The following is a 57,671-nucleotide window of genomic DNA, read 5'->3' on the forward strand; positions in this document are numbered from 1 at the left end:
GCTGCTGCCGGCGAGCGCGCTGGGCGGGGCCGTGCTGGTGCTCGCCGCCGATATCGCGCTGCGTCTGCCCGAGACCGGGCGCGAGCCGATGCTGGGCGTGGTCACGGCCCTGATCGGCGCCCCCTTCTTCCTGGCCCTGGTGTGGCGCTCGCGGAGGGATCTGCCGTGAGCCGGCTCGAAGGCGTCGCGGTGAGCGTGCAGCTTGGGGGACGGACGCTGCTGCATGAACTGTCGTTCCAGGTCGGGGCCGGTGAGCTGGTCGGGCTCATCGGTCCCAATGGGGCCGGCAAGAGCACGCTGATCAAGGCGATCGCCCAGGTGTTGCCCTATCGTGGGTCGATCCGGCTCGAGGGTGAGCCGCTAGAGCGGATCCCAGCGCGCGAGCGGGCGCGTCTGGTCGCCTATCTCGGGCAGGACGACCGCATCCAGTGGCCGATCGCGGTCGCCGATCTGGTCGCACTCGGACGTCATCCCTATCGCGGAAGCTGGTGGCGCGGGGCCGGACGGACGAGTGACGCGGATCGGCAGGCCATCGAGTCGGCGCTGCGCGCGACCGATGTCTGGTCACTGCGCGCGCGTGCCTCCGATACGCTCTCCGGCGGTGAACGGGCGCGGGTGCGGCTGGCGCGGGCGCTGGCGGTCGAGGCACCGCTCTTGCTCGCCGACGAGCCGGTCGCGGCGCTCGATCCGCGCCATCAGCTCGAGGTCATGGAGCTGCTGCGCGCCCAGGCGCATCAGGGTGCGAGCGTCATCGTGGTCCTGCACGATCTGACGCTGGCGAGCCGCTTTTGTGATCGCCTGCTGTTGCTGCATGAGGGGCGAACCGTGGCGGCGGGCGCGGTGGAGACTGTTTTGAGTGCGGATCATCTGCGTCTGGTTTATGGCATCGGCGCGGTCATTGGAGAACATCAAGGACAGCGTTATATCGTCCCTTGGTCATGCACACTGTAGGTTCAAGATGCGGTTCAGTCGGCTCTTGCCTTGGATAATCCTGGTGGTCTGCACTGGAGCGGGTGCGGCTTTGGCCGACTGGCGACCCGTGACGCACGAACCCTGGCCCGCGCCCGAGGCCCCCATCAGTCATCGCGAGCAGACCCTGGAGTCATCGACCGGCCGCACCCTCAGGGCCCATCTGGTGCTGTTCGACTCACGCCGCTATCGGCTCGCCGTGCTCGATCTGGGGCCGGAGCTTGCGCCGACCTCGGCCTGGCTGGAACGCCTGCGCGCCGCCGGTCTATTGGCGGCGGTCAATGGCGGATTTTTCCATGCCGACGGCCAGCCGCTTGGGCTGGTCATCGCCGAGGGCAGATCCCTCAGCCGCTTCGAGACGGTCAAGCCCCTAAGCGGCGTGCTCTATGACGATGGGCGCGGTATCCATCTGGAGCGGCGCGCGCGCTTTCAGTCGCGTCCAGGCATCGACGCCCTGATCCAGTCTGGTCCCTATCTGGTCGAACGGGGACAGGCGGTGCGCGGACTCTCGACACAGGATGTCAGCCGCCGCACCTTCATCGCGACCGACTGGCGCCGTCACTGGATTCTGGGCGCCACGCGCGATGGCCTGACGCTCGCCGAGCTGGCCGAGGCGCTGGCCACGCCCGGCGCGCTCGCCCCCTGGCCGGTGGAGCGCGCGCTCAATCTCGATGGGGGCAGCTCGACCGGGTTCCTGTTCGACCCCGGCGAGGGACGGGCGCCGATCGAGCTGCGCGCGCGCCGCCCGGTGCGCAATCTGGTCGGGGTGCGGGCGCGTTGATGGACGCGCTGTCCTGGCTGATCCCGATCGCACTGGCGGGGCTGGGTGTTAAGCTCTGGAGTCGCGTGCGGGCCATCCAGGGCTATGGTCGCGAGGGCGAACGCCAGGTCGGGGCCGCCCTAAAACGGCTGTTCCCGGCGGTCATCCATGACGTGATCCTGCCGAGTGCGCGCGGCGGTCTGACCCAGATCGACCATGTCGCCCTCACGCCCAAGGGCCTGCTGGTGGTCGAGACCAAGCACTATCGCGGCACCATCCTGGGCCGATCTGAGGATCGGCAGTGGGTGCAGCAGCGCGGACGTGCCCGCCGGACGTTCCAGAATCCCTGCCGTCAGAACTACGCCCATCTCAAGGCCGTCGAGGCGCTTGGACTCGGGGTGCCGGTCCTGGGACTGGTGGTCTTTACGGACTCGGCCTATTTTCCAGACGGTGTTCCGGACGGCGTGTCACGGCTGGCGACGCTGGAGGCGGACTTGGCGCCCTGGCGTCGCGGTCGGGTCTCACCCGAGCTGCGCCTGGCCTGGAACAGGCTTAAGCAGGCGATCCTGCAGGATACCCGGGCCAGACGGGCACACCGGCGGGGACTGCGTCGGCGCCATGGCTGGGAGCGGGGGCGGATCGCGGCCGGGATCTGTTTCATTCTGGCCGCGCTGTCGGCGGGTGGACTCTGGTCTTCGTCCCGAGACCCGCTGGGACTGGCCGCGAGCGGGTCGGCGTTCATCGAGTGGCTGACGCGCCTTCGGCCCCAAGCCCAGGTACTCGATGTTCAACGCTGAGTCCGGCGCGCCACGGCCACAGTCACGGCCTTGCCGTCCTCGCCGTGATGGATCCGTTTGGCGACCAGCAGCTCACCCCCCTCGGCGGCGAGTCGCGCCGCGGCTTCCGCCACGCTCGGTGTGCCGACCGCGCTGGCGGCGCGTACCGAGGGTGTCGGAACCACGACTCCGGCCAGTGTCTCGGACGGATAGAATCGCAGCGGCCAGCCGCGGAGCCTGGCCAGCTCCAGCAGGGCCGGTTCGTCGGTTTTGCGTTCATGGCTGGCCAGACAGCCCACCTCGACCGCACCAAGCCGGCTCAAGACCGCGTCGATGGCCTGCTCCAGGGTGGTGAGTGAAGCGCCGTGCTGACACCCGACGCCGATGGCGACCTCGATCCTCTGCAACTGACTTTCGTCCATGCCCATGTCACACCTCGATGTTCGTCACTGTCCCGCCCTGTTCGTCGCCGCCTGCGCCTCCGGTCAGGGTAAGACTACAGTGGTTGCGGCGCTCGCCCGGCATCATCGCCGTCTCGGACGGCAGGTGCGGGTGTTCAAGACCGGGCCGGATTTTCTCGACCCCATGATCCTGGCGCGCGCGAGCGGCGCCGAGGTCAGCCCACTGGATCTGTGGATGGTCGGCGAGGCGCTGTGCCGGCGCAAGCTCTATGAGGCGGCGGGCGAGGCGGACCTGATCCTGGTCGAGGGGGCCATGGGGTTGTTCGACGGTACACCTTCGGGCGCCGATCTGGCCGCGACCCTGGGGCTGCCGGTCGCGGTCCTGATCGATGCGCGCGGCATGGGTCAGACCCTGGGTGCGCTGGCGCTGGGTGTAGCGAGCTATCGGCCCACGCTGCGTCTGGCCGGGATCGCGGCCAACCAGGTCGGAAGCCCGCGCCATGCCGAGATGATCGCAGCGGGCCTGCCGGAGTCGGTGCACTATCTGGGCGCGATCCCGCGTCTGACCGAGGTCGCCTTGCCGAGCCGGCATCTGGGTCTGGTCCAGGCCGCCGAGATCGCGGATCTCGACCACAGGCTCGATGCGGCGTCCGAGCGGCTCGCCGGGCTGGCGCTCGCCGAGTTGCCCAAACCCCTGGAGTTTGCACCCCCGGAGCCCGAGCCCGAACCTCCGGGTCAGTGGCTGTCTGGATGCCGCATCGCGGTCGCGCGCGATGCGGCCTTCTCCTTCCTCTATGCCGACAATCTGCGTCTGCTCGAGGCCCTGGGGGCGAGGCTCAGTTTCTTCTCGCCGCTCGCCGACCCGGACGTCAGCGCCGATGCCATCTATCTGCCCGGTGGCTATCCTGAGCTGCATCTGGAGGCGCTCGCCGCCAACACCGGCATGAAACGCGCCCTCCACGCCCATGTCGCGTCCGGACGACCACTCTATGCCGAGTGCGGTGGGATGCTGTATCTGGTCGAGCAACTGACCGACCACAGCGGACAGACGGCCGACCTGGTCGGCTTGCTGCCGGGGCGTGCCCGGATGCAGTCGCATCTGGCCGGACTCGGGATGCAGTCGCTCGACACGCCGTTCGGTCGTCTGCGCGGTCACAGCTTCCATCACTCGACCCTGGAGACGCCGCTCGCGCCGGTCGCCTTCAGCCAACGTCAGCGCGACGGCCGGCCGGGCGAACCCGTCTATCGTCTGGGATCGCTCCAGGCCAGCTATCTGCACCTCTATTTTCCATCCGCGCCGCGGGCCGCCGCAGCGCTATTCTCGGCCTGACAGGGCGGTGCGCAGTCGCAGACTGTTGGTGACGACGAACAGGCTCGACAGGCTCATGGCGCCGGCGGCGAGCATGGGATCGAGCTGCCAGCCGGTGAAGGGCCAGAACACCCCGGCAGCAAGCGGAATGAGCGCGACGTTGTAGCCATAGGCCCAGACGAAGTTGAGCCGGATGGTGCGCAGGGTGCGGCGTGCCAGTACCACGGCATCGGCCACAGCGCGCGGGTCGCCGCGCATCAGGACCACGGAGCCGGACTCGATCGCGATGTCGGTCCCGGTACCGATGGCGATGCCGACATTGGCCTGAGCGAGCGCCGGAGCGTCGTTGATACCGTCGCCGACGAAGGCCACGCACCGCCCTTCGGCTTGCAGACGGGCGATCTCGGCGGACTTGTCGGCGGGCATGACCTCGGCCAGCACGCGCCTGATGCCAAGCTCGCGCGCGATCGACTCGGCGGTGGGGCGTCCGTCACCAGTCAGCAGGGTGATGTCCAGGCCCTGTTCGACCAGTCGCTGGATGGCCTCGCGGCTGCCGGATTTGATGGGGTCGGACACGCCCAACACAGCGATCAGCCGGCCGTCGACGGCGACATGGATCGGTGTCGCCGTTGAGTTCGAGCGGGTCGTAAGCGCGTTCGCCGGCTCCAGATCTACCCCAAGCTGTTCCATCCAGCGCCGCGCGCCCACGACGACCATTTGGCCATCGACCTTTGCTTGAATGCCAAGCCCTGGATGCGCCTCGACCTCACCGGCATCGCTCAGACTCAGGCCACGCGCCCGCGCCGCGGCGACGATGGCTGCACCCAGCGGATGCTCAGTGTGCTGCTCGACGGAGGCCGCTAGTGCCAGTGCCGCGTTCTCGTCCAGACCAAAGGCCGTCAGCTCGGTCAACGCCGGCCGACCCTCGGTCAAAGTGCCGGTCTTGTCGAACACTACCGTATCGACCCGCGCCAGGGTCGAAAGTGCCGCGCCCTGCCGAAACAGCAGACCCAGACCGGCCCCGCGCCCAGTGGCGACCAGGATCGCCGTCGGGGTCGCCAGCCCCATGGCGCAGGGACAGGCGATCAGCAGCACGCTGACGGCGGCGACGAAGGCGTGATTGAGCGCCGGCTCAGGTCCCAGCCACAGCCAGACGCCGAAGGTCAGGACCGCGATCCCGATGACGATCGGCACGAACACCGCCGCGATACGATCGGCCAACCGTTGGATCGGCGGCTTACTGGACTGCGCCTCCTGGACCAATTGGACGATACGCGCCAGCACCGAGTCGGCGCCGACATGCGTGGCGCGATAGCGGAAGGCGCCGGTCTGGTTGAGCGTGCCGCCGATGACCGCATCCCCCGGCCCCTTGCGCACCGGAACCGGCTCACCGCTGATCATGGACTCATCGACATGGCTTGCGCCCTCGATCAGGAGGCCGTCGACCGGGATGCGCTCACCTGGACGCACTAGCAGCACATCACCCGGAATCACGGCCTCGGACGGGATCTCGGTCTCGCCCGCGGCGTCGAGCACGCGCGCGGTCGGTGGCTTTCGATCGAGCAGACGCCGGATCGCCTGCGAGGTGCGGCCCTTGGCGATCGCCTCCAGATAACGCCCGAACAGGATCAGGGTGACGATGACGGCGGCGGCCTCGAAATAGAGATGTGCCGTCCCGGTGGGGAAGAGCTGGGGTCGTGTCAGGGCCAGCAGCGAATACCCATAGGCCGCACCACTGCCGAGCATCACCAGGCTGTCCATGCCCGGACTGAGCTGCGCGAACTCCTTTATGCCGCGGTTGAAGAAACGCCGACCCGACCAGAACACGACCGGCGTGGCCAACAGCAGTTGCAGCCATTGCCAGACCGTCATGGGCGCCAGCCGTTCCATGAGCTGATGCAATCCGGGCAGCGACATCGGCCCCATGCTGAGGAGCAGCAGCGGCAGACTCAGGGCGGCGGCGAACCGCAGATCGCGCTTGAGCCGGTCGAGCTCGCGTGCCTGCCGGGTCTCGTCGCTCTCCTGCGGCTGATCAGGCAGGCGTGCCTCATAGCCCGCCGCGCGGATGGTCTGGGCAAGGCGCTCGCGGCTCACCGTGGCCGGCAGATAGACGACGCTGGCCGACTCGGTGCTCAGGTTGACGTTGGCCTCCAGCACACCCGGCACGGCCCGCAGCCGACGCTCGATGCCCGCCACGCATGAGGCGCATCTCAACCCGCCGATGCCAAGACTGATCGATTCGGTCACGGGCACATAGCCGGCCGCGCGCACCGCCTCCAGCAGCTCAGGCACCGAGGTCTGCTCGAAACGCACCAGGGCCAGCCCCGAGGCCAGATTGACCTCGGCTGACTCCACGCCAGGATGATTGAGGATGACACGCTCGACCCGTGCCACACAGGAGGCGCAGTTGAGGCCATCGACACCGATTCGCAATTCTTGGGTCATGTGTAGAGATTGATGCTGATTCGACGAGGCAAGTTTCATAGACCCTCCGCAAGGAAACCCGCGACTTGAGTCGCGGGAGGAATTGCGGGCGCACGAAGTGCACCATGTGGTGTATAATGCACCGCAAGCGTGGTCTCCGGGCGCACGCAGACTGCAACGCCAGTCGAAACCTGGCCCGGATTGGCAGCGGGGCCCCGCTGCCAAGGGCGGCTGTAAACACGCCCAATGTTGGGGATGCGGTCAACCATGTTTGCTGCGTCTCACAATAAAGCCTTCGACTTCAGTCGAGGGTTGTTTACCGTGGCGACCGCGTTCAGCGCGGCTTGACGGCAGTCAGGAGCGTGACCGGCATGGCGGTGCGCCAGCCGTCGAAGCGCCCGAGCGGGGCGGCGTGCGCGACCGAGATCCGGGTCAGCTCGCCGCCGATACGGGCGCGCAGCTCGACCAGGAAGGCCTCGCTCTGGACCGTGACCGCGTTGGCCACCAGACGTCCGCCGGGCTTGAGCGCCGACCAACAGCGCTCGGCCAGTCCCGCAACCCTGAGTCCACCACCGATAAAGATGGCGTCGGGCGGCTCCAAGCCGTCCAGGGCCTCGGGCGCGCGTCCGGCGACCAGGATCAGATCGGGCACCCCGAGTGCCTCGCGATTGCGTTCGATGAGCGTGCAGCGCCCCGCATCCGACTCGATGGCGATGGCGCGACAGCGCTCGTCGGCACGCATCCACTCGATCCCAATCGAGCCACAGCCGGCGCCCACGTCCCACAGCAGTTCGCCCGGACTGGGGGCCAGACGCGCCAGGGTCGCGGCGCGCACATCGCGCTTGGTCAACTGGCCGTCGTGTTCATAGGCCGCATCCGGCAGAGCGGTGCGGCGCGATAAGGGGAGGGTGTCTGGATCGGGCCGACATTCGACCGCGATCAGGTTGAGCGGGTCACACTCGGGGTGGTCCCAGTGGGCGGCCTGACCCTCGATCCGTCGCTCGGCACTCCCCCCGAGACGCTCCAGCACCGTCAGCCGGCTTGGGCCATAGCCGCGCGCGGTCAGTTGTGCTGCCAGTCGGGCGGGGGTGGCGCCATCGGCGGACAGCACCAGCAGGCGGGCACCCGTGGCGAGATGGAGATTGACCCGTGCCAGCGGGCGTCCATGCGCCGGGATCACAGTCACGTCCTGCACGGCCCAGCCGAGCCGCGCTGCCGCCAGCGAGATCGAGGAGGGCGCAGGCAGGATGCAGAGTTCCTCGGGCGGCAGGCGCTGGGCCAGCTGGGCACCGATGCCAAACCACATCGGATCGCCGCTGGCGAGAACACAGACCGGCTGACCGCGCCGGGTCAGAAGCTGGTCATAGGCCAGATCGAATGGGGTCGGCCAGGGGTGACGCTCCTGGCCAGGACGCTCCGGGATGAGCGCCAGATGCCGTGCGCCGCCGAAGAGCAGCCGTGCCTCGGCGATGGCCCGCCGCGCCGGCTCGCCTAGCCCGGCCAATCCATCCTCGCCAAGGCCGACGATGGTGAGCCAGGGGGAGGTCGTTGAAAACGATGTGTTGGTCATGCCGTTCATTTCAAATTCAGGATGCCGAACCGGCTGGTCGTCCCGGTGTCGTACTGAGCACAACGCTCAAACAGATCACGCCGAAACCGCGATTTGCGATTATAATCGGCCTCCTTCAGATCGAACGCCCGTCCCCGCCGACCTTCGACCCGATTTGGGCCCTCTGTCCTCGCCACTGAGGACCTGCGCCCGCTCCGCCTGACTGTGAGACCCCGGATATGATCGACTACAACCGTGATGCCCATGACATCTATCGTCAGTCCTTTGCCATCATCCGCGCCGAGGCCGATCTGAGCCGCATCCCTCCCGACCTGGAGGCGCTGGCTGTGCGCGTGATCCATGCCTGCGGCATGCCCGAGATCGTCGCCGACCTGGAGTTCTCGCCGGGCGCAGGTGCGGCGGGGCGCGCGGCGCTGGAGGCGGGCGCGGCCATCCTGTGCGACAGCCGCATGGTCGCCGAGGGGATCACGCGCGCCCGGCTGCCCGCCGACAATCCTATCCTCTGCACACTGAACGACCCGAGCGTCCCGGCGCTGGCGCGAGAACTGGGCAACACCCGCACGGCGGCGGCGCTCGAGCTCTGGCGCCCCCATCTGGCCGGCGCGATCGCGGTGATCGGTAATGCCCCCACCGCCCTGTTCCGGTTGCTGGAGCTGCTCGATGCGGGTGCGCCCAAGCCCGCACTCATCCTCGGCTTCCCGGTCGGCTTCGTCGGCGCGGCCGAGTCCAAGGCCGCGCTCGCCGCCAACAGCCGCGGTGTGCCCTTTGTGACGCTGCGCGGTCGGCGGGGCGGGAGCGCCATGGCCGCGGCAGCGGTCAACGCCCTCGGTCGCGGGCATGCCTGATCGACATGGGCAAGGGACGTCTCTATGGCCTGGGCGTGGGTCCAGGCGACCCTGAACTCATCACCCTCAAGTCACTGCGCTATCTGCGCGCCGCGCCCGTGGTCGCCTACTATGCCGCGCCCGACAAGCCCGGCCATGCCCTGACCACGGTTCAGCCCTATCTGCGCCCCGAACAGATCCGACTCCCACTGATCTATCCGGTCACGGGCCGCAGGCCCGAACCGCCCTATGATTACGAGGGCCAGATGCGCGAGTTCTACGATCGCGCGGCGCAGCGGGTGGCCGAGCATCTGGATACCGGGCGCGACGTGGCCGTGATCAGCGAGGGCGATCCGCTGTTTTATGGCTCATTCATGTATCTGCACGACCGGTTGGCCGAGCGTTATCAGACCGAGGTGGTCCCGGGTGTGTGCTCAGTGGCAGCGAGCGCGGCCGTGCTGGGTACGCCCCTGGTCTATCGCGATCAGCGTTTCCAGGTGGTTGCCGCGACCCTCCCCGAGGAGACCCTGATCGAATGGCTTGATGGCGTCGAGTCGGCGGCGATCATGAAGCTCGGCAGCCATTTCGAGAAGGTCCGGCGGGTGCTCAGACGGCTCGGGTTGCTTGGGCGGGCGCGCTATGTCGAGCGCGCGACCATGGCGGGCGAGCGGGTGTGTCCGATCGAGGAGGTCGATCCGGCGAGCGTGCCCTATTTCTCGATGATCCTGATCCCAGGCGAGCGCTGGCCGGGATCGAGCGCCAGTGCGCCTGCGTCCGTGCCGACACCTGAACGTCAGCCGCCTCGACCTGGCCGATTGGCGGTGATCGGTCTGGGGCCAGGTGCCGCCGAGCTCATGGCCCCGGCGGCGCGCCAAGAACTCGAGCGCGCCCAGGACATCGTCGGCTATACCACCTATGTCGAGCTGGCCGGACCCTTTCGCCCGGATCAGCGTCTGTTTGCCTCGGACAATCGTCAGGAGCTTACCCGCGCCCAATTGGCCTTCGAGTTGGCGGCCCAGGGGCGGCATGTCGCCCTGGTCTCGTCCGGTGATCCAGGCGTCTTTGCCATGGCGGCGGCGGTGTTCGAGGCGCTCGAACAGTCAAAGGACCCGGCCTGGCACGCGGTGGAGCTTACCGTCCTGCCCGGCATCTCGGCCGCCCAGGCCGCGGCGGCCCGCGCCGGCGCCCCGCTCGGGCACGACTTCTGCGTCATCTCGCTCTCGGACAACCTCAAGCCCTGGTCGCTCATCGAGCACCGGCTGCGTCAGGCGGCGCTGGCCGACCTGGTCTTGGCCCTCTACAACCCGCGTTCCAAGGCCCGTCCCGATCAGTTCGCCCAGGCGCTCGCCATCCTGCGCGGGCTCCGCGCCCCTGACACGCCCGTGGTGCTCGGGCGCGACCTCGGGCGCCCGGGCGAGGCCCTGACCATTACCACCCTGGATGCCGTCCAGCCCGATCAGGTCGATATGCGCACGGTCGTCATCGTCGGCTCGTCGCTGACCCGGCGCCTGCCGCGCCCCGATGGCGGTACCTGGGTCTATACGCCGCGCTGGTCGGGGCGCGCCCCACTGGCCTCAGACCCTGAACCTTTGTAGCTGCCCGAGCTGTTGCGCCGCCAACTGGGCAAGCTCGGCGGCGGCATGCTCGATCTGGTGCGCGCCCGCGGCGATCTGTTCGATGGCCTGGGCGCTATTGACCAGATTGCGATCCACCTCGGTCGCCACCGCGCTCTGTTCCTCAGTGGCGCTCGCGATCTGGGTATTCATGTCGCGGATGCGCGCCACGGCGGCGCTGATGTTGGTCAGCGCCTGCTGGGACTGGGCGGCCATGGCGGCATTGCGCTCGATCAGGGTACGCGCCTGCTCCATGGCCGCGACCGCCTGACGGGTCCCCTGTTGAAGCTGCTCGATCATGCGCTGGATCTCGGTGGTCGAGTCCTGGGTGCGGCTGGCCAGGGTGCGGACCTCGCCCGCGACCACTGCAAAGCCCCGACCCTGCTCGCCGGCGCGCGCCGCCTCGATCGCGGCATTGAGCGCCAGCAGATTGGTCTGGTCGGCGATGCCGCGGATCACATCCAGCACCTGGCCGATGTTTTCGGCCTCCTGCGACAGGTGTGCGACCGCAGCGGCGGTGGACTGGACCTGGTCGGCGGTGTTCTGGATCAGCTGCAAGGCCTCGGTCATCACCGCCTGACCCTGCTGGGTGTCCTGATCGGCCGTGCGCGCCGCCTCGGCCGCCGCCGCGGCGCTCTTGGCCACGTCGGCCACGGTGGCGGTCATCTCGTTCATGGCGGTGGCGACCTGATCGGATTCCGACTGTTGACACTGGACCTGGGCATTGGCCGCGCGGCTGGTGGCCGAGAGCTCCTCGGCGGCGGCGGCCACCCGTTGGCTGGCGGTCATGGCCTCGGCCACCAGGTCGCGCACCCGGCGCTGGAAACGGTTGAAGGCGGACGCCAGCTCGGCCAGCTCGTCGCGCCCGGTCTCGGGCAGGCTGCGGGTTAAGTCCCCCTCGCCCTCGGCGATGTCGCGCATGGTGTCGGTCGCGGTGCGCAGCCGCCGCACGATGCTGTGTGCCAACCAGGACATCCCAGCCACACCGATCAGGACGGCGAGGACTACCAACCCTAGCATCAAGGCGGCCGCCTCGCGGATCTGGGCCGCGGCGGCCTCGGCCCGGGCCTGGATGTTTGACATGGGCAGCATGACCTCGACCGCCCAGGGTGTCCCGGTGAGGCCGATCTCGACCGGTGCTAAGGCCACCAAACGCTCTGCCCCGTCCAGCTGGTCCGTCAGCTCCAGGGTCTCGCCGCGGGCGATGGCCTGCTTGATCCGTTCGCCCTGGGGATGGACCTTGGCCAGGTCCTGGCCGATCCATTCGGGATGGGCGCTGCTTGCGACCACAGTACCGCGATGGGCGAGGATGGTGACCTGTGCCGTCCCATCAAACAACCGGGCGGCGGCGGCCTTGACCCCCTGTTGCAAATCATCTAGGCGCAGGTCGATGCCGACGATGCCGCGAAAGGCACCCTGGCGCAGCACCGGCGCTACCAGCGAGGTCAACCACACCTCCTGCCCCTGTACCGGATAGCGATAGGGGTCGATGATCACCTCGCGTTGGGTGCGCTTGGGGAGCTGGTAATAGTCGCCTGGCCCCGGCTGGTCATAATCGAGCAAGGGCTCGAGCGCCAGGGTGCCGTCTGGGGCGCGGTTCCAGTAGGGGATGAAACGCCCGCTCCCATCCGTGCCTGGGGTGTTGACAAACTGGGCATCGCGCCCATCGAAGGCATTGGGCTCCCAGGCGGTATAGACGCCGAGAAACCCCGGGTTTTCGCGCAGGATGGACTTGAGCATGAAGTTGATGTCGTCGCGCGAGTAAAAAAACAGCCGATCGGCCGAGAGACCAGTGGCGATCACCCAATCCCAGTCCCGGATCAGGCGTCCATAGGCGAGCTTGGGGCGCAGCTGGCCCGTACCCGGGGCAGGCCACAGATAATGGACATAGCCCTCGCCATCGTCGTCGACCGCGCGCGCCAGGGCCGCGAGTAGGTTCTCGCCGCGCCCCAGGGCGGTGTTGAACTGGGGGCTATTGCCGATCTGACCATTGAGCTCGGGTCTAAGCGGGTGCATGAGGGTGCGCGGGATCGGCTGGGTGCGATCCTGGACCCAGAGATAATTGCCCTGGTCATAGCGCAGGTTGGCCAGGAGCCTCAGCGCCTCCTCCTGGGCCCGCTTGCGCGGCATCGTACCGCCCTGTTCGGCGGCCAGATAGGGCGCGATCAGCGACTCGGCCAGATCGACCGCGATCTGTAGGTGGTTGAAGCGCTGGCGCAGGCGCTCCCAGTCCTCGGCGGTGAACTGGTCATTCTCGGGGTGCGCCGCAGATACCAGGGCCTGGGCCAGGGTGCGGGCGGCATCGAGCGGGACCTCGAGGGCCGCCTTGATCCGGGCCGCCTCACCGCTGGCGGCATTGAGCGCAAGCGCCTGGGCGTTCTGCAATTCCTTGGCGCGCTGGTCATCGGCCATCCGCTGGAGCTCGGTGACGGCATAGCCGCCGATCACGACCCCAAGGGCGACCATGGATACGCCCGACCACAAGGCGATGCGAAAGCCGATGGAGTGGGGATTAAACATATAGAACTCCATGAGTTTTATCGATTTTTGATACCCAAGCCGGGCGGGGCCCGCTTCAAGCCCCAGACAGGTCTATCCAGTCTGCAGGGCGCGGATCCAGTTCAAGGCTGCCTCCACGGTTGTCGCTTGAGCGAGCGCCTGGGGGCGCGCCGGGCGCTCGAGCATGATGACCCTAATCCCGCGCTCACGCGCGGCGACCAGCTTGGCGGCGGTGGCCTCGCCGCCGCTGTTTTTGCACAGGATGGTATCGATCCTCTGGGCATCAAGCAGGGCACGTTCGTCATCGAGCGCGAAGGGGCCGCGCGCATAGACCCATTCGGCCTGGGCAAACTCAGGTTTGGGGTCGGGCGGGCTGACCAGCCGGATCAAGAACCAGAGGTCGTCGAGGGCGGCAAAGGGGGCCAGCTCCTGGCGCCCGATCGCAAGCAGGACACGCCTGGACCCGAGCTGGCGCAGGGCCGCGACCGCCTCGGACCAGGTCGCTACCCTCACCCAGAGGTCGCCCGGTCCAGGCTGCCAGGGCGGGCGTTCCAGACGCAGCCAGGGGACACCCGTCAGCCGGCAGGCCGCGGCCGCATTCCAGCCCATCTGGGCCGCGAACGGGTGGGTGGCATCGATCAGGGCGCGGATCGAGCGCTCCTTGAGATACCGCACCAGCCCCTCGACCCCGCCGAAGCCACCGATGCGCGTCTCGCCCGCCGGCAGGCGCGGATCGGTGGTGCGCCCGGCGAGCGAGTTGATGAGGTGCCACTCCGGGTACCCGGCCAGGCGCTCGGCCAGGGCATAGGCCTCGCTCGTCCCACCGAGGAGCAGCAGATTGGCCGGCATCGGGCTCAAGGCAGGCTGATGCGGGTCATGACGCCGTCCTTGAGGCGCCAGTGCTTGATCCCAGCGGCCATGTGGACCAGGACCACCAGGGCCAAGGCCAGGGCGCCCAGACCGTGATAGAGGAACAGGGTCTCGCCTAGTTGCTTGTTCTCGGGGAGCAGTCCCGGCAGTTCGAGTCCGAAGAACTGGACCGGATAGCCCGCGGCCGAGGTCGCCAGGGCCCCGCCGATCGGTACTGCGAGCGAGAGCAGATAGAGCAGGACCATCGTGACCCCGCTGACTAGGCGCTCGAGGACCGTCAGGGGCGGGTCATAGGGCGGGGGCGGGGTGCGCCGGCGCAGCCACAGCCGGACCAGGGTCAGAGCGAGCACCAGGATCCCGATGCTCTTGTGATACAGAAAGAGATTGGCCGTGACCTGGGGCCCGGCCAGCCGTTCCAGGCCCTCGTAACCGAGCGCCCAGAAGCTCAGTCCACCAAGGAGCATGCCGAACACCAGGGCGACGATCAGCCAGTGCAGTAGGCGTTGGGTGAAGGTGTAACGATTGATGGTCAAGGTCGTCTCCTTGCGATGCGAGGCTGGGTTGACGAAGGGGTTTCGACGACGACTGCGGTCGAGTATCCGACCGCCGGTCTATCTTAGCTCAGGACCTGTCTCTCGGCATGGCGTGGCGGTCGCGTGCCGCGAGCGCCAGGGCAGCGGCGCGATAGCCGGAATGGACGAATTTGCTGTAAGGCAGGAGCAGAAAGAAGGCGAGCACGGCGCCGAGATGGACGATGAGCAAGAGGGGCATCGCTGGGGTCTCGCGCCAGACGAGCAGCGCCAGCCCACTGGACGCCACGACGAACAACAGCCACAGAAACGCACAGTCGAGCCGACGTGACTCGGGGGCGAGCGGCGCAGGATCGGCACGCCACTCGATCCAGGCAAGTCCGGCTGTGGCAACTAGTAGGGCGCTTCCGCCAAGCGTGCCGAGCAAGACAGGCGCACTCCAGAAGGGGTAGGGCGCTTGCAGACCCAGACCATGATGATAGAGGGTCGCGCTCAGGGTGGCAGCGAGGCTCAGCGCCAGTCCGCCAAGCAGGACCTGATGCAGCCAGCGCCTCCAGGGCGAGAAGCCCGCGTTGCGATCGTTGCAGCCCACACCACCGCCCCTCAGATTGCGCAGTTTGAGGATATCGACGAGCGCATGCAGCCGTGCGTCTCCAGGCGGCACCAGGTCGCGTGTCGCTTTAGACCCTGGGTGGGTCAGCCTCCAGTAGCGACGCCAACCGATCCCGAGCGCTAGCGCCGACCAGCCGAGCGGCAGGAGGCCGATCCCGACCATCACCTCCCAGGGCAGCACGTGATAGAAGGCCCCGGGTCCGGGCGCGGCCCTCGGCCAGCCGGGGTCCGGATCGAAGGCCAGTGCCAGGGCGAGCACGAGCAGGATGGCGCCGAGTGTGACGCCGATGACCGTGGCGTGCGGATGGTCCAGAAGCGGTGCGAAGGCCCTGGGCCAGACCTGATCGCGATAGCCCTGATGGCGCATCCGCGCCAGGGCGTGCGGGACATTGACGGCAAAGACGTGGGGCGGGGCGTATTGGCAGGCATGGTAGCAGTTGCGACAGGCATGACAGAGGTTGGCCAGGTGGATCAGATCGGCCTCGGTCAGGGCCGGGCGGCGGCGCGCCGCCTCGAAGAGGTCGCAGAAGCCGTTGCAATAGCCGCAGGCGTTACAGATTCCGAGCACGCGCCTGGCCTCGGCCTGGATCTCAGCGGCGGACATGGCGTGCTGCCTCTGCGCCGGCCAGGCGCCCAAAGACGATCCCGATGCTCAGTGCCAGCCCCGAGACATAGCCGCGCGGCATGAGGTTGGGGGCCATGATCATCCCAGCGGCAAAGAGATTCTCGACTACGCCGCCGGTGCTCAACCGCACCCGCGCCCGTTCATCCACCGCGACCCCTTGATAGGTGAAGGTGATCCCGGGGCGCATCGGATAGGCCGCGAAGGGCGGTTCGGTCAGCGGATGGGCGCGGCTGGTCTTGGGCGGGTCGAGACCGACCGTGTGCCAGTCGTCGTGCGCAGCGTTCGGCGGACGGACCGCGGCATTGTAGGCGGCGACCGTGGCCTGGAGGCGGGTCGCCTCGATCCCGAGCCGGGACGCGAGTTCTGCGAGACCATCGGCTAGGATCGGTGGATAGAGGGCGGGCGGGGCGGCGCGTAGTCCGCGTGCATCCAGGATCAGATAACCGATCTGATCTGGCCAGTCTGCCAGACGTCGGCCCCAGAGCGCATAGCGGGTCGAGGCGGTATCGCCCCCTTCGTCGTGGCGGCGACATCCATGCGCGTCGACCACGATCCCCTCGGGCATGGCGCGCACCCGGGTGACGATGCCGCCATCCTCGGGCGGCGAGCGCGCATCGACCGCGACCAGATAGGCGCCCCTGGGGTCACCGACCGGCTGGACACCCTGGCGCAACAGGTCCTCGAGCAGCTTGCCGTCCGCAAAGGGCGTGCCGCGATTGATGAAGCCAGCCGCGGCGGCTCCCCAGTGCCGGCGCAGCCAGTCGCGGTTGGCCTGGGCGCCGCCGCAACAGGCGATGAGGGTGCGGGGCCGCAGCGGGTACGAGGCCCCCCCCAGAGAGGCCATGACCGCGACAAGCCTTCCTGACTCGATCACCGGATCCCGGATCTCACAGCCATAGCGGATCTCGACCCCTAGCTGCTCAGCGAGCGTATAGAGCCGGTTGAGCAGGGTCTTGCCGCCGCCGAGCAGGAAGGCCGTGCGGCGCGACTCGGGGAGCTCGCCGCCGGCGATCGGCTGCAGGGGCACACCAGACTCGATCAGCCAGTCCTCGATCTCCGCCGAGCGTGCAACGAACAGTGGCCCCAGGACCGGATCGGCCCTGCCCTCGGTTGCACGCACCAGGTCGGACCAGAACTCGGAGGCGGGATAGGCGCCCGGGGTAAAGGCGGTGGGGGCGTCGTGGCTGAGACGCAGATTGCGCGCATGGCGCGTATTGCCGCCGCGCAGCGGCTTGGGTGCCTGTTCGGCCAGGAGCACCGAGCAGCCGGCGCGGCGCGCCGTGATGGCGGCGCACAGGGCCGCCGCACCGCCGCCGATCACCAGGACGTCTGGATCGGTCGATCGGAATGGGCCTGGGGCGCCTGGCCGATATGGACACAAGAAGGCGAAGAGGTTTGACAAGGGTGGGTGCGGATTAGAAAAATACCCGTCCTTTGCCTTGCCAACATATACGGGGATCGTTGCGCCATGCAAGAGAAGACTTCATCGTCCCGTCGGCCGGGCAAGGTCTGGTTCGTCGGGGCCGGACCGGGTGCGCCGGATCTCATCACCGTCCGCGGCAGTCGGTTGCTGGCCGAGGCCGGGGCCATCCTCTACACAGGTTCATTGGTGGCCGAGACCGTGCTGCAATGGGCCTCACCCGAGTGCGAGATCGCCGATTCAAAGTCGATGGATCACACCCAGGTCACGGCCTGGCTGCTCGAGCGCGCCTGGCGTCACGACACAGTGGTGCGACTCCAGACCGGCGACCCGACCCTCTATGGCGTGCTCGCGGAGTTGGCGCGTCCACTGGATGCAGCCGGGGTACCGATCGGGATCGTGCCTGGGGTGTCCTCGGCCATGGCCGCCGCGGCGGCGGCTGGCGAGTGTCTGACCCTACCCGAGATCACCCAGACCGTGATCTTCACCCGCTTGTCCGAACGCACCCAGATGCCAGAGCGCGAATCCCTGGTCTCGCTCGCCGCGCACGGCTGTACCCTCTGCATCTTCCTCTCGATCGAGCGCATCGAGGCGGTGGTCGAGCAGCTGATCGCCGCCGGCTGGACATCCGAGGCGCCCGTGGTGGTGGTGCACAAGGCGACCTGGCCGGACGAGGAACTGGTGCTGCGCGGCACGCTCAGCGACATCGCGGCGCGCTGTCGCGCGGCCAAGGTCGATCGTCAGGCGCTGATCCTGGTCAGCCCGGCCCTCGGGGCGCGCGCCCAGACCGAGTACAGGCCATCCAAGCTCTATGACGCCGCCTTCCCACGCCGTTTCCGTCCGGCGCGCGAGGGAGGCTGATCCGGCTGCCCCCTGTGGATCGAGGACAACGCAGTCTATCGCCTGACCCGCCGGGGGCGCGATCCTGGCCGCCGTCTTCAAGCGCCTGCATCGCAGGCTTCAGCACCTGCCGGCTCAACCGCAGACGGCGCGCGCCGGCACGCGCCGAACTCGATCGGCCGGACGCCGACGGCTTCGGGTACAACCTGCTGGCACTCATCCATGACTGAACATCTGATCCTCATCCTCGGCGCCTGTCTGCTCGATGCGCTCCTCGGCGATCCGGTCTATCCGCTGCATCCGATCCGGATCATCGGTCACTGGATCCTCGTCTGCGAGCGCGCCCTGTTCGCGCTGGGACTCAAGGGTCGACTCGGCGGCGTGATCCACTGGGGGCTGGTGGTCGGGATGGCGCTCGGGGTCTGGGTCGGCGTTCGTCTCGGACTCGCGGCCATCCATCCTTGGCTCGCCTGGGGCTGGGATCTATTCATCGCCTACAGCCTGCTCTGCACCCGCGAGCTTTTGGAGCAGGGTTGGCGCATCCTGCGCGATCTCGACGATCTGCCGGCGGTGCGCCGGAGGCTATCGCTCCTAGTGGGGCGCGACACTGAACCGCTCCAGCGGGATGGCGTGGTGCGCGCCACGCTCGAAAGCCTCTCGGAAAATCTGACCGATGGTGTGCTCACGCCCCTGTGGACACTATGTCTGTTCGGTCTGCCCGGATTGATCCTGGTCAAGGCGATCTCGACCCTCGACTCCATGGTCGGCTACAAGAATGAACGCTACGCGCGTTTCGGCTGGGCGGCGGCGCGCAGCGATGACCTGATCCATTGGCTACCGGCGCGGCTGTCGGTGCCCTTGCTGGCGCTTGCTGCGGCGCTGTTACGCGAGCATCCGTGGCTTGCCTTCCGCGCCGCCTGGCGCTATCACGCCCTGCTGCCTAGCCCCAACTCCGGTTGGAGCGAGGCGGCCTGTGCCGGGGCCTTGCGGGTGCGTCTGATCGGCCCCGTATGGCGCCGGGGGCGCCTGGTTACCGCGATCTATATGGGCGACCCCGATTGGCCGTCCGAGCTCGATGCCGCCGATCTGCGGCGCGGACTGCGGCTGATCCTGACCGCCTGTCTCCTGGCGGTTGCGGTCGGGCTGAGTCTGGCCGTCTTGGTCCCTGGGGCCTGGCCTCACAGCAGACCCTGACAGATATCGTTCTGACAGCGGATCAGAAAGCTGTCGCTCCCCTGGCAGGGGACCTTGTAGACCTCGCCGTCCTGACGCGATTCGATCAGCTGTGAGCCGCTCGTGGTGACCTGACAGCCGCGTTGCCTGGCATATTGTTCGGCCTTGGCCGACCAGAGCAGCCGGGGGCTGGCCGCGGCGGGGACCGGCTCGACCCGGGGCAGGGAGACCAGGGTGTCGCGTGTCGCCACAGGTGGAGCTGCGACAGGCCCAGGCGGCTCAGGCAGAGGGGTTGGGGGCGAGCTGGCATCGACCACGGGGGCCGCCGCCGGCCTGGTATAGCCAGGGCTGGGCATGGTGGGACGGGGCGTATAGGTTGGACGTGGGATGGCCGAATGGTCGATCTGGGCCTGTGATCTGGCGCCTGCATCCCCAGGTGCCGGTGTGGTGTCACTGGTCGGTGGGGATGTGGGCGGAAGCGCCTGAGCCGTCTGGATGTCGTCGCCTTCGTCTCTCAAGGGTTTATGACTGGGTGGGGTGTTTGGATCCTTCCAGGCATCATCCCAACCTCGGCTCGGCGGGACGGCACGCGCCAAGCGCTCGCGATACCGGATCCAGCGCTCACGCAATGAGTCGAGCGATTGCATGAGCGTGTCGCGGAACGGCTCGGTGTAATCGATGCGCTCGGCTGGGTGTCCGGCATAGGGCGGTGTGACCAGCTCGGCCAGGGTGGCAACCTCGATGCCGCCGCCGGTGTTTTTAAGCAGGGTCGTGACCTCGACCGTCGAGCCGGGCTTGGCCGCCACGCCCGGAATCGCCTCTACCGGGCGCTCGATGACTAGACGCTCGTTGTCCAGATCGACGTGCTTGACCGTCCAGCCGCGACTCCGGGCGGCACCGAGTGCCAGAGACCTCACCTCGGCGGCGGTTGCGCCCGGCAGCATCAGCCGTGGCAGATCGGTGGTGTCGATCGGGACCGGACCGCTCGCCGGTACCGATGCCTTGGCATCGAACCTTGGCTGGGTCGCGCACGCCGAGAGCAACAGGGATGACATTGCGATACAGCAGGCAATGGCCTTCAAGCGTGGTTTCACTTCAAGCCTCGTCAGGCTCGGCAAGGGCCGAGCTCGTTACTAAGTAAGGATAGAAACAGGGGAGGACGGTGTATGGGCGGGTGCCGGAACCCATGGCCGCACATGCCATGGCCCCGCCGAACTATATAATGGTCCGCGACGCGGTTACAATGGGGCCGGTGCCTCTCCAGGCTAGTGTCGATAGTGCTCCGTATTTGCGTCTGCTGTGGTTATCATTAGCGCCATGCTCGATCGAGCCAGGAAATCATAAATTGCGGGCACTGATCACCTTCTTCGTCGAACTCTGTTTGCTGCGCCGTCCACCCCAGGATCTGCCGGCCTCCAAGGTGTTGCTGGGGCTGACTCTGGTATCCGATCTGGTGGTCGGTCTTTTGGTCGGTGTCACGGCTGGACTCCCCTGGCTGACGAGCCTGCTCCAGGGCGTCGCCGAGATCCTTCTGATGATGACGGCGCTCTATGTGGCCCTGACGCAACTCAAGCTCCGAGCGCGTTTCCTGCAGTCGGCCACGGCCCTGCTCGGGAGCGGGGCGCTGCTTGGGCTCGTGGCGATCCCGCCACTCAGTCTCAACCCGACCGGCAGCCAGGAGAGGGATTTGGCAGCGCTGGGCGCCTTCATGCTGCTGGGACTGGTGATCTGGGGCATCCTGGTCACAGGTCATATCCTGAAACATACCTTTACTATTACGCTCGGTCAGGGGACGGCGATTGCGCTTGCCTTCCAGATCGTGGCGGTCACGCTCGTCACCAGTCTCTTCAGCAGTCTTTGACCTGCTCGGCGCCCCGGTGTACCGATCCTTCCGCCGGCCTACCAATCCTTCCGGACGTCATTCATGCATCTACACATCCTAGGAATCTGCGGCACCTTCATGGGCGGGATCGCCCTGCTGGCGCGCGCATTGGGCCATCGGGTCACGGGGTCGGATGCCAATGTCTATCCGCCCATGAGCACCCAGCTGGAGGTCGCCGGGATCACGCTCATGGAGGGCTATGAGGCGGCGCATCTGGATCCACCGCCCGACATCGTGGTGGTCGGCAACGCCATGAGGCGCGGGATGCCGGTCATCGAGTCCATGCTCGATCAGGGATTGCGCTATTGTTCCGGACCCCAGTGGTTGCGCGAGAATCTGCTCGACGGGCGCTGGGTGTTGGCCGTGTCTGGGACGCACGGCAAGACGACCACGGCCAGTATGCTGGCCTGGGTGCTGGAGGACGCGGGTCTGGATCCGGGGTTTTTGATCGGTGGGGTCCCTGTCGATTTCGGTGTCTCGGCACGCCTGGGGTCGGCCCCTTTCTTTGTCGTCGAGGCCGATGAGTACGACACCGCCTTCTTCGACAAGCGCTCCAAGTTCGTCCATTACAAGCCGCGTACCCTCATCCTCAACAACCTGGAGTTCGACCACGCCGACATCTTCGACGATCTCTCGCAGATCCAGCGCCAGTTTCATCATCTGATCCGCACGGTTCCGGGCAGCGGACTGATCGTACATCCGGCGGGCGTCCCTGCCGTGGATGCCGTCATCGATCTGGGCTGCTGGACACCACGCGAGACCTTCGGCAGTGCGGGCGATTGGCGCGCCGAGCTGATCGAGCCGGACGGTTCGCGGTTCAGGGTCCGGCTGCAGGGTGCCGAGGTCGATGTCGTCAACTGGGGTCAGAGCGGATTGCACAATGTCCAAAACGCGCTCGCGGTCCTGGCCGCCGCACGTCATGCCGGGGTTCCGGTTGGCGGAGCGATCGCCTCGCTCGGGCGCTTTCAAGGCGTGAAGCGGCGGCTGGAGTTGCGCGGCGAGGTGGCGGGTATCCGGGTCTTTGACGACTTTGCCCATCACCCCACCGCCATCGCCACCACACTCGATGGGCTGCGCCGCCGGGTCGGTCCAAACCAGCGGATCCTCGCGGTGCTGGAGCCGCGTTCCAACACCATGCGTCTGGGGACGCACAATGCCGAGTTGGCCGGATCCCTGATAGCGGCCGATCGGGTCTATGTCCATGCACCGGGCGATCTCGGCTGGAATGCGGCAGAGGTGCTCGCCGGCCTGGGTGAGCGTCTGGCGGTGCACGACGCCATCGAGCCGATCTTGACCCAGGTGGTCGCCGACAGCCGACCGGGCGATCAGGTCCTGATCATGAGCAACGGCGGATTCGGCGGTATCCACCAACGGCTCCTGGAGGCGCTGCGTGTCGCTTATGGCGTCTGAGTCCGCCCCTATCGTGGACCCAGAGCGTGACTGGCCACGCACGATCACGCTCGCCTTCACCGGGGCATCCGGCGCGGCCTATGGTCTGCGATTGCTCGAATGTCTGATCCGCGCCGAGGTTCGGGTCTATCTGTTGATCTCGCAGGCGGCCCAGGTCGTTATCAAGATGGAGACCGGACTCGACCTTCCAGCACGCGCCACTGAGGCCGAGTCGTTCCTGAACGAACGGTTTCAGGCCGAGGCCGGACAGCTGCGGGTATTCGGGCGCCAAGAATGGACGGCGCCCGTGGCCAGCGGCAGTCATCCGGCCGAGGCGATGGTGGTCTGTCCCTGTACCACGGGGACGCTGGGGCGGCTGGCCGCCGGGCTGTCGAGCTGTCTGATCGAGCGTGCGGCGGATGTCTCGCTCAAGGAGCGTCGCCCGCTGATCTTGGTGGTACGCGAGACGCCGTTTTCGACCATCCACCTCAAAAACATGCTGCGGCTGGCCCAGGCCGGGGCGACCATCATGCCGGCCAATCCAGGTTTCTATCACAACCCAGTCCGAATCCAGGACATCGTTGACTTCATGGTCGCCCGTATCCTGGATCATCTGGGCGTGGCGCATACACTGGTCAAACGCTGGGGCGATTATGAAGGTGGCCCATAAAGACCATCGGGCAAGAAGCTTCGAGCAGCCTTCCAGCAAGGCGTGAACGATAGAACGCCTTCAAAGCCCTGGCCCTGTCAAGCTGGATCTCGGCGAAGCGGGTCGGCGGGTTTGTTAGGGGCGCCGTAAGGCGCGATCGCGGTGCCCCTCCCCACATCAATCGCCAAGATCGCGGCTCAAGCCGCCCTGACCGCCGCTCTACGGCACGAGCAAGAGTGGCAAGGGCGCCCTCAGGCGCGATACACATCTTTTTTAGGGCCGGGTTATTAAGCGCAAGCCCTGTGTGGGTACGAATCTTTTACCTCTCGACTGTCGACAACAGTGGCGCAACTCTTCAGTATTAACTGCTTGACCGAGCGACCAACGTCGGGCGATCGGCTACTCCCAACTTTCAAGGATCTAACGACATGGCTAAGACGATTCTAACCGTGGACGATTCGGCGTCCATCCGACAGATGGTCTCCTTCACACTGAAAGAGGCCGGTTATACGGTCACTGAGGCGGTCGATGGACAGGACGGTCTCGAGAAGGCACGCGCCGGCACATTCGATCTGATCTTCACGGACCAGAATATGCCGCGCATGGATGGACTGACCCTCATCAAGCAGCTGCGTGCCCTGCCGGCGTATAAATCCGTGCCGATCCTGATGCTGACGACAGAGTCGAGCGATGCCATGAAGAGCCAGGGCCGGGCGGCGGGTGCGACCGGCTGGCTGGTCAAGCCCTTCGATCCGACCAAGCTGCTGGAAGTCGTCCGCAAGGTGATCGGTTGATCGAGACACGCCAAATCTGAGGCCGCGCCAAATCTGAGGGGTATGGGTCATGAGCATCGACATGAGTCAGTTCTATCAGGTGTTCTTCGAGGAGGCCGGCGAGAACCTGGCAACGATGGAGAGCCTGTTGCTGGAGTTGGACGTCGAGGCGCCCGACCTGGAGACCCTCAACGCCATCTTCCGCGCCGCCCATTCGATCAAGGGGGGTGCTGGAACCTTCGGCTTCAGCGACATGGCCGAGGTGACCCATGTGCTGGAGACCCTGCTCGATCGGCTGCGCAAGCAGGAACTGGCCCCGACGGTCGAGATGATCGATGCCTTCCTCCAGGCCGGCGATGTGCTCAAATTGCAGCTGCAGGCGCATCAGGAAGGTGACGAATATGAAGATCCGCACGTGGCCGAGGTCTGCGAACAACTAGAACGGCTGGCGCGCTCGGATGAAGGACGCGCTGAGGCTCGGGCGTCATCGGCACACGCCCCTCAGGCGGCAGACATGGGCACGTGCTGGCGTCTCGCCCTTGCCCCGGGCAGCCTTGGGCAGGGCGAACGTCAGGCACTGCGGGAGGCGTTGGGAGAACTGGGGCCAGTTCAGGATCTCGGCGAGGATGCGACAGGGCGTTGCCTGTGGTGTCTGACCACCACAGCCGGGCGCCGCGCGATCGAAGAGATCCTGGCCTTCGTCTGCGAGCCGGGGCAGGTCGAACTCGATACGGTCGAGCTTCCAGCCAGAGAGCCGCTGGCTGGAGGCCAGTGGCTGGAGGCTGACGCGGGGGGCTATGGTCTTTTCACCGACGCGCCCGGCCTGCAAGGCGAAGCCTCTGACGCGGCCGCGTCCGCACCCGAGCCGGGTCGTGATGCGCTCGGCTATGGCTTCTTTGAAGGTGCACCTGGGACCGAAGGTGTTTCCCAGGAATCGGACGACGACAGCTTGGACACCACGCCGGATCAGCCCCGGGACGCCAATCTCCAGGTCGAAATCCAGGAATCCGACGGCTACGGCTTCTTCTGCGATGCCCCTGGCAGCGAGGCCGCGCTCGATCAGGAACATCCGGGTTATGGATTCTTCGGCGGCAGTCCAGGGATGGAGCGGGTGGCCGCCGTGGCCCGGCAGGATCGGCTCGACGACGAACTGGGGTTCGGATTCTTCGACTCCGCGCCTGGATCGCCCGAGTCGCGCGCGCAGGCCGTGGCGGCGCCGGGCAGCGCTGTCTCGGCCCAATCGAGCCCGACACGCGAGCCTCGCACCGCGCCGGGCAACGCGCCCAGACGTCTGGCCACGACCGATTCCTCCATCCGGGTCAGCGTCGAGAAGGTCGATCAGCTGATCAATCTGGTCGGCGAACTCGTCATCACCCACGCCATGCTCGCCGACTCGGCCGCCGGACTCGACCCTGTGGTCCATGAACGCATCATGGCGGGTTTGTCGAGCCTGGAGCGCAATTCGCGCGACCTGCAAGAGGCGGTGATGTCGATCCGCATGATGCCGATCAGCTTCGTCTTCAACCGCTTCCCGCGCGTGGTGCGCGACACGGCGGCCAGTCTCGGCAAGAAGGTCGCGCTCAAACTGATCGGAGAGGACACCGAACTCGACAAGGGGCTGATCGAACGCCTGGCCGATCCGCTCAACCATCTGGTGCGCAACAGCATCGACCACGGCATCGAGCGCCCCGAGGTCCGTCGGGCCGCCGGCAAGCCTGAGACCGGCGAGATCGTGCTGCGCGCCAGCCATCGTGGTGGCAGCGTGGTGGTCGAGGTGATCGACGACGGCGCCGGACTCAATCGCGATAAGATCCTGGCCAAGGCCGCCAAGAGCGGGATCCTAGTCCCCGAGAACCCCTCGGACAAGGATGTGTGGCAACTGATCTTCCAACCCGGATTTTCGACCGCCGAGCGCATCACAGACATCTCGGGGCGCGGTGTGGGCATGGACGTGGTGCGCCGCAACATCGAGGATATGAACGGACGGGTCGAGGTCGACTCCAGGGCCGGATGCGGCACGCACATCACCATCCGTCTCCCGCTGACGCTGGCCATCCTCGACGGACTCTCGGTACGCATGGGCGAGGAGATCTTCATCCTGCCGCTGACCGTGATCCAGGAGTCGATCCAGCCGCGCCCCGAGCAGTTCAAGACCGTGGTCGGCAAGGGGCGCGTGGTCAAGATCAACGACGAATACCTGCCGCTCGTGAGCCTGCACGAGGTCTTCAACAGCGGACGATCCGAGCCCGATCCGCTCGACAGTATCCTAGTCATCGTCGAGACCAACGAGGGACGCGCCGCCGTGCTGGTCGACGAGCTGGTTGCCCAGCATCAGGTCGTCATCAAGAGCCTGGAGACTAATTATCGCAAGGTTGAAGGCGTCTCGGGCGCGACCATCATGGGCGATGGGCGCGTGGCCCTGATCCTGGACGTCGATGCCCTGGTGCGGCTCAGCCGCCGGGGTGTCTAGCCAAGAATGCACACCCAAACGAAAGCCAAGTGGAGAGCGAGACCATGAACGACGAACGCCGGCAGGGCAGCGCGGTTGCAAGCGACAGCGCGCGCGAGTATCTGACCTTTACCCTGGGCGAGGAGGAGTACGGTATCGACATCCTCAGGGTCCAGGAGATCCGTGGCTATGACACCGTGACCAAGATCGCCAACTCGCCCGACTTCATCAAGGGCGTGATCAACATGCGTGGCATCATCGTGCCCATCATCGATCTGCGTCTGAAGTTCCATCTCGGGCAGGTCGAGTACAACCAGTTCACGGTGGTGATCATCCTCAATATCAACGGGCGCATCCTGGGGGTGGTCGTCGACGGCGTCTCGGACGTCATTGCCCTGCGCGGCGATCAGATCCGTCCGGCACCCGAGTTCGGCTCGGTGCTCGACACCGCCTATATCGATGGTCTGGCCACGCTCGACGAGCGCATGATCATCATCGTCGATATCGAGAAGCTCATGACCAGCCAAGAGATGGGGCTGGTCGATCAGACCCAGTCGGCGGCGGCCTAAGCGCGACGACATGGCTGAGAACGCAGCGTTGATGCGTGAGCGCGAGTTTCATTTTACGCCCCGCGACTTCGAGCAGATCCGGCGTCTGATCTATGAGCACGCCGGGATCGCGCTCGGTCCGGCCAAGATGGACATGGTCTACAGCCGCATCGCCCGGCGTCTGCGTGCCACCGGGCTGACCAGCTTCGCGGAATATCTGGCGTTGCTGGAGGCCGACCCAGACGAATGGCCGCAATTCATCAATGCGCTGACCACCAACCTGACCGCGTTCTTTCGCGAGTCGCATCATTTCCCTGTGTTGGCTGAACATGTGCTGGGGGTCTGGCGTCAGGGGCGCCGTCTGATCCGGCTCTGGTCCTCGGCCTGTTCGACCGGCGAGGAGCCCTATTCGATGGCCATGACCCTGATCGAGGCCTTCGACTCCTGGACGCCGCCCATCCAGATCCTGGCCACTGATCTGGACACCAATGTGGTACAGCAGGCCGCCGAGGGCATCTATGCGCTGGATCGGGTCGAGAAGCTGCCCGCGGCCCAGCTCAAGCGTTTCTTCCTGCGCGGCAAGGGGGCACGGGCCGGTCAGGTCCGGGTCCGCCCCGAGGTGCGCGCCCTGATCGAGTTCCGTCCCTTCAATCTGCTCAGCGCGCACTGGCCGATGCGCGAACCCTTCGACGTCATCTTCTGCCGCAATGTCATGATCTACTTCGATAAGCCAACCCAGGCGAGGATCCTCGCGCGCTTTCACCCGCTGTTACGTCCGGACGGATTGCTGTTCGTCGGTCATTCGGAGAGTCTGGCCCATGTCGCCCATCTCTTTCGCCTCAGGGGCAAGACGGTCTATGCCCCGGTCCATCCCCACTGAGATGTGATCGCCATGCAGCATGGATTCGAAGAGGTCTTGGCACCCAATCTCTACTATGACCGCCACTTCGGGATGGATGCGGTCAAGATCCTGCCGGGCGAGTACTATGTCTCGACACGCGAGATCCTGATGGTCACGGTGCTGGGTTCCTGCGTCTGCGCCTGCATTCGGGATCGGGTCCGGGGGATCGGCGGTATCAACCATTTCATGTTGCCGGACGACAAGCGCGATGACAACGAACGCTTCGGCCGTTCGCTGCGCTATGGCGACTATGCGATGGAGATCCTGATCAACCAATTGATCAAACTCGGCGCGCGCCGATCGAATCTAGAGGCCAAGGTCTTCGGCGGTGGCAATGTGCTGCCGGGCTTCAAGAACCATGTCGTCGGCGAGCGCAATGCCGAGTTTGTGATCGACTATCTGGCCACCGAGGGGATCCCGGTGGTCGCCAAGGATCTGCTGGGCAACTATCCGCGTAAGGTCTATTTCTTTCCGACCAGTGGTCGCGTCCTGGTCAAGAAACTGCGCAGTATGCACAACGACACCATCATCGAGCGCGAGCTCAGTTACAGTGAGACGCTGCGTCGGGCGAAGGTCGAGGGTGAGGTGGAGCTCTTTTCATGAATGGGCTATGGAGTCGAGTCGTGACGATGCTGGGGGCGCTCAGGCTACACTGGCCGCCGCTGTTGTTGAGCCTTGTGGTATGGCTACAGGCCGTGGTGTGGCCAGATCTGGTCCCGGGGTGGGTGGGCCTGCTACTGCTGGTCTTCGCCTGGCCGCTCTGGATCGTCTTGCGGCCAGAGCGAGAGTCGGTGGACGAGGTCGGGTCACGCGGCGACCTCGGTGATCAAGCCAAAATGGCGGAGTACGCCCTCTGGGAGACCGTGGTTGAAACCGACCGGCTCTTCAGTCCACTGGTCGAAGAGCTCCACGACTCGATGCGTCAGGCCCGCGATCTGATCAGCCATGCGATCAGCGATCTCCATGTCAGTTTCAATGGGCTGTTGGATGAAGCCAGGGCCCAGCAGCGTCTGGTGATGGGTCTGATCTCCCAAGGCGATCAGGTCGATCAACCCCAGGGCAAACTGATCGATATGGACGACTTTCTGAGGGCCAACAGCCTGCTTTTGACCGACAACATCGAACGCCTGATCGAGATGAGTAAACAGAGTATCCGGGTCGCGCATCAGATCGATGATCTGTCGGGTCAAATGAGCCTCATCTTTGATCGACTCGATGGGGCCAAACGTATCGCCCGCCAGACCAACCTGCTCGCCCTTAATGCCGCCATCGAGGCAGCCCGCGCCGGTGAGTCAGGGCGCGGGTTTGCCGTGGTGGCCCAAGAGGTCCGCAAGCTGTCCCAGGATGCCGCCCAGTTCAACGAGGAGATCCGTCAGCAGATCGAACAGGCCCAGGCATTCTTCGCCGAGACCCGCGAGATCGTCGGTCAAATGGCCTCTCAGGATATGAACGCCTCTATTAGCGCCAAGGGGGCGATGGATGACATGATCGCCCAGGTCCAGCAGCTCAACGCCCGGACCTCGTCCGGGCTTGATGAGCTCAACCGGATCGCCGATCGATTCCAGGCCAATGTCGGGACCGCGATACGCTTGTTACAATTTGAGGATATCGCCCGTCAGGTGTTGGAGCGGGCCGAGGTGCGGATCGCGTTGTTCGGACGTTTCGTCGCCGAGTTATGCCGGATCCCACGCGGTGAGATCCGCTCCCAAGCCGACATCGAGCAGGCCAAGCAGCGTCTAGAGCTGCTGCGAACCGAATTGATCGCGACCGACCATCGCCCCGTGACCCAGCGCTCGATGGAGGGAGGTGACATTGAGTTTTTTTGACGGACTCTCAGCATGATTCGGGTTCTCGTCGTCGATGATTCGGCCTTGATGCGCCAGCTTTTGACCGAGATCCTGAATTCGGCACCAGACATCGAGGTCGTGGGCAGTGCCCAGGATCCCTATGTGGCGCGCGAGCGCATCAAGGCGCTCAATCCCGATGTGCTCACACTCGATGTCGAGATGCCGCGCATGGATGGCCTGACCTTTCTGCGCAACCTCATGCGGCTGCGTCCGATGCCGGTGGTGATGGTCTCCTCGCTCACGGCCCAGGGGGCCGAGGTGACGCTGCAGGCGCTCGAGCTGGGCGCGGTGGATTTCGTGCGTAAGCCGGATGGACCGATGGCCACCGGGATACGCGAGTATGCCGACGAGCTGATCGAAAAGATCCGGATGGCCTCAACCATCAAGGTCAAGCCCCTGCGGGCGGCGCCGGCGACGATGAGCCAATCACAGCCCGCGCGCGCCGCCCCATCGTTTCGCACCACCGACCGCATCCTGGCCATCGGCGCCTCGACCGGCGGTACCGAGGCGATCAAGGAGGTCCTAATGCGCCTGCCGCCCGACACGCCAGGCGTGGTCATCGCCCAACACATCCCACCTGGCTTCAGCGCCGCCTTCGCCGAGCGCATGAACCGTCAGACCGGGCTGGTCGTCAAGGAGGCTGCCGACGGCGATCACGTCCTGCTGGGTCACGCCTATATCGCTCCAGGCGATTACCATCTGCAGCTTGCCCGCGACGGCGCGCGCTATATCTGCCGGCTCGATCGCGGTGAGCCGGTCAACCGTCATCGGCCCAGTGTCGACGTACTCTTCCGCTCGGTGGCCAAGGCCGCCGGAACCAATGCCGCTGCGGCCCTCCTCACTGGCATGGGCGCCGATGGCGCGCAGGGGCTCAAGGAATTGCGTGACCTTGGGGTCCATACCATCGCCCAGGATGAGGCGACCAGCGTGGTCTGGGGGATGCCCGGCGAGGCGGTCAAGCGAGGTGGCGCCGTCGAGGTGTTGCCCCTGCCAGAGATCGCGGCGGCCCTGCTCAGAGGGCTCACGGCCAAGCGCCAATATTGAGCAAAGTATCATCCATCGGGAGTATCTGAATGAGCGTCACATCGCGTATCGATCGGGAGAAGGGTGTGGTGACCATCGCCATCGACGGGCGTTTTGACTTTGCGCAACACAAGGACTTCAGGAACGCCTACAAGGACGTTGCCCCAGGATCGATGCGGTTCGTCGTCGATCTATCCAGGGCATCCTATCTGGACAGCTCGGCCCTTGGGATGCTGCTTCTGTTGCGTGAGCACGTTGGCGGCGATCCAGATCGCGTGCGCCTCATCGGGAGCAGTGAGGAGGTGCGCCGGGTGCTCAAGATCGCCAATTTCGACAGGCTCTTCCGTCTCGATTGAGGCCGGCAGGGCAGATCCAGCATCCCCGCGACAGGCTCATTGGGCGATAAAGTCGGTGAAATAGATTGCGCTGATCGCCGGGCGCCCGGTCTGTTCCATCATGGTCTTGCGCAGGCTGTCGAGCAACTCGATCCGCAGTTGCTCGCGCGCATCTGGAGTGCTGATCGACTCGAGCTCGCGCCCGCCGAGCAAGCTGATCATGCGGTCGCGCAGACGCGGCATGTGTTGAGTGATCAAGTCGGCGTCGCTTTGGGTGTCGACGAAGAACTGTAGGCTCAGTTTCAGATAGGTTCGCGGCTTGGCGAGATTGACGATCAGCGGATCCACGGCCATATAGCCAGGATAGGGCGAGGCAGCCCCTTCCTTGTCTTCTTTTCCCGAACCGGCCTGGGGCGCTGTGGAGACCAGGCACAGGGCCAATAGATAGGCGATCTTGGGTTGAGTGCGTATCATCTTGCAACCTGTTGATTTGACTCGATTTTGAAGATGGAGACGGCCTGCACCAGTTCGCGTGCCTGATCCTGCAGGCTCTCGGTCGCCGCAGCGGCCTGCTCGACCAGGGCCGCGTTCTGCTGGGTCATGGCATCGATCTGGGTGATCGACTGGGTCACCTGGGCGATGCCGCTCGACTGCTCGAGGCTGGCATCGGCGATCTCGGCGATCAGCGCCGCGACCTGACGGAAGCCTGCGACCACCTCGTCCATCTCGACACCGGCCTGATAGGCCAGCTTGACACCACCCTCGACCTTGGTCATCGAATCTAGGATCAGGGTCTTGATCTCCTTGGCGGCCTGGGCGCTGCGCTGGGCCAGGTTGCGCACCTCGGCGGCGACCACGGCAAAGCCGCGACCTTGCTCGCCCGCGCGCGCGGCCTCGACCGCAGCATTGAGGGCCAGGATATTGGTCTGGAAGGCGATGCCGTCGATGACACCGATGATGTCGGCGATGCGCCGGCTCGCCTCCTGGATGGCGTTCATGGTCCCGACCACGGAGCGCACGGTCTCGCCGCTGCGCTGGATCCGCTGGTTGGCGGTCGAGGCCAGCTCATTGGCCTGCTGGGCGTTGTGGGCATTTCGCTGGACGCTGGTATTGAAGCGCTCCATGGAGCTTGCGGTCTGCTCCAGCGAGCTGGCCTGGGATTCGGTGCGGGCCGAGAGGTCCAGATTGCCAGAGGCCAGTTCCTGGGCGGCACTGTTGATCGCGGCGCTCGCCTCCAGGATCTGTCCGACCACCTCGCGCAACCGGGTCAGGGTGGCATTGGTATCGGACTTGAGCTGTCCGAAGGTCCCGGCATACTCGGCCTGGATGTCCTGGGTCAGATCACCCTGGGCGATGGCATTCATGACGTGCGCCAGGTCATCGAGTCCTGAGGAGACGATCGCCAAGAGCTGGTTGAGTCCTTCGCTCAGGTGGCGGAAGAAGCCGCGCTTGCCCGTCAGCTCCAGACGACCGCTGAAGTCGCCTTGGACGGCGGCCTCGACCAGGGCGCCGAGCTCGGTTTCGACCTGATCCTCGAGGGTGCGATCCGTCCATTCGATCACCGAACCGAGCCGCTCACCCTGGTCGTTGAACACTGGATTGAGCACCCGCCTAAACAGGCGCCCACCGAGTCGGATCTCCTCGATCCGCTCGGCGGTCAGTTCGGCAAGCGCGGTCTGCCCGGATGCCCTTGGCGGTTGGAGCGCGGCAAAGGGGCTGCCGAGCAGGTTGGCGGCGCGGAAGTTGGGCAGATCGCGCCGGAGGTCGGGCTCTGAGTCGTGCATGAGCCGATTCATGGCGGCGTTCATATAGAGGATGTCTCCGTGTGCATCGACCACCATGACCTGGGTCGAGGCCTTGTCGAGCGCGTTCTGGATGCGCCGACTCTCGGCGGCCAGCCGGCGCTCGCGCTCGATCCGCTCGCGCAGCTCGTGCTGCATGTGCTTCATGGCGGCGAGCAGGCTGGTGGTGTCGCCGGGGCGGGTCTGGATCTCCTGGTCGAGGATGCCCTGGGCGATGGTCTGTGCCACCTCGACCGCGAAGGCCGGCTCGCCGCCCATCTGACGTAAAATACCGCGTACGATCAGCACCCCGAGGCCAAAGGTGACCACAAGGGTCAGCCCGGTCAGCCCCAAGAAGGCGATCAGACTCATCCGGGCATGCTGGATCTCGGCGGTCACGGCCGCGGCGATGTCCTGGGAAAAGCGCTCCTCGACCGCGCGCAGGCGGTCGATCTTGGTGGTGATCTGGTCGAACCAGCGTTCGGCCTCATAGTCGAGCGCAGCCCCTGGTCCCCGCTCCCGCACCAGGCGCTCGACCTGCTCGACCTCCTTGATGCTCGGGTGATCGAGCGCGGATTCGAGCGCGGCGCGCTGTTCAGGTGTGGCAAAGGCCAGGGTCAGGCGCTGGAAATTGGCCTGGTCACTCAAGAGCGTGAGCAGGATCTCATAGTTGGGGGCCGTGATCTGGCCGGCGCCGAAGGCACCCGAGAGGAGCGCCCGTTCTTGACCATTGCGTTCCTTGAGATAGAGCAGGGTACTTTTGGCATTGGCCAGGCGGGCGAGCTGGGCCTCGGGCAATTCGTTGCTGGAACGGGTGGCGACCTCGAGCAGCTCGGCGATGAGCGCGCTGTAGGTCTGGAACGACTCGGGTGGAGGGATCTCGAACCGGTCGATGCGCGTGCGCAGTTCGGCGATCCGGTCGAGGCCGCGGAGGGCGGCCTGGAGCAGTTGGCTGTAGTCCGGGGCTGTTTGCTTGAGATCGACGACGGCGAAGGCCGCATTCAGGGCATTGATCGCGCGGTCTGAGGCGGCGCGTTGCCCCGGCAGCCGGTCGGCAAACTTCGCGCCCCGGCTGGCGAGGAACCCGGACGACATGCCCCGTTCCTTTTGGAGCTCGTGCACCACCTCGCCCAGGGCCGTCACCAGCGCAGCCAGGTCCTGGGCATGGTGAAGCGCCTGGATCCCGGTATTCAGACGCAGGGCGCCGATCACAGTCAGGGCCACGAGCGCCAGGGCAGGGACGCCGGCCAGCAGCAACAGCTTGGTTTTGATCTTGAGCTGGTTGAGCATCTTGAATAGGGGCGCGGTGGGGGCTTTGGGTTTGAAAGGTGGGATGATGGCACAGATGGTTCGAGTGGATAAAGGACCTGCAGCGCGCAAACCAGAGGTTGCGACCGCGATGCGCGACCTGATCCGGCGCGTGCGTGCCGAGCTCCCGTTTGCAGCGCCCGAGGCCCAGGTGTGCACCGGGGTCTGTCAGGGCTGTTCGCGCAAGCTGCTCGAGTTTTTGGCCAGTGAACTCGATGGCTGGGAACAGCAGCTTGAGGCCGGCGCACGCCCGGGGTTGAGAGAGCTGTCACAGCTGATGCAGACCTGCCGCAAGGTGCAGCGTATCCTGATCCGCAATGGGTTGATCGCGGCGGGGGGCGAGGCGCCGCCTGGATCACGCCCGGTGGCACGCTTGGAGACGGCTTGAGACTGTGCCAGCATCGCCTTCGCCACCTTACTCCGGCCCCCAGATCCCTTCCTTTGGTCTTTTGGGGTAACGCCCAGGTCGATCCAGGCCTGGGCTGATCGCGGCTGATTGCCGCGCCGGGGCATCCAGACCCCGGATAAACCCGGCCTTTTTAAGGGCCGAGTCAGTAGATCCACGATTACAGCGAGGCCACTATGCCGTACCCGACCATCGCCGACCAGATCGGCCGTACCCCCCTGGTGCGACTCCAGCACCTACCGGGCGCGACTAACAACCTGGTCCTCGTCAAGCTCGAGGGCAACAATCCGGCCGGCTCGGTCAAGGACCGCCCGGCGCTCAATATGATCCAACGCGCCGAGGCGCGCGGCACCATCCGTCCCGGCGATACCCTGATCGAGGCCACTAGTGGCAACACCGGCATTGCCCTGGCGATGGTCGCGGCCGCCAAGGGCTACCGGCTGCGGCTGATCATGCCCGAGCAGATGAGCGAGGAGCGCCGGGGCATCATGCGTGCCTTCGGGGCCGAGATCCTGCTCACACCCAAGGATGGCGGTATGGAGGCGGCCATCGACCTGGCACGCGCCCTGGAGGCACGCGGGGAGGGGGTCCGGCTCGATCAGTTCTCCAACCCCGACAACCCTGCCGCCCATTATGAGACCACAGGCCCCGAGATCTGGCACGACACCCAGGGCCGCATCACCCATTTCGTCAGCGCCATGGGCACCACGGGCACCATCATGGGTACGGGCCGCTATCTCAAGGAACAGAACCCGGCGATCCAGATCGTCGGCGTCCATCCGGAAGAGGGCTCGAACATCCCAGGTATCCGGCGCTGGCCGGCGGACTATCTGCCGAAGATCTATGACCCGGCGCGCGTCGATCGGATCATCGAAGTCTCCCAGGCCCTAGCCGAACAGACCGCCCGCGACCTGGCCGCACGCGAGGGACTCTTCGTCGGTATCTCATCCGGGGGGGCAGTAGCGGCGACACTCAGGCTGTCTCAAGAGGTGAGGGAGGCAGTGATCGTGGTCATCGCCTGCGATCGCGGCGATCGCTATCTCTCGACCGGGGTCTTTCCGGCCTGATCGACCTCCAGCCTCGAGTGTTCCTCCTGATGGAAGGGCGCGCCTAGACGCACCCTCGGGCCCGGTCAAGGACGGGGTGGTGGGGCAAACAGCGGCAACAGATGGTGGATGATGCCTGCCGGGCCTGGATCAGGCGGCGGGGCCGGATGTGGCCGGGGTGGTCTGGGTGGTCTGGGAGGGAGATCAGGACCATCCACATCCCAGGGGGCTCCCGGTGGGTGAGGGGGAGGTGCGGGTCTGTCCGGACCTCTGGGTGGTGGTCCTCCCCCGGGTTCGCCTGGCCGCTGGGCGATCAGGACAGCCTGATTCGAGACAGGGTGGGATTCGATTTCCAGGAGCGGCGCCTGGATGGCGGCTTGCCCCCCCGAGGCGACCATCACCAAGGCCAGGATTGGGATCGATCGGTACATCGGCGACTCCTTACTAAAATGGGCGGTGACAGGGACGATCGTGCGACCGCGCCCTCACTTTAATCCTACGCCCTACTGAAACTAAATTCACCTTGATCATACTGTCCCAACCGCGGGGTTGGGATGTTATGATGTCCATACTCGACGCACTGGCGGTTGAGCACGCTCAACCTTGGTTTGTGCGTCTTGGTTCCATGAAAGATAAGGTTGATCTCCGCCGTATCGAATCTCAAAGATGTTGGGTGGCGGCTTGAGGATGGATACGGCATGGTCCGGAATACGGTCTTTTCCTTCAGTCTCTTCGATACGCTCGTGACCTACCGCACCGCAACGGCGCGCGGCGTGCTCTGTGTCTTGAACCACGAGCTGCATCTCCGGCAGGACCTTGGGCTGCCGCTCCAACTCGTCGAGGAATTCCTGGAGGTTCGCACCAAGGCCGACTATGAGGCACGCCATCCGACTGGGATAGAGAAGCCGGTCGCGGTCTGTCTCGACCAGATCTACGCCCGCATCGCTCAGCGTTACCCCGAGCTCGACCCGAGACTGATCGCTAGGATTCGCCAGCTCGAACTGGAGCTGACGGCCGAGCTCTTGGTCGGCATCCCTGAGAACATCACCCGCGTTCACCGCTTGCTCGAGGCGGGCAAACGGGTGGTATTGATCTCGGATACGGCGTTTACGTCCAACGAGGTCAAACATCTGTTGTCTGGGATCGATACGCGACTGGCCTCCTGTCCCTGTTACGTGTCTGCGGATCTAGGCTTGACCAAGCACTCGGGTGAACTGTTCAGGCACGTGCTTCAAACCGAGGGCTTGACGCCTAAGCAGTTGATCCATCTCGGCGCTGATGACTGGGCCGATGTGCGGATGGCGCGCACCCTGGGCATCTCGGCTGAACTCTACCCAGGTGCCCATCTGTCCGAGATTGAGTCTGTCTATCACGAGGAGGACAGTCTGTTCTCCCAGCTATTGGGCGGCACCTCAAAGATCTATCGGATCCTGCATCCGAATGCCTCGCCGCCGGCCTTGATCGGGGCTGGACTCGCGGGACCGCTGTTTTATGGCTTTATCCGCGATACCCTGGACCAGGCGCAACAGCGCGGCATCCGGCGACTCTATTTCATCGCCCGCGACGGCATGATCTTTCTGCGCCTCGCGCGCGCCATCGCCCGTGAGTGTGGACTCGATCTGGATCTGCGTTATCTGTATGGCTCTAGGCGCGCCTTCCGTCTGCCTTCGGTGTTCGAGCTCACGCCGCGCGAGTATCGCTGGTTGGCCGAGCGTATCCCCAAGTTGTCGCTCGCCATGCTCGCCGAGCGCATCGACCTGCGTGCGGAGGAGTTGCGCGCCCATCTCCCCGAGGCGCTGCGTGCGCGCCTGATCGATCTGGACGCCTCACTCCCCGAGTCGCTGATCCGGGAGATCCTCGCGCACTTTAATACCATTCCAGCCATCCGGGAGGCGATTCTCGGTAACGCCCAGCGTGCGCGCGATCTGCTCATCGCCTATCTAGAACAGGAGGGGTTTTTCGATGCCGGACCGGTCGGGACCATCGATATCGGTTGGATGGGCGGCAGTCAGGACTCGCTCTACAAGATCGCTGCTTCGCATAAACCTGATATCGAGATCCACGGCTTCTATTTTGGGCTGTTCCACTATTCGCACTACACCAGCGCGCGCAATCGCAAGACCGCCTATGCCATCCGGCCAAACCATGTGGAGGACAATATCGTCGCGCTCCATACCGAACTCTTGGCACAGGCCGATCATGGTCAGACGGTCGGCTACGAGCGCCAAGCAGATGGGCGGGTCGTGCCCCGGCTGCGCGATGATGGTGGCCATCTGCGCGACTGGGGCATCGCTGAGTTTTTGGATGGCGCTGAGTGGTTTGCCACTGAGTATGCGCGACTGGCTGGGCGCTATCCGCTCCTCACCGAGCATTTCGACGCCATCCTACCGCGTCTGCTGGCGCTCATGCGCAAGCCGCCGCGCCTGATTGCCGAGACACTGGGTCGTGTGCCCTATTCGGGGGATCACTGCGATCTTGCGTTGCGTGAGTCGGCGCCGGCCTTTGGGTTGGGTGAGGCCCTCGACTATGTATTCCGGCGCCGCTACGAAGAACGACGGCTCATGACCGAGTGGTACGAAGCAAGCCTGGTGCGTAGTCCACCCCTGGTGCGTCTGATTTTGAGTCTGTATCCGACCGTGCAGCGGCTTAAGGTCTTCATCAAACACAGCGCGCTCGATGGAGCGCGCAGGGCCCAGCGATGGTATACGCACCTCACCGCCCTGTGGCGGGCGCTGGGATGGCGCCTCTACCCTGGGATTGGACCGGCACGCCTGCGCGATCGTCCTTGAGGCCCTCTCGAAACCACTCAGGCGACCTCATTGTGGCTCGCCGTTTTTTGCACCCTGGAGCCTTATGCATTCTCCCACTGTCAGCCTGGCGCTGCCCGTTTATAACGTTGCCCCCTATCTGCGGGACTGTCTGGATTCGATCATCACCCAGGACTTTACCGATCTCGAGATCCTCTGTGTCAACGACGGCTCGACCGATGAGTCGCCCGCGATCCTCGCTGAGTACGCACAGCGCGATCCGCGCATCCGCATCGTCCATCAGACCAACCGCGGTCTGGCCTCGACGCGCAATACGGCCTTGGACCATGTCCGGGGGCGTTATCTGCTGCACGTCGATTCAGACGACATGCTGCGCCCAGGGGCCATCACGCGCCTGGTCGAGGAGATCGAGCGCACCGGGGCCGATTTCATCGTCTTTCAGCATGTCATGTTCGAAGAGGGACGCGAGTTCGACAACTGGTACTACGATTTCGACAGCTGGAGCCTGGAACCCAAGACCCGGCTCGAGCAAAAGCTCGAGATCCTGCATTACCACTACACCTGGTCGAAGTTCTTCCGCATGGCGTTTTTGCACAGACACAACTTCCGCTTTCCGGACGGTCTACAATTCGACGACAACGTCTATCATTGGCAGGTGCTGCTGGCGGCCGAAAAGGTCGTGGTCCTGCCCGAAAAGCTCTACAAATACCGGATGCGTCCGGGTTCGATCATGTGGCACCGCGGGCGCCATCACCTCGACATCTTTCGCATCTTCAAGGAAGGGATCGCGCTCTTTCGCGCCCAGGGCGTCTATGAGGCAGTGTTCCAGGACTTCATGCAGTACAAGATGGGCCTGCAATATTTCTGGACCCGCGACATCGAGCCGCGTTTCCGGTATCTCGCCTATCGCGGCATCCTCGACGGACTCTCGTCCGACGAGGAGCGCTTCGTGCGCGACTATCCGCATCTGCTCGACCCCGAGGCGATCCGCTTCTATGAGCGCATCTTCGCCTCGCCGCTCTACCGCCGCGGCGCCCACCGGGCGCTGGCCCTGCAGCTGACGGCTCAACGGTATCTGTCATCCGGGCGCGCACGTCTGCGCACTCGGATCCGCAGCCTTCGCCATCAGTTCACACAACATCCACGCCTTCAGGCCCTCAAACACCGACTTGGTCAGCGGTTCATGGATCCGCGCTGTCTGGATCTGTTCCACAATTACCAGACGGTGGCGACCTATTGGGTCCATTTCTGGCGCGAGTATCTGCGTGTCCAGCATGCAGACATCCCCGAGCGCCTGGCGACCCTCCAACGTGGTCTGTCCGAGAACGACCGCGCCCTGGTCGAGACCTTCGTGCGCATCTATGACGACTATCTGCCCGCCTGTCCGGATTACAGCCGCTTTTTGCTCCACAAGGAGCTGTTGTGGCGTCCATCCGAGCGCTTCCGCCAAAATACCCGTCCAGCACCCCGGGTTGCCGCGCGCTATCAGGCATTTTTGGACGAATACCCCTGGCTCTCGGCCGAGGTGTTCGAGGCGCTCTATGGTCTGAAGGCCTTTCCGCGCACCATCCAGGCCCGCATCCGCGCCGGGGGCGATGTGATCGATGGTGGGGCCTTCATCGGCGACTCGGCGGTGCAGTTGGCGGAGGCCTGCCCGCAGGCCCGGGTGTTGGCGCTCGAGCCCGATCCGGTCAATTTCAAACGTCTGTGTGAGAACATCACACGTTTCGGTCTCGAGGGGCGTATCCTCCCCGAACCCCTGGGGCTACACGACCATCGCGGCCATTTCGAGATCCAGCACCATGGTGCCCACGACTTCCCCGATCAGGGCAGCAGTCTGCTGAGCGATTTCCGCGACGAGGTCACCCATGGCGGCGTGAGTCGGGTGCGCTGCGAATTCGATACCATCGATGCCCTGGTCGAGCGTCATGGCTTGCGCCCGGTACTCATCAAGCTCGACATCGAGGGACTGGAACAGGAGGCCTTGCGCGGCGCCGTCGCGACCCTCAGGCGTTATCGCCCGGCCCTCATCGTCAGTGTTTATCACCATCCCAAGGACTTTTTCGAGATCAAGCCCTGGCTCGAGTCGCTGGGGTTTGGCTATTACTTCGGCTTCAGGCGTCTGGATCTAAATTCACCGGTTGCCGACTTCGTGCTGATCTGTTATCCGCGACTCGACACCCTTGGGGTGGGCGAGTCGGTGTCCTGATCCAAACCATGCGGATCGACCCCTATGAAGACATTACATAAACGGGTCCTGGTCACCGGTGGGGCCGGGTTTCTCGGCAGCCGGTTGTGCGCGCGCTTGATCGCGGAGGACTGCGAGGTCCTGTGCGTCGATAACTTCTATACCGCCACCAAGGACAACATCAGCCATTTGCTCGGCCATCCGCACTTCGAGCTGATGCGCCACGACATCACCTTTCCGCTCTATGTCGAGGTCGATGAGATCTACAATCTCGCCTGTCCTGCCTCGCCTATTCATTATCAGATCGACCCGGTCCAGACCACCAAGACCAGCGTGCACGGCGCCATCAACATGCTGGGTCTGGCCAAGCGGACCAAGGCGCGGATCCTGCAGGCCTCGACCAGCGAGGTCTATGGTGATCCTGAGTGTCATCCGCAGACCGAGACCTATTGGGGCCGGGTCAATCCCATCGGCCCGCGCGCCTGTTACGACGAGGGCAAACGCTGCGCCGAGACCCTATTCTTTGACTATCACCGCCAGCACCGGCTCGAGATCAAGGTCGCGCGCATCTTTAACACCTATGGTCCGGGGATGCATCCGAACGATGGACGGGTGGTGTCGAACTTCATCGTCCAGGCGCTCAAGGGTGAGCCGATCACCCTCTATGGCGACGGTTCGCAGACGCGCTCGTTCTGTTTCGTCGACGACATGATCGAGGGCCTTCTGCGGCTCATGGCCAGCCCGGCCGAGATCACGGGACCGATCAATCTAGGCAACCCTACCGAGCTGAGCATGCGCCAACTGGCCGAGCACATCCGCGAACTCACGGGCTCCAGGTCTGAATTCGTCTACCGGCCACTGCCACAGGACGACCCGACCCAGCGTCAGCCCGACATCACCCGGGCACGCGAGCTCCTCGGTTGGGAGCCGCGGGTGTCGCTTGAGGAGGGGCTCAAGCAGACCATCCTCTATTTTGAAGACCTGTTGCGGCGGGGGTTGGCATGATCCCGATCCTGGTGACGGGTGGCGCCGGCTATATCGGCAGCCACACCTGCAAGGCGCTGGCCCAGGCCGGCTATCGTCCGATTGCGCTCGACAACCTGGTCTATGGTCATGAATGGGCGGTACGCTGGGGACCGCTCGTGATCGGCGACATCAGCGACCGCGCCTGTCTGGACGCGGTGATCGAACGCCATCGTCCTGAGGCGGTGGTCCATTTCGCTGCCTATGCCTATGTCGGCGAGTCGGTGCGCGATCCGGGGCGCTATTACCGCAACAATGTCGCTGGGACCCTGACCCTGCTCGAGGCCATGCGCGATCACGCCATCCCGCATATCGTCTTTTCGAGCACCTGCGCGACCTATGGCATCCCCGAGCGGACCCCGATCACCGAGGACCATCCGCAGCGCCCGATCAATCCCTATGGTGCCTCCAAGCTGATGGTCGAGCGGATACTGGCCGACTTCGAGCAGGCGCATGGTCTGCGCTGGATCGCGCTGCGCTATTTCAATGCCGCCGGGGCCGATCCCGAGGGCGAGATCGGCGAGGATCACGACCCCGAGACCCATCTCATCCCACTGGCACTCCAGGCGGTCGCTGGACGCGGCCCCAGGCTCCAGGTCTTCGGCACCGACTATCCAACCCCGGACGGGAGCTGTATCCGCGACTATATCCATGTCGCCGATCTGGCCAGGGCCCATGTCGAGGGTCTTGCCCATCTGCGCGCGGGCGCGGTGAGCGGCGCCTTCAATCTCGGGACCGGGCAGGGGTCCTCGGTGCTGGAGGTCATCGCCGCCATCGAGCGCGTCACTGGTCGCCCGGTCCCCTACGAGATCGGCCCGCGCCGTCCCGGCGATCCGCCGGTGCTCTATGCCGATGCCGATAAGGCGCGGCGTCTGCTCGGTTGGGTGCCGCGTTATCGCACGCTGGATGAGATCATCGAACATGCCTGGAGATGGCATCAGTCCAGATGATCTATTCATTCGATCTCTTCGATACCCTGATCACCCGCCGGGTCGCCACCCCCCGGGGGGTCTTCGTCTATCTCCAACGCGAGTTGCTGGCCGATCCCCAGGGGCTGCCGCTCGAACTCTGCCGGCGCTTCGCTCAGGAGCGGGTGGCGGCCGAGTATGCGGCCCGGATCGAGGCCCGCGCGCGCGATCCCAAGGCCGCACTTCAAGTCGAGGAGATCGATTTTGCCGACATCTATGCCTGTCTCGGGCGGCGACATAGACTCAAAGAGGGCGACATCGCGCGTCTGATGGGGCTCGAGCTGGCTGCCGAGGCCGAGTTGCTCTATGGCGTCCCCGAGATGCTGGCACGGTTCCATGCCCTGGTCGAACGCGGCGAGCGGGTGGTGCTGATCTCGGACATGTATCTGCGCCCGCAGGATCTCAAACGCCTGCTCGATGGGATCGATCCGTTCCTGCTGGAGGCGGCACCGCTCTATCTCTCCTCCGAGGTCAAGCTCAACAAGGCCTCAGGGCGGCTGTTTGCGCATGTGGCCGAGGTCGAGGGTGTGGCGCTCAGCGAGATCCAGCATATCGGCGACAACCCGATCAGCGATGTCCTACGCCCGCGCGAGCTGGGCTGTCAGGCGACCCTGTTTGCGGCCTGTCATCTGACGCCCGACGAGACCTTCGGCGCCAATGAGGACGACTTCGGCTGGCAGGTCTCGGCGGGACTCTTTCGCGAGGGCCGTCTAACGCTCGACTCCGAGCGCGCCCGCCTGGGTGCCCTCTATGCCGCGCCTCTGCTGGTGCCCTTCGTGCATTGGGTGATCGCTCAGGCGCGCGTCCAAGGCCACGAGCGGCTTTATTTTCTGGCACGCGATGGTCAGGTGCTGCTCGAGATCGCCCGCCGGCTCGAACCGGACGACCTGGAGCTCCGCTATCTATACGCCTCGCGTCTCGCCTGTCATCGCTGCGTCGATCAGGATTATGCCGCCTTGGTGGATTGGATCCTGGTCTCGCACCGCGAGCTCTCGCTCCTCGATATCGCCCAGCGTCTGAGCGCCCGGCCCGAGACCCTCGTCGAACAGCTCCAGGCGCTCACCGGTCTCCAGGGGGCGCCCGAGGCGCCGCTGGCGGCCCGTACCCGGCGACGTCTGCGCCATCAGTTCCTCTCCGACCCCGAACTCAAGGCGCTCGTCCTCGAACAGTCGGCCCTGGAGCGCGCGCATCTGCTGGGCTATCTGGATCAGGAAGGGCTGACTGCCGGCGATCCGGTCTGTCTGGTCGATGTCGGTTGGAGCGGCACCATCCAGGATTCGTTACATGCGATTGTGAACGCGAGGGGTCCGGGACAAGTCCGCTTCCAGGGGCTGTATTGGGGACTGATGGCCGAGGGGCGCGCCGACCCACTCAGCAACCGCAAGACCGCCTTTGCCTTTGAGCCCGGTCAGTTCTGGCGTGACCCGACCGCTCTGCGTGAGCTCGTCGAATGCCTCACCGCTGCCGATCATGGCACCACCCTGGGCTATGCCCTAGGCGACGGCGTCTATTATCCCCTCCTCAATGCCGAGGGCGAGGAGATCCGATCCTGGGGGCTCGATGCGCTGCGCGCCGGTATCCACTGGTTCAGCGCGCGTCTTAGTCAGTGGCTGACGCCGCCCGAGATCCTGGCGCTCATGCCCCATTCCTTCGCTCGCCTGCAATTCCTGGTCGAGCACCCGAGCGCATTGCTGGCGCGCGCAATCGGCGACTTCCCCTATTCGCCCGATCCAAGCGGGCGGCTGCGTCCATTCGCCCCGCCGCTGAGCCTCTCTGAGGCCCTAGGCTATCACCTCGGTGCACGTACCAGACGCGGCGAGATCACCCGCTGGCGCCAGGGTAGTCTGGCCAACAGCACAACCCTGGTCCGTCTCTTGATGTCATCCAAGGTCGTCCGGCTCTCTGGCCTGCTGCGTGCCCTTCATCCGTACCAGCTGGTGCGGATCCTGCCCTATCCGGCGCTGATGTGGCTCAAGCGACGACTCCCAGCCCCGCTGCTTCGAACCGCGCGCGCCATGCTGAGGATGTGAGGGTGGTTGCCGGATTGGGTGATCACTCGATATTCTGTTGCACCGCACAAGAGAATGGATCCCTGCCAAGATGCCGACTCCCAGACCTGTGTTTCTCGAGCTGTGGCGAATCAAGCTGCCACTCTCAGGTGTCGTCTCCATCCTCCATCGCGTCAGCGGTGTGCTCATGGTACTCGCCATCCCGGTCGTCGCCATCCTGTTCCATCAGGCCTTGTCCGGACCCGAGGGCTTCGCGGCGACCGTCGCCGTCCTAGAGGCCTGGCCCACCAAACTGACGCTGCTCGGACTGCTCTGGGCGCTGTTCCATCATCTGATGGCCGGGATCCGTCATCTGTTCCTGGACTACGGCGTCGGCCTCGACCGTGCGCAGTCACGCCAGACTGCCCGCCTCACGCTCCAGGCCGCTCCCGTGCTGCTGGTGCTGTCCATCATCCTGTCGTTCCTGCTGGGAGACTGAACCCATGAGCCGTCAAGCCTCCGGACTCATGGCCTGGCTGTTGCAGCGCACCACGGCCATCTATCTGGCCTTTCTCACCGGTTATCTGCTGCTCAAGTTTATCTTCGACGCCCCCGCCGATCATGCCGAACTGGTGGCCTGGGTGGCGCATCCAGTGGTCGCCATGGCGTTGATGCTCGGTGTGCCCCTCGGGCTCATCCATGCCTGGGTCGGCATTCGCAATGTGCTGATCGATTATGTGCATCCCACCCGGCTGCGTCTGGGGCTCATGACGGGCTTCGTCTTTATCATCCTCGCCTCCGGACTTTGGTTCCTGAAGGCGATCATCACCGCCGGTCTTGGGCGGTAGGTCCTAGTATGAATTTTCCGACACGTCATTTCGATGCCCTCATCATCGGTGCCGGCGGGGCCGGATTGAATGCCGCGCTCCAGCTGGCCGGTGCGGATCTGCGCGTTGCCGTCGTCTCCAAGGTGTTCCCGACCCGTTCGCACACGGTCGCCGCCCAAGGCGGGGTGAATGCGGCCTTGGGCAATGTGCTGCCCGATTCCTGGCACTGGCATATGTTCGATACCGTCAAGGGCTCGGACTATCTGGGCGACCAGGATGCCATCGAGTTCATGTGCCGTGAGGCCATCCCTACAGTCTATGAGCTGGAACATGCCGGCGTGCCCTTCTCGCGGCTGGACAACGGCAAGATCTATCAACGCCCGTTCGGCGGTCAGAGCCAGAACTTCGGCGGCGAGCAGGCGGCGCGCACCTGCGCGGCGGCGGACCGCACTGGACATGCCATCCTGCATACCCTGTATCAGCAGAACATCCGCGCCTGCACCCACTTCTTCGATGAGTTCTTCGCCATCGATCTGGTACGCGACGCCGAGGGCAGCATCTGCGGCGCCCTGGTGCTGGAGATCGAGACCGGCGAGCTGCTCTTGATCGAGTCCAAGGCGACGCTGCTGGCCACCGGCGGCTGTGGTCAGGTCTTCCGCACCACCTCCAATGCCCATATCAATACCGGAGACGGCTGCGCCATGGCCCTGCGTGCCGGCATCCCGCTGATGGACATGGAGTTCTTCCAGTTCCATCCGACCGGTATCGCCGGCAAGGGGATGCTGATCACCGAGGGGGCGCGCGGCGAGGGCGGCTATCTGATCAACAAGCACGGCGAGCGCTTTATGGAACGCTATGCGCCGCACGCCAAGGATCTGGCGAGCCGCGACCTGGTCTCGCGCGCCATCGTCACCGAGGTCAAGGAGGGGCGCGGCTGCGGCGAGCATGGCGATCATGTGCTGCTCAAGCTCGATCATCTCGGCGAATCCGTCATTGCCAAGCGACTTCCGGGCATCCGCGAGCTGAGCCGGATCTTCGCCGGGGTCGATCCGGTCGTGGAGCCGATCCCGGTGTTCCCGACCGCGCACTATGTCATGGGCGGGATCCCGACCGATCGTTTCGGGCGTGTGGTCATGCCCGCGGGACAGGGCTCGGAAGAGGTGGTGCCCGGGCTCTATGCGGCGGGTGAGTGCGCCTGCGCCTCGGTCCATGGCGCCAATCGGCTTGGCGGCAACTCGCTGCTCGATATCCTGGTCTTTGGACGCGCGGCGGGCAGGGACATCATCGAGTTCATCCGCGACAACCCCTATCCGCGCCCCACGGATCCGGCGAGCCTGGAGCAGTCCAGGGCACGTCTGGCGCGTTGGGAGCAGCGGGGGAAGGGGAGGCGGGTGCAGGAGCTGCGCGCCGAATTCCGTAAATGCATGGAGGATCACGCCGGCGTCTTTCGCACCGAGGAGGTCATGACCGCGGGCGTCGCGCGTCTGCGTGAGCTGCGCGCCGAGCTGGCCGAGGTGCGTCTGACCGACCACTCCAGGGTCTTCAACACGGCGCGCATCGAGGCGCTGGAGCTGGAGAACATGGTCGACGTGGGCCTGGCGATCGCCGTCTCTGCCCTCCACCGCCGCGAGAGCCGCGGTGCACACTCAAGGCCCGATTACCCCAAACGCGATGATCAGACCTGGCTCAAGCACAGCCTCTATTACCGCGACGGTGAGCGCATGGACTACAAGCCGGTGCGCACCAAACCCCTGACCGTCGACGCCTTCCCGCCGAGGGAGCGGGTGTACTGACCGCGCTGGGCGACAAGCCCTGACATCCTGCTCGAACAGGAACGACGCTGGTGTCCTGCTTCAACTCCACTTCCGCACGGAGGGTGGCATGTCTTTACTGGGCCATCCCGCCGGCCAAATCTATCATGACCGCAATGTCTCGAACCGCCTGGTGCGGACCCGCGTGCCGGGTGATCTGGGAGGGGCTCGGTCAGGTATTCTGACCGAGCCCTATCCAGATTCTGTGTTTTTGTGTAATTTATGCCGGACACCTCTGGTCAGGCAGGCGTCGCGCCCGAACGCTCCGCCTTCACATGCAGTGAGTACAGCATATCCTCATCAGAGATATGCTCGATGAGCCAGTCTTGGGTAATGTCGAGCGCACGCTCGGCCAAATCCTGACTGGGGCCGAAGATCATGAGATCGTTCTCCAGTTCGTCGAGACAGCGGAAGAAGGCGGCGTGCTGGCGCAAATGGTCCTTAAGCCCGGGGTAATCGTGCTCGCGCATGAAGACCTCCTCGGTCTGGAAGTGTCGGTTGGCGTAGTCGCGCATAAAGGAGATCGCCTCGACCACAGCGGCGCGGCCTTCGCGATCGAGGATGCCCTCGTACAAACGGTGGGCGGCCTCAAAGAAGCGGCGGTGTTGTTCGTCGATCTCGGCGATGCCGATCGAGTAGACGTCGGACCAGTTTTTTAACATGTCAAACCCAGTCTGGATTGGTAGTGAAGGGCGGGCGCGCCTGGGGATGGCTTCCGTGCTGGAGGCAAGTCGGCGCCACGAGGCGTCGCTGTTGCCTGATCATAGCCTAATGCGCACTGTGATTCGCGTTGGATTTGCTTAGAGGCGTTCGCAGCGACAACTGACCATCACGCATCGAAAATCAACTGCCCAAACAGCGGGGTCTCGCACAGTGGAAGCAGAATTCGCCCAACTCTCCGCGCGGATTGGACAACGCCTTCGTACCGAGCGCATGCGTCGCGGTTGGTCGCTCAACGACCTGTCCAAGCGCACCCAGAACCAGTTCTCCAAGTCCAGGATCAGCAACTATGAGCAAGGGATCCGTCGCATGGGTCTGGAGGCGGCCTGTCAGCTGGCCGAGGCCTTTGGCGACGTGTCGCCGGCCTGGTTGTTGATGCTCGACGACTTTGGTCCGCTTAGCGCCGAGGAGCGCAGGCTCGTTGAGTCTTTCCGCGCCATGGATGAGGCCGGACGGCAACGGGTGCTTGCGCTGATCGCGCCTGCGGACGCAGTCTGATCGATTCAAGCGTCGGTCGCCCTAGCGGCTGCAATACATCCTTGACCGAGTGCCAAGCCACCGTCATTGGCCGGCACCTGACGATGGAGGAGGACCTTCAGTCCCAGATCGCGTAATCCGCTGACGACCACTTCCAACAACACTCGGTTCTGAAACACGCCGCCGGAGAGTGCGAGGGTCTCGACTGCAAATGCGCGCGCCAGACGTTTGCCCATCTCGACGATGGCGCTCGCCAAGCCGAGATGAAAACGCGCTGCGATCCGCGCCGGTTCTTCTCCATGTGCCAGATCACAGAAGAGCGCCTCCCAGAGCGGTGCCGGATCCAGACGCCAGGGGCGCACGGAGTCGTCGAGCGCAAAGGGGTAGCCGGATTCGGGGGCCGGTGTCCGACCTTCTAAGGCCCCCAAGACCTGGGACGCGAGCGCCTCTAGCTCGATGGCTGCCTGTCCCTCGTAGCTGAGGGTATCGCCACCGAGATTGAGCGTGGCAGCCACGGCGTCGAACAGACGACCGCCTGAGCTGGAGCGCGGCGTGTTCAGCCCACGCGCCGTCAGATTTCTCACCACGTTCAGCGGTTTGGCTTCCAGGCGCCGGATCACCTCCAGACCGGGATAACGCGCACGCCAGTACTCCCAGCCACCGGTCTCATCCAGGCGTGCCAGCAGGTTGCGCCAGGGTTCGCGGATGGCCCGGGTGCCGCCCGGTAGGGCCGCCGGCGTCAGATGGCCGACCCGCTGTGCGCTCCGATAATCGCCGAGCAGGAATTCGCCCCCCCACAGCGTCCCGTCCTCGCCCAGCCCCAGGCCATCGAACAGGATGCCGAGCACCGGGCCAGCATCCAGCGGCCAGTCGTTGTCGGCGAGCACCGCGGCCAGATGGGCGTGGTGATGCTGGACCTCGATCAGCCTCAGCCCCTCGCGCTCGGCCCAGGCGCGCCCGAGCTGGGTGGAGTGATAGTCGGGGTGGCGGTCGACGGCCAGGATCTCGGCCCGATGTTGGAAGAGTTCACCATAGAGGGCGAGTGTGGCGCGATAGGCGCGTGCCGTGCGCGCCTCTTCCAGATCGCCGAGGTGCTGCGACAGGATGGCCTCAGCGTCGCGGATCAAACAAAAACTGTTCTTGAGTTCACCGCCCAGGGCCAGGATTTGGGGTGTCGATTCGAAGCCGGGTGGCAGTCGGAGCGGGGCGGGTGCATAGCCGCGTGCGCGTCGCAGTGGGCGCGGTTGGCCATCCATGACGCGCCAGACCGAGTCGTCGACCCGATTGACGATGTCGCGGTCATGAAGCAACAGCGCATCGGCAAGACCCGAAAGGCGGTCGAGGGCCTCGGCGTTGTCGATGCACTGTGGCTCGTCGCTGAGATTGCCGCTGGTCATGACCAGTGGGCGATCCCAATCGGCCAACAGCAGATGATGCAGCGGGCTGTAGGGGAGCATGAAGCCGAGGCTGGACTGGGCGGGGGCGACCTCTGGGGCCAGGGTTGGGTCATCGCGACGTTCGAGCAACAGGATGGGTGCGGCTGGAGATCTAAGCCACTCGGCCTCCTGGTCGGATAGACGCGCATACCGCTCGATCACGTCCAGGTCACGCGCCATCAGCGCAAACGGCTTGGCGAAGCGGCGCTTGCGTTGGCGCAGGGTCGCGACAGTCGCCGAGTTCGTGGCATCACAGGCCAGATGAAAGCCACCGATGCCCTTGATCGCCAGGATCCGCCCCGCGGCCAGCAAACGGCTGGCGGCAGTGATGGCATCCGCTGCGTCCAACTCTGCCGGAGCGATCTCGCGCCCCTCGGTATCGACGAGCCAAACGCGCGGTCCACAGTCCGGACAGGCATTGGGCTGGGCGTGGAAGCGCCGGTCGCCCGGATCCGCGTATTCGGCCCGGCAGCGCGCGCACATCGGGAAAATGGCCATGCTGGTGTGCGCACGGTCATAGGGGATGGCGCGCACGATGCTCAGTCGCGGTCCGCAATGGGTGCAGTTGGTGAAGGGATAGCGGTAACGCCTATTGGTCGGATCGCGGATCTCGGCTAGACAGGCCGGACAGGTCGCGGCATCGGCAACGATGCCGGTATGGATGTCGCTGTTGTCGCTGCCGAGGATGACAAAGGCGGTCGTGTCGAGTCGGCCATCCAAGGGTGTGCGCTCGATGGCCTCGATCCGCGCCAGCGGCGGGCATTCGGCGCGCAGACGGGCGCAGAAACGCTCGATGGCGTCTGTATCGTTCGGATCACCCGGCTGGAGCCGAATCAGCACACCCTCGCCGTCGTTGCGCACGTCGCCGAGCAAGCCCAGTTCATGCGCCAGACGCCAGATGGTCGGGCGGAATCCGACCCCCTGCACCAGTCCGCGCACCCGGATGCGTTCGGCGCTCATGGCGTGTCGCGCCGTCTGCCGCGGGTCGACCGTCCAATCGCAGACGGCAGGTCATGGCAAGACTTGGCGCCAAGGCCAGGCGTCTCTACCTGGATACATTCAGACTGTACGAGACGCACGGGCAGTTTGAGTTTTTTTATAGGCAACATGGGGGCTGACGCATGGCGATACGCGAGGCGACCCTCGGTGGAGGGTGTTTTTGGTGCCTGGAGGCGGTCTTTCAAAGGATCCAGGGTGTTGAGTCGGTGATCTCGGGCTATGCCGGCGGGCAGACACCCAATCCGACCTATCAGCAGGTCTGCACTGGGACGACTGGACATGCCGAAGTGGTCCGGATCGCTTTCGACGATACAGTGATCGACTATGAGACCCTATTGAACGTCTTCTTCGCCATCCATGACCCGACGACGCGGGATCGTCAGGGGGCGGATGTCGGGAGTCAGTATCGATCTGTGATCTTCTATCACGACGACGCGCAGCGCCTGATCGCCGAATCCGTGGTCGCGCGGTTGAACGCCAGCGGCCTCTGGCCGGACCCGATCGTCACCCGCATCGAACCCGCGCCGACATTCTATCCAGCCGAGGGGTATCATCAGAACTACTATCACCGCTATCCGAACCAGGGCTATTGTCAGACCGTGATCGCCCCCAAGCTCGACAAGCTACGCCAGGGCTTCCGCAGGCTGATCGCCGATGAGGAACGGCGCTTGGCCTGAAATCCGACCCGAGATTGCCGATGATGTCTGCAACCACTGTCGATCGCAATGCGCTCAACTTCTCGGGCGGGCCAGGTGTGTTGCCGGCCCGGGTGTTGGCCGAGACCCAGCAGGCGATCGCGTCTGTGCCCGGGGTCGGGCTCTCGATCCTGGGCATCAGCCACCGTTCGGATTGGTTTGCCGGGCTGATCGAGCAGATCGAGCGCGATCTGCGTGCGCTCCTGGATCTGCCCGACAGCTATGGCGTGCTCCTGCTCCAGGGCGGGGCGACGCTCCAGTTCTCGATGGTCCCGATGCTGCTCCTGCGCGGTTCTGGGCGGACGGCCGAGTATCTGCGCACCGGCTACTGGAGCGCCAAGTCCATTGTCCCCGCACGATTGGAAGGTGAGGTACGGGTGCTCTGGGATGGCGAGGCGCAAGGCTTTCGCCGTCTGCCGATGGTGGATGAACTGGAATATTCCCCCGAGGCGGCCTATCTGCACTATGTCTCTAATGAAACGGTCGAAGGTCTGCAATTTCACTGTGTCCCTGGACGCGATGGGGTCAGGCGGGTCTGCGATATGTCGTCAGACTTTCTCTCGCGCCCCATCGACATCGAGCGCTTCGATCTGATCTATGCCCATGCCCAGAAGAACCTGGGTCCAGCCGGGGTGACCCTGGTCATCATCCGCCGGGCGCTGCTCGAGCAGGTACCACCCGGAATCCCCGAGATCCTCGACTACCGGGCCCATCTCCAGGCCCGTTCGGTCTACAACACGCCGCCGGTCCTGGCCATCTATGTGGTCTCCCGGGTGCTGCGCTGGTTGCGCGAAGACATCGGTGGACTGGAACGCATGGGGGCGCTCAATCGCTGCAAGGCCGAGTGTCTCTACGGGGTCATCGACTGTTATCCGGATATCTATGAGGGCTGGGCGCGTCCGCTGGACCGCTCGTGGATGAACGTCGTCTTCCGGCTGAAACGACCCGAGTGGGAGGCCGAGTTTCTCGACCGCGCCGAGCAGGCAGGGTTTAGCGGACTCAAGGGGCATCGCGCGCTTGGCGGTGTACGCGCCTCTCTCTATAACGGGCTGTCGCTTCAAGCCGTCGAGCGGTTGGCCAAGTTCATGATCGATTTTGCGCGCCATGGGATCTAGAGCGCTTCAGCCAGACCTGTTGGGGCTGGCCAGATGGCTGCGGCTGGCGTTGGCAGGCGAGGATTTGGTGCCCTATGGTCAAGCGCTGTTGCAGCGTGCAGCGGCCGATCCGAATGACAGTGCGGCATTGTTGGATGCCTCCATCATCTTGCAGTGTCTCGGTCAGACGGAGGCCGGCTTGCGACTCCAGGGCGCCGCACTCGAGCAACGGCGGCAGTATCGGATCGCCTCCAGCACCTCACCCCCCCGGCTTAGGGTGCTCGCCCTCGTAGCGCCGGGCGCGATCATGGCCAATGTCCCCATCGAATGTCTGCTCGAGGGCAGCGACATCGAGCTTATTCTCGACTATGGGTCGCCTGCCACGCTGGATCCGGGCGAGATCCCGGAGCATGAGGTGCTGTTCGTCGCCATCGGGGAAGCGCAGGCCAACCGTCCGTTGCTCGCGGACTGGGCGGTGCGTCTGCGCGACTGGCCGCGTCCGGTGGTGAACGATCCGCGCCGGATTCTCGAGGTGGCGCGCGACCGGGCCTGCCTTCGGCTCCAAGGCCAGCCGGGGCTCAGGGCCCCACTCACGGTGCGTCTCGATCGTGCCCAACTCCGGGCCTGGGCGGAGGGGGAGGGCGGTTTAGGCCCCGATTGGCCGCTCCTGGTGCGCCCGCTCGATTCGCACGCCGGGCGGGGATTGACCAAGGTCGATGCGCCGGAGGCACTCTTGAATCTCCTTGCAACGCAGTCGAGTCAGGCGTTTTTCGTCACGCCCTTCATCGAGTATCGCAGTCCAGATGGATGCTATCGTAAATTCCGCGTCGTCCTGATCGATGGCCGGCCCTTTGCCGTCCACCTGGCGATCTCGGATCACTGGATGATCCACTATCTCAACGCCGGTATGGACGAAAGCGCCGCCAAGCGCGCCGAGGAGGCCGCATTCATGGCCGACTTCGAGCGCGATTTCGCTCGCCGTCATGCCGAGGCCCTAGCGACCATCCAGGCCGCATTCGGATTGGACTATCTGGGGATCGACTGCGCCGAGACATCCGATGGGCGGTTGCTGATCTTCGAGGTCGATCCGGCCATGGTGGTGCATGACATGGACCCGATCGCGCTCTATCCCTACAAACCGGCCGCCATGCAGCGCATCTTCGCGGCGTTTCGCGCGTTCCTGATCAGGGCCGCCGCGTGCCGAGCGCCCGGTCTGGGCTGAATCCTGAAGGCGCGGTTGCCCCCTTCAGGTGCCTCAAAGGATTTCAGGTATCCAAACGATTCGCGGCTGCACGCCCTGGGTGTGGAGTTGCGTGCAGCCGAGGTTGTGGGGGATTTGAAATGAATCGGCTCAGGAGGCCTTGCGCATCTGCTCGGGGATGGCGTCCCAGCCGGCCTTGATCTCGCGCAACAGGGTCGCGACCTCCTCCAGTGCCGCCGGATCATTGCGGGCATTACCGACCACTAGGCGGCGGATCATGTAGTCATAGAGCGCGTCCAGATTGGCCGCCAGCTCGCCGCCACGCTCGAGGTCGAGCGCGTTGCGCAGTTCGCCGATGATGTCCATCGCCTGACCGATCTTCAGCCCTTTGAGTGGGATGTTGCCCTGGGCCATGGCGCCGCGGGCCACGGCGATGCGCTCCAGCGCGCCCTCGAACAGCATTTGAGTCAGCCGATGCGGATCGGCCACGGCGATCTCGGCAATCGGACCGGCTTGACGGTATTGGTTCAGTTCTCTGCGCATTGCGTACATGGACTACCTCGACGGATACGGGCCAAAGCTGTCGGTCGTTGCAAGTGGGTGAGGGTGCCGACCCGCTGATCCGGCTGGATCTGTGGGGTCGGCGACACTCTTGGTGACTTTAACGACACGGGGCCCGATTTCTTGAGGTCATGCGGTCAGTGAGTTGTGATCGGGTTGGTGTCCAGGACCCTGCAACGCCAGGCTCACCGCGAGGAGGCCGTGAAGGGCAGGCGGTCGTTGATGCCATCCAGCTGTTTGCCGGTATCCTTCAGGCTGTTGACGATGTTCTCCATGGCAATGAACTGGGCCATGAGCCGCGTTTGGAACTTCTCCATGCGCCGGTCGAGCAGGGTGCGCTCCTCTTTGAGGCCATCGAGCTGCTTTTGGAGGCTGGATTCGCGGGCCTTGATCGTGCCTGTAGTGCCGGCAAAGTTGTCGATGAGGTTGGCCAGCTCGCCGGCCAGGCCGCGCGAAAAGTTGATCTGGAATTTCCCCTGGGCGGCCGCGCCAGCACCGACGGTCAGGTTCAGGCCATAGGCAGGCGAACCGACGGCCGGCAGCAAGACATTCCCCACACCGAAGCCCTCTACCCCACCGATGGTGCCCTTGACGTCCAGACCCTGGATACCGGTCAGGGCGGTATCGATCCCCAGCTCGCTCATTTGGGTGCTGGCCGAGCCAAAACTCACCCGCGAGACCGAGCCGTATTCGCGCGACACGAAACTGAACTGGTTGGTATTGGTGTCATATTCGACATCTAAGGCGACACCTGCCGCCTTCAGGTTGGCATCGCCGTTGATGCGTGCCTGCAAGTCGGCACGCAGTTCCTCGGCGTTCTGATAGGTGCCCGTGAGCTGGATCAGGCCCGAGTTGGTGCCATCGACATTGATCACAAAGCTATAGTCAGCGCCTGGGACCGAGGCGTTCAGGGGGCTAGAAAAGTCGTGAGTCAGGGCGTTGCCAGTGATCCGTCCGCGCGTTGGGTCCTGGGTAATCTCGACCTCATAGCTGCCGGCGACAGCGTTGGAGACAAAGGTCCCGGCCTTGACTGACACCGCGCTGTTGGTCGAGCTCATCTGACCCGTAAACAGCCCCTCGAGCAAGTTGAAATGGTGATTGAAGGCATTTTTGAAGTCGGTCTCATTGATCGTGAGCGAGCCATCGCGCTCGGTGCGGATGCCGATGTTGGTCAGGGCGTTGAAACCGCCTTGGGCGCCTGGAACCAGGCCACCGATCTGTTCGCGCAGACGGTTGATCATGGTACGGGCCGTGCTGTCGCCGAAGAGACCGCCGCGTACCGGGTTGTCGTCCTTGTCGCGGGTGAAGCCGATCAGCCCCTGGGTGGTCTTCTGGAAGCTGTTATAGGCCGAGACGAAATCCCGGACCGCCTGCTCGACCCCACTCTTGTCGGCGCTGATGGCGAAGGTTAGGGTCTCCCCAGGCGCGCCCTTTTTGTTGAGCGTGAAGGAAAAGCCGGCGATGACGTCGTTGATCTCGTTGCTTTGGCGGGTCAGGGTCAGGCCATTGACCCGAAGCTGCGCATCCTGTCCCTTTCGGGTCTCGGTGGCGCCCTGGGTCGTCGCATTGAAGAGAAAATCGTTGAGACCGACCGCGCCCGGTCCGGCAGTGATCTCCATGGCGTTCGCCTTGCCTGAGGGGGCCGTCAACATGAGTTGATACTGGGTGTCGACCTTGACGACGGCGGCCTGGACCCCGGCATTGGCGGCATTGATCTTATCGGCGATGGTGGTGAGCGAATCACCGGCCTCGATGTTGAGGGTGAGTGCGTTACGCTCGGTGTTGAGGGCAAAGCCGGTGGGGACACCGGTACCGCTATCATAGGTCCATTCGCCGAAGCGGATGGTCAGATCGCCTGACTTATTGAGCGCGGCATGACGGTCGGCGGTTGGGGCCATGGCCAAGGACTGGGCGCTGGCGACCTCCAGGACCTCGAGGTTGTAGGCGCCGGTCTGGGCGCCGGGTTCGACCTTGTTGGCCGTGATGATGTCTGAGTTGGGCACGGTGACCGAGCGGGCATTGAAGAGGTCGCTGTTCCTTAAGGCCGTCAGGGAACCCTTGAAGGTATCGAAGGCGCTGCGCAACTGGCCATAGCCGGAGATCTGGGCCTGGATCTGCTCCTGGCGGGTATTCAAGCGCGCCTCCTTGGGGGCGCGCTCGACGGCGGTGAGTTGGCTGACGAGCGTTTTGATATCGATGCCGGAACCGGCGCCGAGTGTGGTGATGATGTTGTCGGCCATGGTGGTTGCTCCCGTGTCTGAACCCCAGGTCCATCAGGCCGGCGGTTCAGGCCTTTTTGTTGAAAATCAGACCGACCAATCCATCGACATATTTGGCGAACTTGAGCGTCTCTTCGCTCGGGATCTGGCGAATCACTTCATTGGTTTGTGAGTCGATCACCCGCACGACCATGCGCCCCGACTCCTCGTCGAGCTGGAAGGTCAGCATCTGTCTTCCTTGCTGCATCATTTCGTTGATTTTATCGACGGCCTCGGCCAGCTTTTCGACCTTTTCGGTGTCGGTCGCGGCGACACCCTGGTTGAGCTCGCTTTTGGGGTTGAGCTCGTTCTTGGCCTCATCGGCCTGACCCAGCCGACCGGACTCGCTGCGGTTCGGCGGGTGCGCAGACACACCCTGCTGGGTATCGGTGCGACCCTTGGGGCCTGTTGTCAGGCCATTGGGTTGTGTCTCAGGGCTTGTGTGTGTTCGCGGGCTGGTTGACCCAGTAGGTTGAGTGAGTGGTGTCAGTCCGCTGACACTCAAGGAATCACTGGCCATCGCTCTAGTCTCCTGATTCGCACGGGCGGGCCTCGTTCGAGGCCACGCCCGCAGTTTATCTCACCCTGAGTTTAGCGCAGGAGCGACAGGACCTGCTGAGGTTGCGAGTTGGCCTGGGCCAGCATCGCCTGGCTGGCCTGCATCAAGACCTGCGAGCGCGAGAGCCTCGAGGTTTCGGCGGCAAAGTCGGCATCCTCGATCCGCGACCGCGAGGCCGAGGCGTTCTGCGAGATGCTCATCAGGTTGTTGATGGTGAAGTCAAGCCGGTTGTTGACCGCGCCCAGGTCGGAGCGGACGTTGTTGATGCGCTCCAGGGCGTTGTCGATGGCCACGATCGCCTTGTTGGCACCCTCCACGGTGGAGATATCGACATTGGAGATCGCCATGCCATCCTCGCCACCGCCGTACTCGCCCACCAGCAACCCAGCGTTGGTCATATCGCCATTCTTGCCACGGCTGATGACGATCTCCTTGTCCGAGACCAGGGTGAACTCGCCGACGAAGGTCTGGGCGCCGGTTTGGAAGCCCGCATACTGGCTATTGGAAAGATTGACGATGATGTTGCGTCCATCATCGGCGATGAGC

52 protein-coding genes and 1 pseudogene (2 of these 53 cut by a window edge) are annotated in these 57,671 nt (G+C 64.9%); 36 read left to right on the forward strand and 17 right to left on the reverse strand.

Annotated elements, in window-relative coordinates:
- From E6P07_RS05585 to E6P07_RS05600, 4 genes are all read left to right on the forward strand, one after another.
- Positions 1–169: the 3' portion of a FecCD family ABC transporter permease gene (locus tag E6P07_RS05585; RefSeq protein WP_153974698.1), read on the forward strand. It extends 809 nt beyond the left edge of the window; only the last 169 of its 978 coding nucleotides appear in the window; its start codon lies beyond the left edge, outside the window; the stop codon is at positions 167–169.
- The gene (locus tag E6P07_RS05590; protein WP_153974699.1) at positions 166–951 is read left to right on the forward strand and encodes an ABC transporter ATP-binding protein; all 786 of its coding nucleotides are present in this window, start codon (positions 166–168) and stop codon (positions 949–951) included. The genes E6P07_RS05585 and E6P07_RS05590 overlap by 4 nt, the downstream gene beginning before the upstream one ends.
- A gap of 70 nt (positions 952–1,021) precedes the next feature.
- On the forward strand, positions 1,022–1,750 hold the full coding sequence (locus tag E6P07_RS05595) for a phosphodiester glycosidase family protein (protein WP_246172945.1): 729 nt from the start codon (positions 1,022–1,024) through the stop codon (positions 1,748–1,750).
- A complete protein-coding gene (locus E6P07_RS05600) occupies positions 1,750–2,526 on the forward strand; it encodes a nuclease-related domain-containing protein (protein ID WP_153974701.1) in 777 nt (258 codons plus the stop codon). The genes E6P07_RS05595 and E6P07_RS05600 overlap by 1 nt, the downstream gene beginning before the upstream one ends.
- Here E6P07_RS05600 and E6P07_RS05605 read toward each other — a convergent pair.
- Entirely contained in the window at positions 2,517–2,927 is a 411-nt protein-coding gene (locus E6P07_RS05605) for a cobalamin biosynthesis protein (protein WP_153976153.1), read from the reverse strand. The two genes, E6P07_RS05600 and E6P07_RS05605, sit on opposite strands and share 10 nt — an antisense overlap.
- Positions 2,928–2,931: 4 nt before the next feature.
- Here E6P07_RS05605 and E6P07_RS05610 point away from each other — a divergent pair, with 4 nt between their 5' ends.
- Entirely contained in the window at positions 2,932–4,236 is a 1,305-nt protein-coding gene (locus tag E6P07_RS05610; protein ID WP_153976154.1) for a cobyrinic acid a,c-diamide synthase CobB, read from the forward strand.
- Here the strand turns inward: E6P07_RS05610 and E6P07_RS05615 are convergent.
- Both E6P07_RS05615 and cbiE read right to left on the reverse strand, forming a co-directional pair.
- Positions 4,222–6,660: a heavy metal translocating P-type ATPase gene (locus E6P07_RS05615; protein WP_153974702.1), complete on the reverse strand. Its 2,439-nt coding sequence runs from the start codon at positions 6,658–6,660 to the stop codon at positions 4,222–4,224. The two genes, E6P07_RS05610 and E6P07_RS05615, sit on opposite strands and share 15 nt — an antisense overlap.
- Before the next feature lie 313 nt (positions 6,661–6,973).
- The gene (gene cbiE, locus E6P07_RS05620) at positions 6,974–8,218 is read right to left on the reverse strand and encodes a precorrin-6y C5,15-methyltransferase (decarboxylating) subunit CbiE (RefSeq protein WP_425505150.1); all 1,245 of its coding nucleotides are present in this window, start codon (positions 8,216–8,218) and stop codon (positions 6,974–6,976) included.
- Positions 8,219–8,427: 209 nt separating this feature from the next.
- Here cbiE and E6P07_RS05625 point away from each other — a divergent pair, with 209 nt between their 5' ends.
- From E6P07_RS05625 to cobJ, 3 genes and pseudogenes are all read left to right on the forward strand, one after another.
- Positions 8,428–9,054 carry a precorrin-8X methylmutase gene (locus E6P07_RS05625; protein ID WP_153974704.1) on the forward strand — a complete coding sequence of 209 codons (627 nt, stop codon included), beginning with the start codon at positions 8,428–8,430 and terminating at the stop codon, positions 9,052–9,054.
- A 5-nt stretch (positions 9,055–9,059) separates the two neighbouring features.
- A pseudogene (locus E6P07_RS14180) lies at positions 9,060–9,773 on the forward strand (precorrin-2 C(20)-methyltransferase); the annotation flags it as partial.
- A gap of 36 nt (positions 9,774–9,809) precedes the next feature.
- The gene (gene cobJ, locus E6P07_RS14185; RefSeq protein ID WP_425505158.1) at positions 9,810–10,628 is read left to right on the forward strand and encodes a precorrin-3B C(17)-methyltransferase; all 819 of its coding nucleotides are present in this window, start codon (positions 9,810–9,812) and stop codon (positions 10,626–10,628) included.
- Here cobJ and E6P07_RS05635 read toward each other — a convergent pair.
- The 5 genes from E6P07_RS05635 to tcuA all read right to left on the reverse strand — a co-directional run bounded on the left by E6P07_RS05635 (position 10,608) and on the right by tcuA (position 17,103).
- Entirely contained in the window at positions 10,608–13,166 is a 2,559-nt protein-coding gene (locus tag E6P07_RS05635; protein WP_153974706.1) for a methyl-accepting chemotaxis protein, read from the reverse strand. The two genes, cobJ and E6P07_RS05635, sit on opposite strands and share 21 nt — an antisense overlap.
- A 72-nt stretch (positions 13,167–13,238) precedes the next feature.
- A complete protein-coding gene (locus E6P07_RS05640; protein ID WP_153974707.1) occupies positions 13,239–13,994 on the reverse strand; it encodes a cobalt-precorrin-6A reductase in 756 nt (251 codons plus the stop codon).
- Between the two features lie 5 nt (positions 13,995–13,999).
- Positions 14,000–14,548: a cytochrome b gene (locus tag E6P07_RS05645; RefSeq protein WP_153974708.1), complete on the reverse strand. Its 549-nt coding sequence runs from the start codon at positions 14,546–14,548 to the stop codon at positions 14,000–14,002.
- A gap of 88 nt (positions 14,549–14,636) precedes the next feature.
- Positions 14,637–15,761, reverse strand: coding sequence for a tricarballylate utilization 4Fe-4S protein TcuB (tcuB, locus tag E6P07_RS05650; RefSeq protein ID WP_153974709.1), 1,125 nt, complete (start codon positions 15,759–15,761; stop codon positions 14,637–14,639).
- The gene (tcuA, locus tag E6P07_RS05655) at positions 15,748–17,103 is read right to left on the reverse strand and encodes an FAD-dependent tricarballylate dehydrogenase TcuA (protein ID WP_246172946.1); all 1,356 of its coding nucleotides are present in this window, start codon (positions 17,101–17,103) and stop codon (positions 15,748–15,750) included. Before tcuA ends, tcuB begins: the two co-directional genes overlap by 14 nt.
- A gap of 147 nt (positions 17,104–17,250) precedes the next feature.
- Here tcuA and cobM point away from each other — a divergent pair, with 147 nt between their 5' ends.
- The 3 genes from cobM to cbiB are packed head-to-tail and all read left to right on the forward strand — an operon-like array spanning position 17,251 to position 19,236.
- On the forward strand, positions 17,251–18,063 hold the full coding sequence (cobM, locus tag E6P07_RS05660) for a precorrin-4 C(11)-methyltransferase (protein WP_153974710.1): 813 nt from the start codon (positions 17,251–17,253) through the stop codon (positions 18,061–18,063).
- A gap of 14 nt (positions 18,064–18,077) precedes the next feature.
- Positions 18,078–18,272, forward strand: coding sequence for a hypothetical protein (locus tag E6P07_RS05665; RefSeq protein ID WP_153974711.1), 195 nt, complete (start codon positions 18,078–18,080; stop codon positions 18,270–18,272).
- Entirely contained in the window at positions 18,265–19,236 is a 972-nt protein-coding gene (gene cbiB / locus E6P07_RS05670) for an adenosylcobinamide-phosphate synthase CbiB (RefSeq protein ID WP_153974712.1), read from the forward strand. Before E6P07_RS05665 ends, cbiB begins: the two co-directional genes overlap by 8 nt.
- On the opposite strand, the gene E6P07_RS05675 is transcribed toward cbiB, so the two are convergent.
- Positions 19,221–20,309: a hypothetical protein gene (locus E6P07_RS05675; RefSeq protein ID WP_153974713.1), complete on the reverse strand. Its 1,089-nt coding sequence runs from the start codon at positions 20,307–20,309 to the stop codon at positions 19,221–19,223. The two genes, cbiB and E6P07_RS05675, sit on opposite strands and share 16 nt — an antisense overlap.
- Positions 20,310–20,560: 251 nt before the next feature.
- Here E6P07_RS05675 and E6P07_RS05680 point away from each other — a divergent pair, with 251 nt between their 5' ends.
- From E6P07_RS05680 to E6P07_RS05730, 11 genes are all read left to right on the forward strand, one after another.
- Positions 20,561–21,076: a hypothetical protein gene (locus tag E6P07_RS05680; protein ID WP_153974714.1), complete on the forward strand. Its 516-nt coding sequence runs from the start codon at positions 20,561–20,563 to the stop codon at positions 21,074–21,076.
- A gap of 63 nt (positions 21,077–21,139) precedes the next feature.
- Positions 21,140–22,507, forward strand: coding sequence for a UDP-N-acetylmuramate:L-alanyl-gamma-D-glutamyl-meso-diaminopimelate ligase (gene mpl, locus E6P07_RS05685; protein ID WP_153974715.1), 1,368 nt, complete (start codon positions 21,140–21,142; stop codon positions 22,505–22,507).
- A 10-nt stretch (positions 22,508–22,517) separates the two neighbouring features.
- On the forward strand, positions 22,518–23,156 hold the full coding sequence (locus tag E6P07_RS05690) for a flavin prenyltransferase UbiX (protein ID WP_153976156.1): 639 nt from the start codon (positions 22,518–22,520) through the stop codon (positions 23,154–23,156).
- A gap of 407 nt (positions 23,157–23,563) precedes the next feature.
- Positions 23,564–23,929 carry a response regulator gene (locus tag E6P07_RS05695; protein ID WP_153974716.1) on the forward strand — a complete coding sequence of 122 codons (366 nt, stop codon included), beginning with the start codon at positions 23,564–23,566 and terminating at the stop codon, positions 23,927–23,929.
- A 49-nt stretch (positions 23,930–23,978) separates the two neighbouring features.
- On the forward strand, positions 23,979–26,378 hold the full coding sequence (locus tag E6P07_RS05700) for a chemotaxis protein CheW (protein WP_153974717.1): 2,400 nt from the start codon (positions 23,979–23,981) through the stop codon (positions 26,376–26,378).
- Between the two features lie 44 nt (positions 26,379–26,422).
- On the forward strand, positions 26,423–26,926 hold the full coding sequence (locus E6P07_RS05705) for a chemotaxis protein CheW (protein ID WP_153974718.1): 504 nt from the start codon (positions 26,423–26,425) through the stop codon (positions 26,924–26,926).
- A 10-nt stretch (positions 26,927–26,936) separates the two neighbouring features.
- Positions 26,937–27,785, forward strand: a complete 849-nt coding sequence (locus E6P07_RS05710; RefSeq protein ID WP_153974719.1) for a CheR family methyltransferase — start codon at positions 26,937–26,939, stop codon at positions 27,783–27,785.
- Positions 27,786–27,797: 12 nt separating this feature from the next.
- Positions 27,798–28,409: a chemoreceptor glutamine deamidase CheD gene (cheD, locus tag E6P07_RS05715; RefSeq protein WP_153974720.1), complete on the forward strand. Its 612-nt coding sequence runs from the start codon at positions 27,798–27,800 to the stop codon at positions 28,407–28,409.
- On the forward strand, positions 28,406–29,632 hold the full coding sequence (locus E6P07_RS14010) for a methyl-accepting chemotaxis protein (RefSeq protein WP_153974721.1): 1,227 nt from the start codon (positions 28,406–28,408) through the stop codon (positions 29,630–29,632). Before cheD ends, E6P07_RS14010 begins: the two co-directional genes overlap by 4 nt.
- Positions 29,633–29,644: 12 nt before the next feature.
- Positions 29,645–30,697 (forward strand): protein-glutamate methylesterase/protein-glutamine glutaminase, encoded by a 1,053-nt coding sequence (locus tag E6P07_RS05725; RefSeq protein WP_153974722.1) that lies wholly within the window; start codon positions 29,645–29,647, stop codon positions 30,695–30,697.
- A gap of 29 nt (positions 30,698–30,726) precedes the next feature.
- Positions 30,727–31,032: an STAS domain-containing protein gene (locus E6P07_RS05730; RefSeq protein WP_153974723.1), complete on the forward strand. Its 306-nt coding sequence runs from the start codon at positions 30,727–30,729 to the stop codon at positions 31,030–31,032.
- 36 nt (positions 31,033–31,068) lie between these two features.
- Here E6P07_RS05730 and E6P07_RS05735 read toward each other — a convergent pair whose 3' ends face one another.
- Together E6P07_RS05735 and E6P07_RS05740 are read right to left on the reverse strand one after the other, a co-directional pair.
- Complete coding sequence (locus E6P07_RS05735) at positions 31,069–31,485, reverse strand: flagellar basal body-associated FliL family protein (RefSeq protein ID WP_153974724.1); 417 nt, start codon at positions 31,483–31,485, stop codon at positions 31,069–31,071.
- On the reverse strand, positions 31,482–34,082 hold the full coding sequence (locus E6P07_RS05740; RefSeq protein WP_153974725.1) for a nitrate- and nitrite sensing domain-containing protein: 2,601 nt from the start codon (positions 34,080–34,082) through the stop codon (positions 31,482–31,484). Before E6P07_RS05740 ends, E6P07_RS05735 begins: the two co-directional genes overlap by 4 nt.
- 109 nt (positions 34,083–34,191) lie before the next feature.
- On the opposite strand from E6P07_RS05740, the gene E6P07_RS05745 reads away from it, so the two are divergent.
- From E6P07_RS05745 to sdhA, 10 genes are all read left to right on the forward strand, one after another.
- Positions 34,192–34,488 (forward strand): hypothetical protein, encoded by a 297-nt coding sequence (locus tag E6P07_RS05745; protein ID WP_246172948.1) that lies wholly within the window; start codon positions 34,192–34,194, stop codon positions 34,486–34,488.
- 194 nt (positions 34,489–34,682) lie between these two features.
- Positions 34,683–35,573, forward strand: coding sequence for a cysteine synthase CysM (gene cysM / locus E6P07_RS05750; protein ID WP_153974727.1), 891 nt, complete (start codon positions 34,683–34,685; stop codon positions 35,571–35,573).
- Between the two features lie 677 nt (positions 35,574–36,250).
- On the forward strand, positions 36,251–38,341 hold the full coding sequence (locus E6P07_RS05755; RefSeq protein ID WP_153974728.1) for an HAD family hydrolase: 2,091 nt from the start codon (positions 36,251–36,253) through the stop codon (positions 38,339–38,341).
- 64 nt (positions 38,342–38,405) lie between these two features.
- Entirely contained in the window at positions 38,406–40,529 is a 2,124-nt protein-coding gene (locus E6P07_RS05760; protein WP_162008611.1) for an FkbM family methyltransferase, read from the forward strand.
- Positions 40,530–40,553: 24 nt separating this feature from the next.
- Positions 40,554–41,513, forward strand: a complete 960-nt coding sequence (locus E6P07_RS05765; protein ID WP_153974730.1) for a UDP-glucuronic acid decarboxylase family protein — start codon at positions 40,554–40,556, stop codon at positions 41,511–41,513.
- Positions 41,510–42,481: a UDP-glucose 4-epimerase GalE gene (galE, locus tag E6P07_RS05770; protein ID WP_153974731.1), complete on the forward strand. Its 972-nt coding sequence runs from the start codon at positions 41,510–41,512 to the stop codon at positions 42,479–42,481. The genes E6P07_RS05765 and galE overlap by 4 nt, the downstream gene beginning before the upstream one ends.
- Entirely contained in the window at positions 42,478–44,529 is a 2,052-nt protein-coding gene (locus E6P07_RS05775; protein ID WP_153974732.1) for an HAD family hydrolase, read from the forward strand. The genes galE and E6P07_RS05775 overlap by 4 nt, the downstream gene beginning before the upstream one ends.
- A gap of 70 nt (positions 44,530–44,599) precedes the next feature.
- Positions 44,600–44,986, forward strand: coding sequence for a succinate dehydrogenase, cytochrome b556 subunit (gene sdhC / locus E6P07_RS05780; RefSeq protein WP_153974733.1), 387 nt, complete (start codon positions 44,600–44,602; stop codon positions 44,984–44,986).
- A gap of 4 nt (positions 44,987–44,990) precedes the next feature.
- A complete protein-coding gene (gene sdhD / locus E6P07_RS05785) occupies positions 44,991–45,335 on the forward strand; it encodes a succinate dehydrogenase, hydrophobic membrane anchor protein (protein WP_153974734.1) in 345 nt (114 codons plus the stop codon).
- A gap of 8 nt (positions 45,336–45,343) precedes the next feature.
- Positions 45,344–47,107, forward strand: a complete 1,764-nt coding sequence (sdhA, locus tag E6P07_RS05790) for a succinate dehydrogenase flavoprotein subunit (RefSeq protein ID WP_153974735.1) — start codon at positions 45,344–45,346, stop codon at positions 47,105–47,107.
- Between the two features lie 257 nt (positions 47,108–47,364).
- Here sdhA and E6P07_RS05795 read toward each other — a convergent pair whose 3' ends face one another.
- Positions 47,365–47,787 carry a bacteriohemerythrin gene (locus E6P07_RS05795; RefSeq protein ID WP_153974736.1) on the reverse strand — a complete coding sequence of 141 codons (423 nt, stop codon included), beginning with the start codon at positions 47,785–47,787 and terminating at the stop codon, positions 47,365–47,367.
- Between the two features lie 211 nt (positions 47,788–47,998).
- Between E6P07_RS05795 and E6P07_RS05800 the strand changes: the two genes are divergently transcribed.
- Positions 47,999–48,343 carry a helix-turn-helix domain-containing protein gene (locus tag E6P07_RS05800; protein WP_153974737.1) on the forward strand — a complete coding sequence of 115 codons (345 nt, stop codon included), beginning with the start codon at positions 47,999–48,001 and terminating at the stop codon, positions 48,341–48,343.
- Between the two features lie 5 nt (positions 48,344–48,348).
- On the opposite strand, the gene hypF is transcribed toward E6P07_RS05800, so the two are convergent.
- Entirely contained in the window at positions 48,349–50,718 is a 2,370-nt protein-coding gene (gene hypF / locus E6P07_RS05805) for a carbamoyltransferase HypF (RefSeq protein ID WP_153974738.1), read from the reverse strand.
- A gap of 161 nt (positions 50,719–50,879) precedes the next feature.
- Here hypF and msrA point away from each other — a divergent pair, with 161 nt between their 5' ends.
- Genes msrA through E6P07_RS05820 form a run of 3 tightly spaced genes read left to right on the forward strand, consistent with a single transcriptional unit; the run spans position 50,880 to position 53,768 of the window.
- Entirely contained in the window at positions 50,880–51,434 is a 555-nt protein-coding gene (msrA, locus tag E6P07_RS05810) for a peptide-methionine (S)-S-oxide reductase MsrA (protein ID WP_153974739.1), read from the forward strand.
- Between the two features lie 23 nt (positions 51,435–51,457).
- On the forward strand, positions 51,458–52,567 hold the full coding sequence (locus E6P07_RS05815; RefSeq protein ID WP_153974740.1) for a phosphoserine transaminase: 1,110 nt from the start codon (positions 51,458–51,460) through the stop codon (positions 52,565–52,567).
- Complete coding sequence (locus E6P07_RS05820; RefSeq protein ID WP_153974741.1) at positions 52,557–53,768, forward strand: ATP-grasp domain-containing protein; 1,212 nt, start codon at positions 52,557–52,559, stop codon at positions 53,766–53,768. Before E6P07_RS05815 ends, E6P07_RS05820 begins: the two co-directional genes overlap by 11 nt.
- Before the next feature lie 129 nt (positions 53,769–53,897).
- On the opposite strand, the gene fliS is transcribed toward E6P07_RS05820, so the two are convergent.
- The 4 genes from fliS to E6P07_RS05840 form a co-directional block, all read right to left on the reverse strand.
- Complete coding sequence (gene fliS, locus E6P07_RS05825; protein WP_153974742.1) at positions 53,898–54,299, reverse strand: flagellar export chaperone FliS; 402 nt, start codon at positions 54,297–54,299, stop codon at positions 53,898–53,900.
- 194 nt (positions 54,300–54,493) lie between these two features.
- Positions 54,494–56,548, reverse strand: coding sequence for a flagellar filament capping protein FliD (gene fliD / locus E6P07_RS05830; protein ID WP_153974743.1), 2,055 nt, complete (start codon positions 56,546–56,548; stop codon positions 54,494–54,496).
- A 46-nt stretch (positions 56,549–56,594) separates the two neighbouring features.
- Positions 56,595–56,939 carry a flagellar protein FlaG gene (locus E6P07_RS05835; protein ID WP_246172950.1) on the reverse strand — a complete coding sequence of 115 codons (345 nt, stop codon included), beginning with the start codon at positions 56,937–56,939 and terminating at the stop codon, positions 56,595–56,597.
- Between the two features lie 218 nt (positions 56,940–57,157).
- Positions 57,158–57,671 carry the 3' end of a flagellin N-terminal helical domain-containing protein gene (locus E6P07_RS05840; protein ID WP_153974745.1) on the reverse strand. 1,589 nt of this gene lie beyond the right edge of the window, so only the last 514 of its 2,103 coding nucleotides appear in the window; the start codon falls outside the window, past its right edge; it ends in the stop codon at positions 57,158–57,160.

The sequence above is a fragment of the Thermochromatium tepidum ATCC 43061 genome (assembly GCF_009664085.1).
In the GTDB taxonomy this organism is placed as follows: domain Bacteria; phylum Pseudomonadota; class Gammaproteobacteria; order Chromatiales; family Chromatiaceae; genus Thermochromatium; species Thermochromatium tepidum.

Coding starts and splice junctions, on each gene's coding strand:
- E6P07_RS05820 (WP_153974741.1), top strand. CDS start 52,557: ATGGGATCTAGAGCGCTTCAGCCAGACCTGTTGGGGCTGGCCAGATGG.
- E6P07_RS05635 (WP_153974706.1), bottom strand. CDS start 13,166: ATGTTTAATCCCCACTCCATCGGCTTTCGCATCGCCTTGTGGTCGGGC.
- E6P07_RS05735 (WP_153974724.1), bottom strand. CDS start 31,485: ATGATACGCACTCAACCCAAGATCGCCTATCTATTGGCCCTGTGCCTG.
- E6P07_RS05815 (WP_153974740.1), top strand. CDS start 51,458: ATGTCTGCAACCACTGTCGATCGCAATGCGCTCAACTTCTCGGGCGGG.
- E6P07_RS05600 (WP_153974701.1), top strand. CDS start 1,750: ATGGACGCGCTGTCCTGGCTGATCCCGATCGCACTGGCGGGGCTGGGT.
- E6P07_RS05760 (WP_162008611.1), top strand. CDS start 38,406: ATGCATTCTCCCACTGTCAGCCTGGCGCTGCCCGTTTATAACGTTGCC.
- E6P07_RS05705 (WP_153974718.1), top strand. CDS start 26,423: ATGAACGACGAACGCCGGCAGGGCAGCGCGGTTGCAAGCGACAGCGCG.
- cobM (WP_153974710.1), top strand. CDS start 17,251: ATGCAAGAGAAGACTTCATCGTCCCGTCGGCCGGGCAAGGTCTGGTTC.
- E6P07_RS05755 (WP_153974728.1), top strand. CDS start 36,251: ATGGTCCGGAATACGGTCTTTTCCTTCAGTCTCTTCGATACGCTCGTG.
- msrA (WP_153974739.1), top strand. CDS start 50,880: ATGGCGATACGCGAGGCGACCCTCGGTGGAGGGTGTTTTTGGTGCCTG.
- E6P07_RS05625 (WP_153974704.1), top strand. CDS start 8,428: ATGATCGACTACAACCGTGATGCCCATGACATCTATCGTCAGTCCTTT.
- fliS (WP_153974742.1), bottom strand. CDS start 54,299: ATGTACGCAATGCGCAGAGAACTGAACCAATACCGTCAAGCCGGTCCG.
- E6P07_RS05795 (WP_153974736.1), bottom strand. CDS start 47,787: ATGTTAAAAAACTGGTCCGACGTCTACTCGATCGGCATCGCCGAGATC.
- cysM (WP_153974727.1), top strand. CDS start 34,683: ATGCCGTACCCGACCATCGCCGACCAGATCGGCCGTACCCCCCTGGTG.
- cbiB (WP_153974712.1), top strand. CDS start 18,265: ATGACTGAACATCTGATCCTCATCCTCGGCGCCTGTCTGCTCGATGCG.
- mpl (WP_153974715.1), top strand. CDS start 21,140: ATGCATCTACACATCCTAGGAATCTGCGGCACCTTCATGGGCGGGATC.
- hypF (WP_153974738.1), bottom strand. CDS start 50,718: ATGAGCGCCGAACGCATCCGGGTGCGCGGACTGGTGCAGGGGGTCGGA.
- E6P07_RS05725 (WP_153974722.1), top strand. CDS start 29,645: ATGATTCGGGTTCTCGTCGTCGATGATTCGGCCTTGATGCGCCAGCTT.
- sdhA (WP_153974735.1), top strand. CDS start 45,344: ATGAATTTTCCGACACGTCATTTCGATGCCCTCATCATCGGTGCCGGC.
- E6P07_RS05710 (WP_153974719.1), top strand. CDS start 26,937: ATGGCTGAGAACGCAGCGTTGATGCGTGAGCGCGAGTTTCATTTTACG.
- E6P07_RS05740 (WP_153974725.1), bottom strand. CDS start 34,082: ATGCTCAACCAGCTCAAGATCAAAACCAAGCTGTTGCTGCTGGCCGGC.
- cheD (WP_153974720.1), top strand. CDS start 27,798: ATGCAGCATGGATTCGAAGAGGTCTTGGCACCCAATCTCTACTATGAC.
- E6P07_RS05765 (WP_153974730.1), top strand. CDS start 40,554: ATGAAGACATTACATAAACGGGTCCTGGTCACCGGTGGGGCCGGGTTT.
- E6P07_RS05695 (WP_153974716.1), top strand. CDS start 23,564: ATGGCTAAGACGATTCTAACCGTGGACGATTCGGCGTCCATCCGACAG.
- E6P07_RS05745 (WP_246172948.1), top strand. CDS start 34,192: ATGCGCGACCTGATCCGGCGCGTGCGTGCCGAGCTCCCGTTTGCAGCG.
- tcuB (WP_153974709.1), bottom strand. CDS start 15,761: ATGTCCGCCGCTGAGATCCAGGCCGAGGCCAGGCGCGTGCTCGGAATC.
- E6P07_RS14010 (WP_153974721.1), top strand. CDS start 28,406: ATGAATGGGCTATGGAGTCGAGTCGTGACGATGCTGGGGGCGCTCAGG.
- sdhC (WP_153974733.1), top strand. CDS start 44,600: ATGCCGACTCCCAGACCTGTGTTTCTCGAGCTGTGGCGAATCAAGCTG.
- E6P07_RS05615 (WP_153974702.1), bottom strand. CDS start 6,660: ATGACCCAAGAATTGCGAATCGGTGTCGATGGCCTCAACTGCGCCTCC.
- galE (WP_153974731.1), top strand. CDS start 41,510: ATGATCCCGATCCTGGTGACGGGTGGCGCCGGCTATATCGGCAGCCAC.
- E6P07_RS05610 (WP_153976154.1), top strand. CDS start 2,932: ATGTCACACCTCGATGTTCGTCACTGTCCCGCCCTGTTCGTCGCCGCC.
- E6P07_RS05640 (WP_153974707.1), bottom strand. CDS start 13,994: ATGCCGGCCAATCTGCTGCTCCTCGGTGGGACGAGCGAGGCCTATGCC.
- E6P07_RS05775 (WP_153974732.1), top strand. CDS start 42,478: ATGATCTATTCATTCGATCTCTTCGATACCCTGATCACCCGCCGGGTC.
- E6P07_RS05730 (WP_153974723.1), top strand. CDS start 30,727: ATGAGCGTCACATCGCGTATCGATCGGGAGAAGGGTGTGGTGACCATC.
- cbiE (WP_425505150.1), bottom strand. CDS start 8,218: ATGAACGGCATGACCAACACATCGTTTTCAACGACCTCCCCCTGGCTC.
- E6P07_RS05605 (WP_153976153.1), bottom strand. CDS start 2,927: ATGGACGAAAGTCAGTTGCAGAGGATCGAGGTCGCCATCGGCGTCGGG.
- E6P07_RS05700 (WP_153974717.1), top strand. CDS start 23,979: ATGAGCATCGACATGAGTCAGTTCTATCAGGTGTTCTTCGAGGAGGCC.
- fliD (WP_153974743.1), bottom strand. CDS start 56,548: ATGGCCGACAACATCATCACCACACTCGGCGCCGGTTCCGGCATCGAT.
- sdhD (WP_153974734.1), top strand. CDS start 44,991: ATGAGCCGTCAAGCCTCCGGACTCATGGCCTGGCTGTTGCAGCGCACC.